Genomic DNA, 52,266 nt, shown 5'->3' on the forward strand with positions numbered 1-52,266 from the left:
CGCTCGTTCTCCTTCTCCAGCTCCTTAAGGCGCTTCATCTGGTCGGTCTTCAGCCCGCCAAACTCCTTGCGCCAGCGGTAATAGGTGAACTGCGTCACGCCGATCGACCGCACCGCTTCGGCCACCGATCGGCCTTGCGATACCAGCACGTCGACCTGCCGTAGCTTCGCGACGATCTCCTCAGGCTTGTGTCTCCTCTGTCCCATTCGTTCGTCCTCCATCTGGCTCGAAAGCCTACTTCAGGAAGGACCACTTTTCTGGGGGCAGACCAGGACGCCGTCCATGCCGTGCTGGCCGGCAACCGGAAGCAGCGGGCCGGGCGCACCCGGAGCACCGAGCCGGCGCTGCTGCGCGGGCTGATCTTCACCGAGACCGGCGCCGCGATGACGCCGCACCACACCAAGAAGGGCAACAGGCGCTACTGCTACTATGTCTCGATGGATATGATCCAGAAACGGCCGTTGGCCGAGTTGAGCGGGCCGCAGCGGCTGCCCGCGGCCATGGTCGAGGAAGCGGTCATCGGAGAAATCCGGCGGTTGCTGCGCACGCCGGAGGTCATTGCGCGCACCGCGAGGGCCCTGAAGAAGGAGCGGCCCGACCTCGACGAGGGCACCGTGACTGCGACGCTGACGCAGTTCGACGATCTCTGGAAGGCACTGATCCCGGCCGAGCAGGCCCGCGTTGTCCAGCTGCTCGTGGCACGTGTGACGGTGGGCGAGGACGGGCTCGACATCGACCTGCGCCATGACCGCCTCGGCGCGCTGGCCAGCTTGATGACGCCCGCGCAAGAGGATGCCGCCTGATGCCCGCGAACGAGGCGATCCGCGTCCACATCCCACTCACGGTGCGCAAACGCGGCGGCCGGCCACGCATCCTGCCACCGAAGGACATCGACACGTCGGACCCGCCGCCGGGACAGGATCCCCGCGTGCTGCGCGCCATCGGCCGGGCATGGGCGTGGCGGCAACGCATGGAGCGCGGCGAAATCACCACCATCGCCGATTGTGCCGCCGAGGAGGGCCTCTCCGACCGCTATGTCAGCTGCCTTCTGCGCTTGGCGTGGCTGGCGCCGGACGTCCTCGAGCGGTTGGTCGTGCGCCGCGAGCCCTGCGCGATCAGCCTCTATGACCTGTGCTTCGTGGCTTCCCTGCCGTGGGACGAGCATCCGGCGCGGGTGTTCGAGTAAGAGCAGACCGGTCTGGCTCTCGAACCGTGTTTCCGTGCGCCCGCCCAGTCCACCCGCCATGTTCGCTTGCGCGCGCTGGGTTTCTTTCCGCTGTGCAATTTAGTGTTCTGCATCTAGGGTCTAACCTTAACAGCTTGAGGTACCGCGACACCGATCCGTCCATCTTATCGATTGAATAAACCTATAGTCAGCCCGACATGACCCGCACCTTCACCAGCGCGACCGACGAAAGCGTAATCGAAATGATCCGTACTGCGAGCAGTCGGCTCGCTGTGATTGCACCTGGGGTGACGACGCCGGTAGCGAAGGCGATCGCAGAGCGGATGGCAGACCTTCCCTCTCTGTCGCTGACTGTGGTTTTGGACGCCGACCCGGAAGTCTGTCGCACGGGCTACGGTGACACCGAGGCACTGTCGATCATTCGCCACGCCAGCAAGGAATCGATGTTCGACCTGCGTGAGCAGCCAGGCGTCCGAATTGGCGTCATCATCTCGGATGAGCGCACGATGGTCTATGCGCCGGTAAGCCGGAACGTTGAAGCGGGTTCAACCTCAGCCGAGAGGCCAAACGCCATCGTTCTCGGCGGCCCTGCAACGGAGACGCTCGCGGTTGCCTCCGGCACTACCCCGCCGCCCGAGGCGCACCAACCAAACACCGAAACAGATCAGCAAGCCGATCAAGAGATCGGGCACGAGGCGCTCCGGCCCACCAGGGTCGAGGAGATGGAGGCAGATTTAAAGGCGAACCCGCCGCGCCCGTTTGATCTCACTCGTCGGCTGACGGTATTCGTGTCGGAGGTGCAGTTTTGTTGAACTTCGTCTCACGAACGCCATTCTCAGCTCGCGTAAGATTCGACTTCTCCCTCATTTCCTGAAGTTTGAAGATGCCGGATTGCGCCAGGAGATTGAGTCCACTCTGAAGATTCCCGTCGATCTCACTAACAAACTCGATGTGACCTTCGAGTCTTATCGTGGCGGGGAAAAGCTCAAGATTAGCGAAGCCGACCTGAAGCGCGAACGCGATGCCATCGAGCGAACGTTTTTCTACGACTGGAAAGGCCGTGGAAAGGTAATTCTTCGCAAGGACAAGGAGCAATTTAAACGTGAGCTTGATCGCCTGATGGCCATGACCGAGGCTTATCAGGCGGCCTTGCAAAGCCAATTCGAAGCCGAAAGGGAGAAGTTTCGCGATAGGATGGTCACCGAGTTCCTGGAATTCTGGAAGCAGTCACCTCCAGACAATCTCAAGAGACGCAACAGCGTAGACGAAGCCTCTTGCACGCAGGATATCGAGCGGGCAGCTGACCAGATGTTCGATAAGGCTGTCACGCTCGGTGCGCCCGATGCAAAAGATATCTACAAGGACATATCCATAGAGGACCTCAAGGACGAGGAGCTCATGGCAAGCCTACGAAAGCTGATGGAGGATGCAGGCGTTGACCGAGAAACCCTGCAGAAGCTCTTCCAGTCAGGTGACGCCGTTGCTGCGGACGGGACGTTCCTCTGACTTAGTCGGCCTCCACACAGCTTAGCTTTGATCCCGCTGATTGGCCCAGCCTGCCGCCGGCCGTTTTCGGAACGGCTTGTCGGGGTAGATCCCTTCAAACACCGCCATTGTTTCGCTCTTTTCAGCCAGGACCCCCATCCGCTGCGCCTCCTACGTGTTCGATCTCCGTTCCGCTCGATAGTGATGGAAACAGGGCACGCAGTTTTGGCGGTTTTGCAAATCAGGTCATTGGAAAGGCGCGGAAAATTTCAACCGAACCGGAATAGTCGCAGTTCGCCTGACCAGAGACGAGAGGCCATTCAGAGACGGAAATCGCTGTGCGCCCGCGTCTCAGCGGTTCGCACCCATCCGGCAAGACCCTTTGAAAACAGGAGAAAATCCGCCTCGGTTGGGCGGCATGAACGGGTTCGCAATGGTGATGGTGGCGGAGACGAAGGGATTCGAACCCTCGAGACGGTTTCCCGCCTACTCCCTTAGCAGGGGAGCGCCTTCGACCACTCGGCCACGTCTCCGTCGACCCGTCTAGTGGCTGGGGGGCGAAGACACAAGGCGGAAATGTTCCGGTTTGGCGAGCTTTTCGCGCGGCTTGCAGGGCCTCGACCGCGCGGCGCGGCGCGGGCGCGCGGTGCGATGAGAGGCAACTCCGACTGCGCGCGCGGGAGGGCGGCTTGCGGCCGCTCGGGAAGGGCGCCGGGCAGGTATCTGCGGCGACGCGCGGCCGGATCGGGCAAGGGTGCGGAGCCATCGCGCGAAGGGGGCTGCGGATCGCAGCGCGCTGCGTCGCCCGTCCGGGCGCGGGCCCGGCCTCCGGCCCGCCGGGACCGGCAGGCGGGGCGGCTGCGCGACGCGAAAACGCCGCGCCCGGAGGGGCGCGGCGTGGCATGCAGTGCGACGGGGCCGGCGGGCTCAGTCGCGGTCGAGACGCTCGTCGAGCTCGGACTTTTCCTGCACCGCGGGGCGGTCGGCCTGCTGTTCGTCCTCGGTCTCCAGCTCGTCGAGCTGGGCCGCGCCGATATCGTCGAAGAGCTCGGAGATCTCGAACTCGGCCTGGGCCTCTTCCTCGGCGGCCAGCTCCTGGATCGACTTGCCCTGGGCCTGGATCTCGGCCTCTTCCGGCGAGCGGGCGACGTTGAGGGTGATCGTGGTGATCACTTCCGGGTGCAGGTGCAACTCGACCTCGTGCAGGCCCAGCTCCTTGATCGGCTCGCGGATGATGACCTGCTTGCGGTCGACCTCGAAGCCGGCCTCCTTGCAGACATCGGCGGCGTCGCGGGTGGTCACCGAGCCGTAGAGGTTGCCGCCGTCGGAGGCCTGGCGGATGACCACGAACTGCTCGCCGCCGAGCTTCTCGGCGACCGCCTCGGCTTCCTTGCGGGTCTCGAGGTTGCGGGCCTCGAGATGCGCCTTCTCGGTCTCGAAGCGGGCGATGTTCTCCTTCGAGGCGGTCAGCGCCTTGCCCTGAAGCAGAAGGTAGTTGCGCGCATAGCCTGGCTTGACGTCGACGACGTCGCCCATCTGGCCGAGCTTGGCCACGCGTTCCAGCAGAATGACTTGCATTGTCCTCTCCTTACTTCACGGCGTAGGGCAGGAGGGCGAGGAAGCGGGCGCGCTTGATGGCGCGCGCGAGCTCGCGCTGCTTCTTCGAGCTGACCGCGGTGATCCGCGAGGGCACGATCTTGCCGCGCTCGGAGATGTAGCGCTGCAGCAGCTTGGTGTCCTTGTAGTCGATCTTGGGCGCATTGTCGCCGGAGAACGGGCAGACCTTGCGGCGGCGGAAGAACGGTTTTGCCATGTCTTTGCTCCTCTCTCGGGCGATCAGTTGCGGCGCTCGCGACGGCCGTCGCGCTCGTCGCGTTTCTGCATCTGGATCGAGGGGCCTTCGGCGTGCTCGTCGACCTTGATGGTCAGGACCCGCATCACGTCGTCGTGCAGACGCATCAGGCGTTCCATTTCCTGCACCGCGCTGGCCGGCGCGTCGGTGCGCAGGAAGGCGTAATGCCCCTTGCGGTTCTTGTTGATCTTGTAGGCCATGGTCTTCACGCCCCAGTACTCGCTTTCGACGAGCTTGCCGCCGTTGTCGGACAGCACGGTGGAGAAGTGTTCGATAAGACCTTCGGCCTGCGCGTTGGACAGGTCCTGGCGCGAGATGAAGACATGCTCATAGAGCGGCATGTGTCTGTTCCTGTGCTTGGCGCATTTCAAAGAGCGGGCTTCGCATCCTTCCGCGCCCGCTCACGAGAGCCTGCGCCGGTTCCACGTCATGCGGAAGGAGCGCTCCCCTTGGCATGGATGGTCCGGCGGCGCAAGGGGCGGAGGCGGCCAGTCACGCCAAGCCGGGGCGTGGCCGGAACGCCGCGCCCGGGGCGCGTCGCGGCGGGCGCCCCGGCGGCGCGTCGCATTTCCGCCACGATCGCGCCGCACTGCTCGACCCCATGCAGGCCTTGCGCTCCCCTTCCGCGCGCGCCGCGGCGCCCTGCCCGCGCGCGCCGTCCCCGGCCCTCGACGCGCCGGACCGCCGCGGCGGCGCGCTGGCGCGCCGGGTCGGGTTGCGCATGGCGGGGCTCGGCGCGCTGCTGGCCGCCGCCATCCTGGCGCTGGCCCCCTGGCCCGCGGCCGAGCCCGCCTTGGCGCTGTTGCGGCTCGCGCTGATCCTCGGCACCGGCGCCCTCGGGGCCCTCTGCCTCGCCGCGGTCATTCCGGCAACACCGGCGCGCCGCCGCGGCCCCGGCACTGGGCACCGCCGCGCACTACGCTAAGATCCGCTCATGCAGAGCGACAGCCCGGACATCCTCACCCCGCACGCCAAGAAGCCCACGCAGATGTCCGGGGCGGCTTGGTGGCAGATCGTCAAGCGGGTGTTCTGGGACGTGATCAACGACCACGTCTCGGTGGTGGCCGCCGGCGTCGCCTTCTTCGGCCTGCTGTCGATCTTTCCCGCCGCCACGGCGCTGATCTCGCTGGCCGGCTACGTGCTGCAGCCCGAGGACGTCCAGAGCCAGCTCGAATCGCTGGTCGACCTGCTGCCCGAGGATGCCGCGGCGATCATCTCGGACCAGGTGCTGCAGCTGACCGGGGGCGATTCCACCGCCACCGGCCTGGCGGCGCTCTTCGCGCTCCTGCTGACGCTCTACGGCGCGATGCGCGGGGTGAAGACGCTGATGGAGGGGATCAACATCGCCTACGGCGAACGCGAGACGCGGTCCTTCGTGCGGCTGAACCTGACCGCCATCGCGCTCACCCTGGTGCTGCTGATCGGGCTCATCGTGTCGCTCAACGTGGTGATCACGATCCCCGCCACCATGGCCTTCCTCGGCCTGCCGGCGGAGATCGAGCTGCTGGTCAGCGCGATCAAGTGGGTGGTGCTGACGGCGATGACGGTGGGCGGGCTGTCGCTGCTCTACCGCTTCGCCCCGGCGCGGCGCCATGCCCGCTGGCGCTGGGTCTCGCCGGGGGCAGTGGTGGCGACCTTCCTGTGGATGATCGGCACCGTGGGCTTCTCGGTCTATGTCAGCAATTTCGGCAGCTACAACGAGACCTACGGCGCCTTGGGCGGGGTGATCATCCTGCTGACCTGGCTCTGGCTCTCGGCCTTCATCGTGCTGCTGGGTGCCGAGCTCAATGCCGGCATCGAGCTGCAGACCCTGGCCGACACCACCGTGGGCCGCGAGCGGCCGATGGGCGAACGCGGCGCCTATGTCGCCGACACCTATCCCGGCGACCAGCGCCCGACGGCGCGCGAACTGGCCGAGGAAGTGGCCCCGGAACGCGAAACGGCGCCCCTGAAGAGGGCGCCGTCCCTGGGAAACTGAGAGCGGACCGGGCCGGCCGGACCGCGGAGGCGACGCTCAGGTCGCGTCCTTGATGAACTTCACCGCATCACCGAAGGTCTGGATGGTCTCGGCGGCATCGTCGGGGATCTCGATCCCGAACTCTTCCTCGAAGGCCATCACCAGCTCGACCGTATCGAGGCTGTCGGCGCCCAGATCGTCGATGAAGGAGGCGTTCTCGGTCACCTTCTCCTCTTCGACGCCCAGATGCTCGACGACGATCTTGCGCACGCGATCTTCGATGTCGCTCATGTTTTCTTCCTCATATCCGTTCGAGCCGCGCGGCCCGGATTTCCCTCGCCCCGAGGGGTGGTTGCAATTTGCCCGATCGGGCGGCGCCTCTCCCGCGGTGCTGGACCGGGACGCGGGCCCCCGCCTGCAAAGCCGGGGGCCCAAGCTGCGAGCGCCTATAGCATATGGGCCAGCGTTGGCAAACGCTTTCCCCGGACCGGAAAACGGCTTTCAGAGCATGGCCATTCCGCCGTTCACATGCAAGGTCGCGCCGGTCGTGTAGCCGGCTTCGGGGCTCGCCAGATACAGCACCGCGGCAGCGATTTCCTGCGCCGTTCCCATGCGGCCGGCGGGGATCGTGGTCATCAGCTTCGACTTCTGCTCCTCGGTAAGCTTGTCGGTCATCGCGGTCTCGATGAAGCCCGGCGCCACCGCGTTGACGGTGACCCCGCGGGTCGCCACCTCGGCGGCGAGCGATTTCGACATCGCCACCAGCCCGGCCTTGGCGGCGGCGTAATTGGCCTGGCCGGGATTGCCGATCGCGCCGACCACCGAGGAGACGTTGACGATCCGGCCCCAGCGCGCCTTCATCATGCCGCGCATCACGCCCTTGCAGAGCCGGAAGCTGGCCGTGAGGTTGACGTCGAGCACCGATTGCCAATCCTCGGCCGACATCCGCATGAACAGGTTGTCGCGGGTGATGCCGGCATTGTTGACGAGGATGTCGACCGCGCCCATCGCCTCGGCGGCGCGCTTGGGCAGCGCCTCCACCCCCTCGGCGTCGCTCAGGTTGCAGGGCAGGACATGCGCGCGCGCGCCAAGTTCCTGCGCCAGCGCCTCGAGCGGCGCCTCGCGGGTGCCGGACAGGCCGACGCTGGCCCCGGCGCCGTGCAGGACGCGGGCGATCTCGGCGCCGATGCCGCCCGAGGCGCCGGTGATCAGGGCGGATTTGCCGGTAAGGTCGAACATGAAATCTCTCCTGGAAATATGGTCTCGGACTCAGGCTTGCGCGGCCGCCCGGACATCCTCGGGGGTGCCGACGGTGCGGGTGGCGAGGCTGCGGTCGATGCGCCGGATCATCCCGGTCAGCGCCTTGCCGGCGCCGATCTCCCAGACCTCGCCGACGCCCTCCGCGGCGATCCGGACGACGCTCTCGCGCCAGCGCACGGCGCCGGTCACCTGGCGCACCAGGAGGTCGCGGATCTCGTCCGGGTCGGTGACCGGGGCCGCGGTCACGTTGGCGATGAGCGGCACGTTCGGGGCGTGGATCTCGACCTCGGCCAGGGCGGCGCGCATGGCCTCCGCGGCCGGCGCCATCAGCGCGCAGTGGAAGGGCGCGGAGACCGGCAGCAGCACGGCGCGCTTGGCGCCCTTTTCCTTGGCGATCTCCACCGCGCGCTCCACCGCGGCGCGGTGGCCCGACACCACCACCTGGGCCGGGTCGTTGTCGTTGGCGGCCTCGCAGACCTCGTCGCCGGCAGCTTCGAGGGCGACCGCGCGCACCGTCTCGAGGTCGAGCCCGAGGATTGCCGCCATGACGCCGGTGCCGACCGGGGTGGCCTCCTGCATGGCGCGGCCGCGGATGCGCAGGAGCCGCGCGCAATCGCCGATGCCGAGCGCCCCGGCGGCGGCCAGCGCGGAATATTCGCCCAGCGAATGGCCGGCCACGAAGGCGGCGTCGCCGATCCCCCTGCCCTCGGCCTCGAGCGCCCGCAGCGCGGCCAGCGAGGTCGCCATCAGCGCCGGCTGGGCGTTCGAGGTCAGCGTCAGGTCATCCTGCGCGCCCTCCCAGATCAGCGCGCTCAGCTTTTCGCCCAGCGCCGCGTCGACCTCGTCGAAGACCGCGCGGGCCTCGGGATAGGCCTCGGCCAGATCACGTCCCATTCCCACGCTCTGCGCGCCCTGCCCGGGAAACACGAAGGCTCGGCTCATCGCGGCTCTCCTCTGCATCGATGTTCTGGCGCCCTCCCATAGCGGCGGCAGTGCCATGGCGCAACGCGGCAGCGGCCCGGAGCGGCGCCCGAGCCCGCGGTCGGAGCGCAAAGCGCGGGCGGATAGCGCTGCGCCGCAGGCCAAGTTGGCGCTTGGGCCAGGGCCGCGGCTCGGCTAGGATGCACAAATCATAATGGGAGAATGTGATGATCAACAGGCGCAGCGTTCTGACCGGCGGGCTGGTCGCGGCCGGCGGCACCCTCGTGCCGCCGCTCGCGCGCTTTGCGGTGGCCGAACTGGCCCTGCCCTCGGGCCGGCTCACCACCGTCTCGGACGGCCACCTGGTGCTGCCGGAAAGCTTCGTGCTGGGCGATCTGCCGCGCGAGGAAGCCTCCGCGCTGCTGGCCGCGGCGGGTCTCAGCGCCGACGGGCTGGAGGCGCCCTGCAACCTTGCGCTCTGGCAGAGCGAGGCGCATGTCGTGCTCTTCGATGCCGGGTCGGGGCCGGGTTTCATGCCGAGCGCCGGGCGCATCGCGGAATCGCTCGCGGCGATCGACCTCGCCCCCGAGGATGTCACCCATGTCGTCTTCACCCATGGCCATCCCGACCATCTGTGGGGCGCGGTCGACGATTTCGACGAGCCGTTCTTCGCCGATGCCCGGCACTATATCGGCGCCGCCGAGGCCGAGTACTGGACCGATCCCGCGACCATCGAGAGCCTCGGCGCGGCGCGGCAGAGCTTTGCCGCCGGGGCGCTGCGCCGGATCGAGATCCTCGGCGACGGACTGACCCGGATCGGCGGCGGCGACGAGATCGTGCCGGGCCTCGCGGCGCTCGATCTGCCCGGCCACACCCCCGGCCACATGGGCCTGCGGCTGCGCGCCGGCGACACCTCCGCGCTGATCGTCGGCGATGCCATCGGCAACGGCCATCTGGCGCTGCTGCGGCCCGACTGGCCGAGCCCCGCAGATCACGACCCGGAGCAGGGCCGCGCCACCCGCACCGCCCTGCTCGAGGAACTGGCGGCGAGCGGCGAGACCATGGTGGGCTTTCACCTGCCGGAGGGCGGCATGGGCCGGATCACGCCCGCCGAGGAGGGTTACGCCTTCAGCCCGGCGTGACCCGCCGCCCGGCGGCGCGCGACGCGTCCCGGCCGGTCCGCGGTGGCCCGGGCCTGGCCCGGCCGGGACCGGACCGGCGCCCGCCCGCCCCGGGAGACACGCGAAAGCCCCGGACCGACGCGCGGTCCGGGGCTTTGACGGTCTTGCGGCAGCCGTTCGGCGCCGGGCTCAGGGCTTGATGTAGGTGTAGCCCATGGCCTGCAGGCGGGTCAGCTCGGCCACGCCGGAGGGCACGATGTCCTCGTCCCAGACGTCGTAGAGGTCGTTCTGGGCGTCGATCTCGCGGCCGGTCAAAGTGTTCTGGCAGACGTTGAAGCGGACGTTCTGGCCCTTCAGCGAGGCCACCGCGGTCTGCAGCTTGTCGTCGCCCGTGGCCTGCTTCAGCAGGTCGACGCCGTCGCCGTGCAGCACCACCGCCAGCTCCAGATTCTCGGCCCCCACGGCGTTGATGTGGTTCTGGATGTTGCGCATGGCGCCCAGATATCCCGCGTCGCCGTTGATGTGGTAGACCACCTTCTGCTTGCCGTAGCGCTCGGTGTCCTGCGCCAGCACGGGCGCTGCGAGGGCCATGATGAAGGCCAGTGCCAGTCCGATCAGCGTTCGCATTCCGGGTTCTCCCTCAAACGATTGCGGCCGCGGGGCTTACGGTGCCCCGACGGCCTCCTTGGAAATGTCCGTCAGCAGGTCCTCGACCTTCTGCATCGGCCCGTCGGGATAGTCGGCATGCCCAACGATGACCTCGTCGCCCCGTTCTGCGACGAAGATCCCGTAGGGGCAATGCACGATGTTCATCGGATCGGCCTCCATCACCTCGCGGCTCACCACCGCGGAGCAGAAGATGAAGATGTCGGCCTCCTCGAAGATCTTGGTCGACGACCCGACATCCTCGCCGGTGCGGTTGAGCATCTCGCCCACATGGCTGGTATAGTCGATCACCAGGCCGCGATTGACGATGGCGCTCTCCACCGCGAAGGCGGCATCGTCGAAGCTGCCGTCGAACGGGTAGGTGATGGCCTCGCCGGCGGCCGCGCCGGAGGCCGCCAGGACAAGGGCGGGGGCCAGGAATTTCAGCATCGGGTCTCCTCCTGCTTCGGGCCCTGCGGGCCCAGTTCTGGAACCGTCCCCCGGCGGGGTGCCGGGGAACGGGCCGCGTCTCGGAGCCGCTGCCGCGCCCCCGGGATCACTCCGCCGAGGCGGAGCGCAGATAGGCCAGCAGCGCCTCGACATCCTTGTCCTTGCGCAGGCCGGCAAAGGACATCTTGGTGCCCGGATAGGTGCCGCGCGGATCGGCCAGGAACGCGGCCAGGTGCTCGGCGGTCCAAGTCTCGCCGCTGCCGGCCGCCTCGGCAAGCGCATCGGAATAGCCGAACCCGTCCAGCCCGCCGACGGTGCGGCCGATCACGCCGTTGAGATGCGGACCGACGCGGTTCGACGCGCCCTCGCCGATCTGGTGGCAGGCCTGGCACTTGCGGAACACCTTCTCGCCCTGCCCGACCAGTTCGGGGTCGAGCGCGGCGGTCTCGGCTTCGGGCGCGGCCTGCTCTGCCTCCGGCGCTTCCGCCGCGGCGCCGGCCGTGTCCCCCGCCGGCGCCTCGGCGGCCGCCCCGGCCGCACTGTCTTCGGCGGCCGCCCCGGCCGCGCTGTCTTCGGCGGCTGCCCCGGCCGCGCTGTCTTCGGCGGCGGCGACCTGCACCGTCTCCTCGGACCCGGCCTCGGAGGCCGCCGCATCGCCGCCGCCCCCGGTATCCGGCGTCACGTCGAGCACCTGCGCGCGCTTGGTGATCTCGACGCCGTCCTTGCAATTCTCCATGCAGGCCTCGCCGGAGAATTCCGGCAGTTCGGTTTCGGCGCGGTCGTCCATGAAGAATCCGCCCTCGTTCGGCATCTCGACCTCGGAGAAGGTCGCCTTGGAGAGCACGAAATCGTCCTCGACCACCTGGTTGAGGTAAAGGATGTAGGCGGTGATCGCGTAGACCTCGTCGGCGCTCAGCGACTGCGCGTTGCCGAAGGGCATGGCGCGGTGGACGTAGTCCCAGACCGTCGACAGATAGGGCCAGTAGGACCCCACGGTCTTCACCGGATCCTCGCCGTCGAGCGTGTCGAAGCCCATGGCGAGCTGCGGCCAGCGGCCCACCGCCTCGCCGAAATCGCCGTGACAGGAGGCGCATTGCGCCACGTAGACCTCCTCGCCGGTCCGGACGTCACCCTCGCCCTCGGGCAGGCCGGCGCCGTCGGGGCGGATGTCGATGTCCCAGGCCGCGACCTCTTCCGGCAAGGCAGCGCGGCCCAGCCCGAAGCCGCCCTCGGGGGTCTCCGGCGCGGCGGCGGCCTCGGTGGTGGCCGCCATGCCGCCGCCATTGCCCGCGGCGGCCTCGGGGGCCGCCTCCTCGGCATTGGCGGCGGCGACGAGCGTCACCGCGCCGCGGGCCGGCGCCGGCAGGTCGACGACGAACTGGTCGGCGAGGATGTAGGCCGAGCCGAGAAGCCCCGCGACGCCCAGTCCGGTCGGAGCGAAAATCTTAAGAAACTTCGACATTCTCGGCCTCCCCGCGCTCGTTCACGGCCCAGGTCTGGATGCCGTTGTTGTGGTAGATGGAATTCTCGCCGCGGATCTCGCGCAGCGCGTTCTTGGTCGGCTGCACGTATCCCGTCGAGTCGTGCGCCCGGCTCTGCAGCAGCAGCGGCCGCCCGTCCCAGTCGAATTCGTGGTAGAAGCGGTGCATCGACTTGTCGAAGCTCGGCCCCGACATGCGGGCCTGCACCCAAGTCCTGCCGCCATCCAGCGTGACGTCGACGCGCGGGATGGTGCCGCGGCCGGACCAGGCGATGCCGGTGATCACCGTGCGGCCCGGGCCATGCGCGATCGGCGCCTGCGGCGACGGGCTGGTGATCACCGACTTGGCGTCCATCTCCCAGGTGAAGCGCCGTGCCGCGCCATTGGCCAGGAGGTCGGTGTATTTCGACGTCTCCTCGCGGTGATGCCAGGGCTGGTCGCCGATCTCGAGCCGGCGCAGCCACTTCACCCACATGTTGCCTTCCCAGCCCGGCACCACCAGCCGCACCGGGTAGCCCTGTTCCGGGCGCAGCGCCTCGCCGTTCATCTTGAAGGCCACGAGGCAATCGTCGAGCGCCTTCTCCAGCGGAATCGACCGGGTCATCGCAGAGGCGTCGGCGCCCTCGGCCAGCAGCCACTTGCCCTCGGTCTTGACCCCGGCCTCCTCGAGCAGCAGCCGCAGCGGCACGCCGGTATAGACGACATTGTGGATCATGCCGTGGGTGAACTGCACGCCGTTGAGCTGCGCGCCGCGCCATTCCATGCCGCTGTTGGCGGCGCATTCGAGGAAGTAGACCCGGTTCTCGCGCGGGAAGCGCATCAGGTCCTGCAGGGTGAAGACCATCGGCGTCTCGACGAGCCCGTTGATCATCAGCCGGTAGGCGCCGGGGTCGAGCTCGGCGATGCCGGCATGGTGGCGCTCGAAGCACAGCCCGTTCGGGGTGATGATGCCGTCGAGCTCGTGGATCGGCGTGAAGTTCACCGAGGAGACCGGGTCGGCGGTGAGCCAGGGCACGTCGCGGCGGACGACATGCGCCTCGTGCTCCGACGGCAGGCCGTAGGGCCGCGCATCGACGCCCTCGCCGGGATATTGCGCCCAGGGCTGCACTTCGGTGATCGCCGGGTCGGGCGACGCGGCCTGCGCCCGGGCGGCGAGGGTCGCCCCCCCGGCCGCCAGCGCGCCGGTCAGGAAGCGGCGCCGCGAGGGATCTCGGGTCTCGGTCATATCGGTCCTCCTGTCGCTCATCCGGCGACCACGTCGACGCTGTCGTTGGGATCGACGCTGACGGTGCCCTGCCGGCGGATGTGATTCTCGAGGACCTCCCAGATCGGCGGCCCCTCGGTGCCCTCGTTGACGCTGGCCCAGCCGGCCACCGTGTAGGTCTTGGCGGGATCGATGCGCTCGCCGCTGCGCAGCAGCGTCATCTCGGTGATCCGGCTGCCCTGCGGCTGGGCGATGTCGATCCGGTAGCCGAGCCCGCCGACCCGCACCATGTCGCCGCCCTGCTGGTAGTAGGGGTCGGGGTTGAAGAGGTTGTCGGCCACGTCCTCGAGCACGGTGTGGAGGAACGCGCCGGTCATCTCGCTGCGATAGGCCTCGGGATAGCTCATCGCGGTCACGTTGAAGACGTCCTCGCGGGTGATCTTGTCGCCCGGCAGCAGGCTGGCACCCCACCGGAAGCCCGGCGACAGCGCGATGTCGGCCTCGCGCTCGGCGATCAGCGCGTTGCAGATCAGGTCGTCCCAGGTGCCGTTGAAATTGCCCCGGCGATAGAGCAGCGACGAGGTTTCGCCCAGCACCTCGCCTAGCTCCTCGGCGAAGGGGGCGCGGGTCTCCTCGACCAGCGCGGCCATCTCGGCGTCGGGTTCGATGACGTCCGAGAAGATCGGGATCAGCCGGTGCTCAAGCCCCTGCACGCCGCCGTCGCGGACGTCGAGATCGACGCGGCTGACGAACTTGCCGTGGCTGCCGCTGGCGATCAGGGCGGTCTTGCCGACCATCACCGGGGCCGGGATCGCGTCGTGGGTGTGGCCGGTGAGGATGACGTCGATCCCGGGGATGTCCTCGGCCATCTTGCGGTCCACGTCGAAGCCGTTATGCGACAGCACCACCACCGCCGCGGCGCCCTGGTCGCGGGCCGATTGCACGACCTCGGCCATCCGGTCCTGGCGGATGCCGAAGCTGAGCTCGGGGAACAGCCAGCTCGGATTGGCGATCGGCAGATAGGGGAAGGCCTGGCCGATCACGGCGATTTTCTGGCCGCCGCGCTCGAACATCTGCATCGGCTCGAAGGCCGGCTCGTCCCATTCGGCGTCGAAGATGTTGGCGCCGAGGAAGGCCGGGTCGAGTTCGCCCTCGACGATCTCGCGCACCCGCTCGGAGCCCAGGGTGAACTCCCAGTGCGACGTCATCGCGTCGGTGCCGAGCGCATTGAACAGGCGCACCATGTCGCCGCCCTCGGTACGCAGCGCCGGCAGCGAGCCCTGCCAGGTATCGCCGCCGTCAAGCACCAGCGCGTCCTGGCGGTCGGCCTTGATCGCCTTGACCACGGTGGCGATGCGGTCGAGCCCGCCCATCCGGCCGTAGCCGCGGGCCAGCGCGACGAAATCGTCGTAGGTCAGCGCGTAGTCGAGCGCCGAGCCCTTCTCGATGCCGAAGGCCTTGCGGAAGGCCTCCCCGGTGAGGTGCGGCGGCAGGCCGTTCACCTTGCCGACGCCGAGGTTGATCTCCGGCTCGCGGAACCAGACGGGCTGGGTCTGGGCGTGGATGTCGGTGATGTGGACGAGCGTGACGTTGCCGCTGCCGGCGCCGCCGATAAGGTCGTCCTGGGTGAGCGTCTGCTGCGCGGCGAGGCGGGACCAGGAGCCGAGGCCGGAGGCCCCGACCAGCGCCGAGGCGGCGAAGCCGGCCTGGAGGAAGTGACGGCGGGAGATCATCGTTTCACCACATTACAATGTTTGAATTTATCAAGCGCGAGAACCCCGCGGACGCTGCCGTCCGCGGGGGATGCGCTCAGTTGCGGACCGAGGGTCCCTCGACCGAGAGGCCGTTGCCGCGCGAGGCGACGTAAAGCTCGAGCGCCACGAATTCCGGGCTGCCCGGCGAGAAGGTCTCGGCCCGCGTATCGCGGATGCAGCCCTTGAAGCGGGAATGCACCGGGTTGAGCTTGGTGTTCTTCAGCCGGTAGGTCGGGAAGCCGTTGATCTGGCCCTGGCTCAGGTGGTCGGCCCGGATCATGTTGTCGTAATTGTCCTCGTGGCAATTCGCGCAGGACAGTTCAAGCTGGCCGAAGCGGGTATAGTACATCTCCTTGCCCTGCTCCCAGGTCGACTGGGCCGGGCCGTCGATGGCCACGTCGACCGGCATGCCGCGCGACACGAAGGCCATCAGCGCCGACATGTCGGTCATCTCGGACGAGGTGTAGCCCCAGCCGTCGGTGCCCATGCGTTCGGTCAGGCACTCGTTGATCTGCTGTTCGACGGTCTGCACGGTCTCGCGCTCGGCGTCCCATTTGGGATAGGTCGCCTTGACCCCGCGCAGCGCCTCCGGGTTCTCGTGGCAGGAGGCGCAGCTCTCGCCCTCCGCGCCGATCTCCTCGGCGAACATCTCGCGCGCGGCCTCGACCCCCAGCATGCCGGGATTGTCGAAATCGTCGGCCTGCATGACCTGCGTCTCGGGCGACCGGAAGGTCCAGCCGGAGCGGATCACCGACATCGCGTCGAGATGCTCGGGCGCCGGTGCCTCGGTGATGATGTTGGTTTCGCCGTTGACCACGAGTTGGTCGTCAACGACCTCCTGCGCCGTCAGCATGGGCGCCCCAAGCGTCAGGGCCGCAAGCGCGGCGCTCCCCAGCCAGACCGTCCGTCCCATCGTTCGTACTCCTCCCTGCAGCGGCGTTCAGCCGACGGTAATCTCTTTGGATTCCTCGTAAACCGAGCCGTCGTCGTCGTACCACGTGAACTTCATCGTCCCGCTTTCCGGGATCTTCGCCTGGAACTCGAAATACGGGTTGGTCGAGATCGCCGGCTCCAGCGTCACGTCGATCACCGTCTCGCCGTTGAACTCGGCCACGAAGCGGTTGATGATCGAGCGCGGGATGATGTTGCCCGCGTCATCCTTGCGCTGGCCGCTTTCCATCTGGTGGCTGATCAGGGTCTTGATCGCCACCACCTCGCCGGCCTCGGCCGAGCTCGGCACGCGGACGCGGGGTTTCACATTCTCTGCCATTGTCGTGTCTCCTCTCGGTCCGCTCAGCCGCCGCAGCCGCCGATGGTCACCTTCACCTCCTGCGAGGCCTTGACGAAGCTGCCATCGGGCATCTTGGCGATGGCGATCACCTCCTGCGTGCCGGCCAGGCGGATGCGGGTGGAGGCCATGTGGGCCCCGGCCAGCGGTCCGAAATTGACCGTCGCGACATCCGGGTTCGGGTTGCCGGCCGCCAGGATCAGGATCGATTCGGCGCCCGGCGCCTCGACCTCGATCGGCACCGTGTTGCCGTTCTCGGCGATCTCCGGCGCGGTCAGGGTGATGTCGCCGCTGCCGAGCTCGGCACCGCCGGTGAATTCCTGGATCTTGTCCTCGGTCGCGGCGGTGACGATCTTCGGCATCACCACCAGCGCCGACAGCGCGCCGAGGCCGAGCGCGAGCGTGCCTCTGCGAGTGTAAGTCATTGTCCTAGTATCCTCCTCAGCGGATCAATCGGGGTAGGTGTCGAGGGTCATCAGGTAGGCGACGACGTCCTCGACCTGTTCTGCGGTCATCAGCGGCGGCAGCTCGCCCTCGGCGGCCTTGCCGGTGAAGCCGTCGCCGGGCCGGACATAGGGGCCGGTGTGGTAGAAGGCCGGCATGATGGTGCCCGGGAAGGTCTGCTTGGCATTCACCATGATGCCGCGCAGCTGCGCTTCCTCCCAGCGCGTGGCGACGCCGTCGAGCGGCGGGCCGACCTCGCCGTGGAACGGGATGTCCTTGAGGTCGCTGATCATGTGGCAGGCGACACAATTGCCGAGGCTCTTGTTGCCGACGATCTTGGCGCCTTCCTCGGGATTGCCCGGGGCGCCGGTGAGCGACTCGGCGATGGCGCCGGTCTCGGTGAAGGTCACCTCCTTCGGGGCGACCGGTTCCGCCGCCTGGGCCAGGCCGGCCCCGCCGATCATCGTTGCCACGAACGCCGCGACATGTCTCGCTGCTGGTCTCATTTCTCCTCCCTCCGGCTCTGCTGGCCGTCCTGTGGCGAGATTAACCCCGGGACGGGCCCTCACACAACATCATATTTACGAATGTGAATTCAATCATTCGTCCGCGGGCCCGGATTCAAGCATCCGGGCGTGGTATTTCTGGAACGGCTCGTCACCGCTATACCCTTCTTCCTGCACCCATTTCAGAAGGTTCCGGGTGGTTGCAACACCGAAGGCGCCGGGCATCGTCGCGACCGAGGCGGCGACCGCTGTGGCATCCTCGGGCACCTCGCGCGGGAAAAACATCATCGTCGGGGTGAAGAGCAGCCCCCAGCGCTTCGCCATGTCCTTCTCGGGCAGTGTGGTGCCGTCGAAATCGGTGACCTCGCGATCGCCAAACATGTTGATCTGCACCACGAAATATCCGTCCTCAATGAGCGCCTCGACGCCCGGCTCGGCGAACACCTCCTCGTGCATGCGGCGGCAGTAGATGCAGCCCCGCTGCTCGACCAGAATCATCAGGCGCCGGCCCTCCGATTCGGCCTCGGCCAGATCCTCGCGCAGGTCGAGGAAGGTGTCGCGGAGCCAGCCGGGCTTGTGCAGGCCGTCATCGCCCATCGGCGCGGCGGCCAGCAGCGGCGCGGCCGCCAGGGTCAGGGTCGCGGTCAGCAGGGCGAGCAATCGGCGGCGCAGCATGTCAGGTCCTCCCGGGGTCAGCCGTATCTGGCGAAGATCGGAAACGTGTCGAGCATCCATTGCGCGATCAGGTTGACCGAGTTGGTCGCGATCAGCGCGGCGAACACCAGAAGCAGCGCGCCGGTGACCTTCTCGACGGTGCCGAGATGGCGCCGGAAGCGCCGCATGAAGCGCTGGAACTGTCCGACGAAGCTGGCGGCGAGGATGAAGGGCAGCGTCATTCCAGCGCCGTAGGCGAAGAGCAGCCAGGCCCCCTGCCCCGCGGTCTCGGTCCCCGCCGCGGTGAACAGGATGGCCGCCAGGACCGGCCCCACGCAGGGCGTCCAGCCGAAGGCGAAGGCGAGGCCCAGCACGAAGGACATGGGCAGCGACAGCGCAGCGACGTTGCCGGGCTCGGCGCGAAGCTGCCGGTAGAGCAGCCCGATCCGCAGCACGCCCAGGAAATGCAGACCCATCAGCGCGATGACCGCGGCGGCGAGGTAGCGCAGCACGTCGAACCAGTCGCGCAGGAACCGGCCCGCCGCCGAGGCCGAGGCGCCCAGCGCCACGAAGACCGCGATCACCCCGAGCGCGAAGAGCGTGGCGCCCAGCACCGCCCGCCCGGTGGAGACCGCGGAGCGCTCGCCCTGGGCGGCATGGCTGCCGATCCCCGCCAGGTATCCCAGGTAGAACGGCACCATGGGCAGGATGCAGGGCGACAGGAAGGACAGCAGGCCCGCGAAGGCCGCCCCCGTCACCGAAACCTCGAACATGCCCGGCCCCCTTGCCTGCGCAGCGTCACATATATTATCATACGTGAATAGATTCACCCGAAGGCTGTCAATGCTCAACCTCTTCCCCCTCCGGTATCGCGGCCTCGCGCTGGGCGCCGCCCTTCTGGGCGCCGTCCCGGCCGCGGCTGCCGGCCCGGCCGAGGCGCCGGGCGACGCGGTCGCGCTGGTGATGTTCGAAGAGGACGGCTGCATCTGGTGCGCGCGCTGGAACGCCGAGGTGGGCGTGGCCTATCCCAAGACCGCCGAGGGCCGCGCCGCGCCGCTGCGCCGCGAGGACATTCACCAGCCGATCCCCGACGATCTGTCGCTGACCTCGCGGCCGCGGCTGACGCCGACCTTCGTTCTGGTCCGGGGCGGCGAGGAGATGTCGCGCATCGAGGGCTATCCGGGAGAGGATTTCTTCTGGCCGATGCTGGCGCGCATGCTGGACGCGGCCGACATCCCGACCCTTGACGCCGTCCCCTCCGACACGGGAGATGCAGAGCAGCAATGAGCCATGCCGTCGATCCGATCACCGCGAGGACCTTGGTGGAGAGCACGCCGCGCCAATCGCGCCTTCCGGTCTGGGACGAGACCCTGCCGGCCGAGGATCTCGACCGCATGGTGCGCCAGGCCTGCGACGCGGCGGATTTCCTCAAGACGCTGGGCCATGAGGGGCGGCTGCTGATCCTGTGCCACCTGGCCACCGGAGAGAAGTCCGTGGGCGAGCTCGAGCGGCTGCTCTCGGCCCGGCAATCGGCGGTGTCGCAGCAACTGACCCGGCTGCGGCTCGAGGGGCTGATCGAGCCCCGCCGCGACGGCAAGACGGTCTACTACAGCTTGACCGACGACAAGCCGCGCAAGATCATCGAACTGGTCTACGAGCTGTTCTGCGGGGAGCAGGGCTAGCCCAGGACCGGGCCGGCCCGGCGCCGGCGGGAGGAGAAGGCATGCTGGACTTCCTGGGCGAGCGGGGCGCGCTCGTGGCCATCGGCTTTGCCGGCGGCCTGTTGCTCGGCGTGGCGGCGCGGGGCGGCCGCTTCTGCACCCTCGGGGCGATCGAGGACCTGCATTTCGGCCGCACCGGCAGCCGCATGCGGATGTGGGGCGTGGCGCTGGGCTGCGCCGTGGCGCTGGTCTTCGGCGCCGCCATGCTGGGCTGGGTCGACCCGGCCCAGAGCGTCTATCTCTCGACCAGTTCCGGGATCGCCGCGGCGCTGGTCGGCGGTGCGCTCTTCGGCACCGGCATGGCGCTCTCGGGCAATTGCGGCTACGGCGCCCTGGCGCGGCTCGGCGGCGGCGAGATGCGGGCCTTCGTGATCGTGCTGGTGATGGGCCTGGCCGCCATGGCCACCCTGTCGGGGCCGCTGGCCGGCCTGCGCCTGGCGCTGTTTCCCGAACTGCCCACCGCCGCGCCCTACGGCATGGCGCACGGCCTCGCCCGCGCCTCCGGCCTGCCGGTGAACGCCATCGGCCTCGTCATCGGCCTGGGGATCCTCGCCGCGTCGTGCTACCGCGCGGTCAGCCTGCGGATCTTCTGGGGCCTGCCGGTGGGGCTGGCCATCGCCTCGGGCTATGTCGGCTGCGCCTATGTCGCGCGCCACGGCTTCGACCCGGTGGCCATCACCTCGCATTCCTTCGCCGCGCCGCTTGGCGAGACGATGATTTACGTCATGCTGTCCTCGGGCGTCGCGCCGACCTTCGGGGTCGGATCGGTGGCCGGCATCCTGGTCGGCGCCTTCCTGGCCAGCTCGGCCCGCGGCGTGTTCCGCTGGGAGGCCTGCGACGACCACCGCGAGCTGCGCCGGCAGATCGGCGGCGCGGTGCTGATGGGGATCGGCGCGGTGATCGCCATGGGCTGCAGCATCGGCCAGGGCCTGTCGGCCTTCGCGGTGCTGGGCGTCACCGCGCCGATCACCCTCGCCGCGATCTGGACCGCCGCCGCCCTCACCCTGCGGGTGATGATCGAGGGCCGCCTGTTTCCCTTCGCGCAGTAAACCGCCCGCCCGCGATGCACCCGGCCCCGCAAGGCAGCCGGGTGACCTTCGCCGGGCGGGCGCGCACCGGGCGCCGCCACGGAATCGGCCGACGGCGCGCGTCCGACGCGGGGCGCCCGTCGCCGGCCGGCCGCCGCGCGGCCCGGTCTCACAGCATTCGGGAAATCGCCTGCGCGGTCTCCAGCACCTTGGCGATCAGGTCGCGGTCGGGCTGCATCTGCATCTCGTGGCCCGACAGGTTCATCGCCGCCACGTAGCGGCCGTGGCGCGAGACCAGAGGCGCCGCGACCGAGCAGGTGCCGGTCGCCAGGTGGGAGCTCTGGGCGACATATCCGCGGGCCCGGTCGGCCTTCAAGAGCGGCTTCAGCTCGGCCAGCGACCGGGGGGCGGCCGGGCTCATGCGCTCGAAGGCGTAGCCGTCGAAGCGGCGCTCCAGCTCGTCCTCGTCGAGGTCGCTCAGCAGCACCCGGCCCATCGTCGTCGAGAAGGCCGGCAGCCTCGTGCCGACCGGCACGTTGGACACCATCGAGCGATCCGACAGCGCGCGGTGGACATAGATGATCTCGGTCCCGTCCAGCACCGCCACGTGCACGGTGAAGCCGGTCTCGTTGCGGAGCGCCTCCGCGGGCAGCCGCGCCAGGTCGTAGACGTCGAGCGAGGCGAGGTAGCGGTAGCCCAGATCCATCACCCGCGGCGCCAGCCGGTAGCGGTTCTCCTGGCGCGTCAGGTAGCCCTCGCGCTCCAGCGTCACCACGAAGCGGTAGGCGGCGGAACTGGTTACCGAGATCGCCTCGGCAATCTCGGTCAGGCTCATCTCGGGGCGGCGATGGTCGAAGCATTCGAGGATGCTCAGCCCCCGCAGCAGCGAGTTCGAGCGGTAATCCGGTTCCTTCGCCATCGCTTCGTTCAGCCCCCGCGTCCGTCGCTCCCGCCCCGCGCCGCCAGGCGGTCGGCGACGCGGGCCATCGCCGCAGCGTAGTCCGCCCGGATCCGATCTTCCATCGGATGATGGCCGCCGCGCAGCGTCCGGCGGCCCCGCACCACCACGTCCCCGACCCGGAAGCCGCGCCCGGCGAAGACGTGGAAATCGAGCTGCGCCCCGCGGGGAACCGCCGCCATGGCCTCCGGTTCCTCGGAGACGAGCTCGACGAAGCTCGCCATGCCGCCGGGCGCGAGGCCCTGCTCGGGACGGCCGGCGGCGCGGGCGCCGCCGCGCGCCGCGCCCAGCCACAGGTGGGAGGCGACGCTGGGATGCTCGGCGGCGGCCAGGACGTTGCGCTGCCGGTCGCGCAGGCGCTGCGAATATTCCAGCTGCTGCAATTCCTGCGCGGCAAAGGTCGCGATGTTCGAATCCGACCCGATGCCGAACGTGCCGCCCTGGGCCAGGAAATCGCCGGCCCGGAAGATGCCGTCGCCGAGATTGGCCTCGGTCATCGGGCACAGGCCCACGGTCGCGCCGGACCGGGCGATCAGCCCGACCTCGGCATCGCTGAGATGGGTGGCGTGGATCAGGCACCAGCGGCCGTCCACGGGGGCGATGTCGAAGAGCTGCTCGACCGAGCGCCGGCCGTTCCAGGCCAGCGCGTCGTCGACCTCCTTGGTCTGCTCGGCGACGTGGATGTGGACCGGGCAGTCCGGCAGGAGCGCCGCGCGCAGCTCCAGGAGGCGTCCGATCTCCTCGGCGGTAGCGGCGCGCAGCGAATGCGGCGCGATGCCGAGGCCGTGTCCGGCCGCGGCGGCCGGGCGCCGCAGCGCCTCGACCATGCCGGCATAGCCGTCGAGATCCTGCACGAAGCGGCGCTGGCCCTCGGTCGGCGGCAGGCCGCCGAAATTCGAATGGGCGTAGAAGACCGGCAGGTGGGTCAGCTCGAGGCCGGTCGCCGTCGCGGCCTCGAGGATCGCCAGGGACAGCTCCTCGGGCCGGGCATAGGGCCGCCCGTCGAGGTCGTTGTGGACGTAGTGGAACTCCACCAACCCGGTATAGCCGCCCTTCAGCAGCGCCAGGTAGAGCCGCGCCGCGATCGCCTGCATGTCCTCGGGCGACAGGGTCAGCGCGAAGAAATACATGATGTCGCGCCACGACCAGAAGCTGTCCACGGGATTGCGGCGAACCTCGGAGAGCCCGGCCATGGCATACTGGAAGGCGTGGCTGTGCAGGTTGGTGATGCCGGGCACGACGGGGTTGTCGTAGACCGGCAGGCGGGCGGGATTGTCGTCGGCCACCAGCCGCGCGATCGTGCCGTCCGCCGCGAACTCGGCCGAGACGTTCTCGCGCCAGCCCTCGGCGGTCAGGGCCAAACGGAAATGCGCGCCTTTGAGCGTCTCGAAGCTCATGCCTGCGCCTCCAGTTCGGGCCGGAACGAGGTCAGGGCGGCGACGAGGCGCGCCAGCACCGCGCCGAGCCGTTCGGCGCGCTCCGGCAGGTAGGTCCACGGGCTTTGCTCGGTCATGTAGCAGCTTTGCGCGATCTCGATCTGCAGCGCGTGGACGTGGCGCGCCGGGTCGCCGTAATGCCGGGTGATGAAGCCGCCCTTGAAGCGGCCGTCGCGGACGGCGGTGAACTCGTCCCCGTCAAGCGCCGCCATCGCCGCCTGGCCGACGGCCGGAGCGCAGGAGGCGCCGGAATTGGTGCCCAGATTGAGATCCGGCAGGCGGCCCTCGAAGAGCCGCGGGATGCGGCTTCGGATCGAGTGCATGTCGAGCAGCAGGCAGTGGCCGTGCCGGGCGCGGATGCGCGCAATCTCGGCCTCGAGCGCCGCGTGATATGGCCGCCAATAGGCGGCGATGCGGGCGGCACGCTCCGCCGCGTCCGGCTCGGCGCCGTCCCGGTAGAGCGGCCGGCCGTCGAAATCGATCGTCGAGACCAGCCCGGTCGAGGCGCCGTCGTAGAGCGGTGCGTCGTCGGCGGGGCGATTGAGGTCCACCGCGTAGCGCGACAGCCGGGCCGCCATCAGCGTCGCGCCCGCGGGCCGCAGCGCCCGCGCGATGCGGTCCATGTGCCAGTCGGTGTCGCAGAGGTCGAGCGCCTCGGGGCGCAGCGCCCGGCGCAGGCCGGCCGGCAGCGCCACCCCGGCATGCGGCACGTTGATCAGCAGAGGGCCGTCGCCCGGCACGTGGTCGAACAGGCGGTCCCCGTCCAGGTCGGCTGAGAAATCTTGCATGCACCGTCCTTTCATATTTGAAAACTGTTATTGACATGCAAAAAACTCGCGTCAAGAAGTAATCCCGTGAGACCCGCGACCGCCCCGCCCCGGCGGCGCAGAACGGGTGCCGCCAACAGTGAACGGAGGATTCCATGACCCTTTCCCGGCGCAGCTTTCTCGCCACCGGCACGGCCGGCCTGGCGCTGCTTTCCACCCCCGTCCTGGCCGCCGGCCGGACCTTCTTCGGCATCGCCACCGGCGGCACCGGCGGCACCTACTACCCGCTGGGCGGCATGCTGGCGCAGCTGATCTCGAACACCGCGGAACTGCCCGACACGCGGCTGTCGGCGACCGCCGAGACCGGCAACGCCTCGGTCGCCAATGCCCAGCTGCTGGGCCGCAGCGAGATCGAATCCGCCTTTGCCGCGGCCGACATCCTGGATGCCGCCTATCACGGCAAGAACCAGTTCGAGGGCGAGGCGGTAACGAATCTGCGCGCCATCGGCGCCCTCTACCCGGAGACCGTGCAGCTGGTGGTCCGCGCCGACAGCGGCATCGAGACCTTCGCCGACCTGAAGGGCAAGTCGGTCTCCTCCGGCGCGCCGGGCTCGGGCCAGTGGCAGCTCCTGGGCGACCTGCTCGAGGCGCACGGCCTGACCCGCGAGGACGTCTCGGAGGACTACTCCTCGTTCTCGCAGTCGGTCGACAAGATCAAGGACGGCAATCTCGACGCCTCGCTGATCACCGCCGGGCTGCCGACCTCCTCGGTCACCGACCTCGCCAACGGCCACGACATCCGCGTCGTGCCGCTGAACGGGCCGGCCATCGCCAAGCTGCAGGAAAGCCAGCCCTACTACGCCAATTCGGTCATCCCGGCCGGCAGCTACAAGGGCGTCGAGGCGGATGTCGAAACCCTCGCCGTCCGGGCGATCTGGGCGACCCATGAGGACGTCGACGAGGCGATCGTCTACGCCGTGACCAAGGCGCTGTACGAGAACACCGAGACGCTGGGCAACGTGCACCCGATGGGCAAACAGATCTCGCTCGACAAGGCGCTGGAATCGGTCTCCATCCCGGTCCATCCGGGCGCCGAGAAGTACTACGCCGAGAAGGGCATCGCGCAGTAATGCGCCGGCGCGCATCGACCCTGCGCGGCACCGGAAGGGCGGCCCTGGCCGCCCTTCTCGTTGCCGCCGCGCCGGCCCCGGCCGGCGCGTCCGACCCCGACGCCGCCTGGCTGTGCCTGAGCGAGACCCGGGGCCGGCAGGCCGAGATCGCGCGCCTCCCGCTCGGGCCCGGCCGGGACTTCGAGCTGAGCTTCATCCACTCGGTCTCGCGGACCCGGGTGCGCGACAGCTACCGGATCGACCGAGGCGAGATCGTCCAGCTCCGCGAGACCTACCTGGCCCATGGCGCCGGCCTGCCCTCGGGCGCCGAAGCGCCGGACGCCACCCGATGGCGGCACGAAGGCGGCCGCTTCATCCTCGACATGCACCGGCGGACCGGGCCGATCGCGCTGCGCGTCCAGCCGGAATTCGAGAACATGCTGCACACCGACGGGACCGATCTGGCCCTGGCCGATCTGGGCCGGCGGGCCCTCACCCTGGCCCCCTGCGACGAGGAGACCCCACAGTGACCCACGCGATGCCGCGCGACGACCGCTCCGGCCCCCGCGCCGCCGACGGCGCCCCCGACCTGACCCCGGACGAGCTGGAAGCGCTGGTGCGCGAATACGATTCCGAATCCAACTTCCGGCGGCTGGTGGGGCCGACGGCGATCCTGGTGACCGTGGCCTCGGTGGTGCTGTCGCTGTTCCACGTCTACACGGCGGGCTTCGGCCTGCTCAACGAGGTGATGCACCGCACCATCCATCTGAGCTTCGTGATGGGGCTGATCTTCCTGGTCTTTCCGCGCAAGCGCGCGGCGCCGACGCGCGGCGCCTGGGCGCAGTCGCTGCTCTTCGCGGGCTTCTATCTCTACCTTCTCTACGGCCTCGCCGCGGCGCTGCCGGCGAGTTCGCTGAAGACCGTTTTCGTGGCGGTGATGCTGGGGCTGATCGCGCTCACCCTGCCGTTCAACCGCCGCGGCGCCGATCCCGAGAAGGTCGCCCTGCGCGACTGGCTCTTCGCCGCCGCCGGGGCCGGCTTCTCGGCCTATCTCTCGGTGTACTTCGAGCACGTCTTCATCGCCAATGTCGGCAACCCGCCCGAGCCCGCCTACATGATGGGCCTGGTGGCCATCGTCATGACGCTCGAGGCGACCCGCCGCACCATGGGCCCGACCCTGGCCTGGATCGGCGTCGGCTGCCTGATCTACGCCCTGGCCGGCCCCTACCTGCCCGGCATCATGGCGCATCGCGGCTATTCGATCACCCGCATCATCAACCACCTCTTCATCGGCACCGAGGGCATCTACGGCGTCGCGGTGGGGGTCGTCGCGACCTACGTCTTCCACTTCGTCCTGTTCGGCATCCTCGCCCAGATGAGCGGCCTCGGGCAGCTCTTCATCGACCTCGCCACGATCGTCGCCGGCCGTGCCTCGGGCGGCTCCGCCAAGGTCTCGGTGGTGTCCTCGGGGTTCTTCGGGATGATCTCCGGCTCGCCCATCGCCAACACCGTGACCACCGGCGCCTTCACCATTCCGCTGATGAAGAGGTCCGGCTTCTCCGGGCGCTTCGCCGGGGCGGTGGAGGCCTCGGCCTCCTGCGGCGGGCAGATCACGCCGCCGATCATGGGCGCCTCGGCCTTCGTGATGACCGAGATGCTGGGCATCCCCTACAACGAGCTCATCCTCATCGCCATCGTGCCGGCGGCCTTCCACTACATCGCCATCCTGCTGATGGTGCATCTGGAGGCCAAGAAGCTGGGGCTCACGGGGCTCTCGAAAGACAAGATCCCGCAATTCGGCGCCGTGCTGGCGCGCTCCTGGCACCTCTTCGTGCCGCTCGGCGTGATGGTGGCGCTGCTCCTGATGCAGTACACCCCCTTCCTGGCGGCGTTCTGGGGCATCCTGCTGACCATTGCCTGCAGCTACGTGCCGCTCGTGATGCACGCGCTCGGCTATCGCAGCATGGATCTCTCCACCGTGCTGACCCCGCCGCGGCTGGTGCGCGGTTTCGAGGACGGCGCCAAGTTCGCCCTCGCCATCGGCGCCGCCTGCGCCTGCGTCGGCTTCCTGCTCGGCATGACCACGCTGACCGGGCTGGGCTTCAAGTTCTCCGCCGCCGTGGTGCAGCTGGCGCATGATCTGGCCGAGGCGGTGATCGCCCTCGACGTCACCGGCCTGCTCTCCGAGGACGCGCTGGCACTGTTCTTCGGCCTGATCTTCGTGGCCCTCGCCTGCATCATCATGGGGGCCGGCATCCCGACCACCCCGACCTACATCATCCTGGCCTCGATCGCCGCGCCGGCGCTGATGGAGTTCGGCGTGCCGCTGATCGCGACGCATTTCTTCGTGTTCTACTTCGGCGTGCTGGCCGACGTGACGCCTCCGGTGGCGCTCGCCGCCTATGCCGCGGCGGGTCTGGCGCGGTCCGAGCCGATGACCACCGGCACCACCGCGTTCCGCCTGTCGATGGGCAAGGCGCTGGTGCCGTTCATGTTCATCTACGCCCCGAGCCTGCTCTTCGTGGACTTCACCTGGCTGGAATTCATCACCGCGCTGGTCTCGGGCCTGACCGGGGTGCTGGCGCTGTCGGCGGCCTATATCGGCTGGTTCCGGCGCGCTCTGAAATTGTGGGAAAAGATCGGTCTCACGGTGGCCGGTCTGCTGCTGATCTCGACCGAACCGGTTGCCATCAGCCTCGGCGCGCTGGCCGTGCTGTGCATCCTGCTGCGCCCGGGCACCCGAGCGCCGAAGCCGGCCTGACCGGTCGGCCGGGCCCGCCCAAGGCCGGGGCGGGTCCGGCCCCGGCACTGCCGGGCCCCGCTAGACCGCGACCTGGGCGCCCATCTCCACCACGCGATCCCGCGGCAGGCGGTAGAAGTCGGTCGGGTCGGCGGCGAAGCGCGACATCAGGATGTAGAGCCGGTCCTGCCAGACCGGCATGCCGACGCTGGGGCTCGCCATGATCTTGCGCCGCCCCAGGAAGAAGGACAGCTTGCGGCCCGCGAAATCCAGCCTGTCCCGGCGCAGGTCGCCGAGGGCCCGGTTGACGTTCGGCGTTTCCATGAACCCGAAGCGCAGGACGATGCGGGTGAAACGGTCGTCGATACGCTCGACCCGGGCGCGGTCTGCGGGCGCGGCGCGCGGCTCTTCCAGGGTCTCGACCGTGAGGACGATGACCTGGTCGTGCAGAACGTGGTTGTGCTTGAGATTGTGCAGCAGCGCCGGCGGCGTCGCGTTCGGATCGCTGGTCAGGTAGACCGCCATGCCCGGCGCCCGCAATGCGCTGCCCGCCTCGATCCGGCGGATGAACTGGGGCAGCGGCACGGCCTGGGCGCGACTGCGCTGGAACAGGTCGCGGGTGCCGCGCCACCACGTGAACATCGCCGTGCCGAGCAGCGCGCCGAGCAGCAGCGGCACGTAGCCGCCGTCCGGCACCTTGAGCAGGTTGGCCGCGAAAAACGCGCCCTCGATCAGCAGGATCGGCGCGACGAGCAGCGCGACGCCCGGACAGGCCCAGCCCCGGACATGGCGCAGCATCAGCGCCGCCAGCCCGGTCGTCACCAGCATGGTGCCGCTGACCGCAATGCCGTAGGCGGCCGCCATGCTGCTGGAGCTTTCGAACTCGATCACCAGCAGCAGCACCCCGAAGAGAAGCGCGGCATTGACCGCCGGCACGTAGATCTGGCCGCTTTCGCGGTTCGAGGTGTGACGGATGTCGAAGCGCGGCAGCAGGCCCAGCTGCACCGCCTGCCGCACCATCGAGAACGCGCCGGTGATCACCGCCTGGCTCGCGATGACCGTGGCGATCGTGGCCAGCACCACCAGCGGCAGCACCGCCCAGGCCGGCGCCAGGAGGAAAAACGGGTTTTCGAGCGCGGCCGGATCGGCGAGCACCAGCGCGCCCTGCCCCAGGTAGTTCAGGGCCAGCGCCGGGAAGACCAGCGCGAACCACGCATATTGGATGGGCCGGCGCCCGAAATGGCCGAGATCGGCATAGAGCGCCTCGGCCCCGGTCACCGCCAGGAACACCGCGCCGAGGACGACGACCGCCACCAGCGCGTTCTCGGCCAGGAATGCCGCGGCGAAGAGCGGGTTGAAGGCGGCCAGGATGGCCGGGGCCTGGACGACCTGCACCGCCCCCAGCACTCCCATCGTCGCGAACCAGAGCGCCGTGAGCGGCCCGAACCAGAGCGCGAGCGGCCCGGTGCCGCGGCTCTGGATCAGGAACAGCGCCGTCAGGATGACCAGCGCGATGGGCACCAGGTAGGGCTCGAAGACCGGCGTCACCAGCTTCAGCCCCTCGACCGCCGACAGCACCGAGATGGCCGGCGTGATGATGGCGTCGCCGAAGAACAGCGCAGCGCCCGCCACCGCGAGGAGCAGCACCGTCCCGCCGTGCCTCCGGGAGGCGGCCTGGAGGAGCGCGTAGAGCGCCAGCACCCCGCCCTCGCCGTGATTGTCGGCGCGCAGCAGAAACAGGACGTATTTCGCCGTGACGACGAGGATCAGCGCCCAGAGCAGAAGCGACACGACCCCCAGCACCTCGCCCGGGGCCAGCCCGTCGGCGGCGGCGGGCCGCAGCGCCTCCCGCAGGGCATAGAGCGGGCTGGTGCCGATGTCGCCGTAGACCACGCCGACGGCGCCGATGGTCAGGGCCAGCGTCGGTGCGGTGCCGCTGTCGGAGGTCTGGCCCATGGCATGCGCGCTCGGAATGTTCCCCGGCCGACCCGTTACAGCAGCCGCGACAGCGCCATGGCGCTACCGCCGATGATCGCCGCGACCAGTCCGATGGCCAGCGCCGAGGCCGCCAGCCCGGCGGCGAGCCAGAGCCCGTCGCGTTCGCTGAGCGCCAGGCCGAGCGCGATGATCGCCAGGGCCGGCACCGCGTTGGCGAAGGGGATCGGCAGAAACAGCAGCAGGGCCATCAGCAGACCGGCCAGCCCGATCACCCTGTCGACCGCCCCCGCGGTCGCCGGCCAGACGCGGGGCCGGGCCAGCCCCTCGATGCGCCGCACCCAGGGCAGGGCATAATGCAGGATCCGGGCGAAGCTGGCGCGGTCGATGGACCGGTTGCTGAGAACGCCCGGAAGCCAGACGGAGGGCCGCCCCGACAGCAATTGCAGCGTGATGATGATCAGCGGCAGCCCGGTCACCACCGACGACCCCGGCAGGTACAGGAACACGTTGGGCACCGCGAAGAGGATCATCAGCGGGGCGAAGCTGCGGTCCCGCAGGCCCGAGACGAGGTCCCCGAGCGCAATCCGCGGACCCTGCCCGGTCTCGAGCCCCCGCAGCACGTCGGAGAGCCGCTGCGGGGTCTCGTGCGCCGCGCCGATATCTGAGCCGGCGATCATTTGACGAGGGAATCCGCCGCGACCGCGGGTTGCGCGACCGCCGCCTGCGGGACCACCGGGTGCGGGTCGGACGCCGTTTTCCGGGTCTTCCAGAGCGACAGCCCGACCCCGCCCAGCAGGATCGCCGCGGTGACGCCGAGGGACAGCGCCGGCGGAACCTTCTCGATGCCGAGCAGCTCGGCGGCGAAGACCTTCGAGCCGATGAAGATCAGCACCAGCGACAGCGCCGCCTTGAGATAGACGAAGCGGTGCAGCATCGCCGACAGCGCGAAGTAGAGCGCCCGCAGGCCCAGAATGGCGAAGATGTTCGACGTGTAGATGATGTAGGGGTCGGTGGTGATCGCGAAGATCGCCGGGATCGAGTCGACGGCGAAGATCACGTCCGCCAGCTCCACCATCACCAGGGCGAGGAACAGCGGCGTCACGAAGAGCGCGGTGCGCCCCGACGCGCCTGTCGGCAGGCGCACCATGAAGCGTTCGCCGTAAAGCCGGTCGGTCACCCGGAAGCGGCTGCGCATGAAGCGCAGGACGGGGTTGGCGGCGACGTCGTATTCCTCGTCGCCCGCGCGCAGCATCTTGATGCCGGTGAAGATCAGGAACGCGGCGAAGATCAGCAGCACCCACTCGAACCGGGCGACCACCGCCGCGCCGGCGCCGATCATGATGCCGCGCAGGACGATCACGCCGAGGATGCCGTAAACCAGCACCCGGTGCTGGTAGGCCCGCGGCACGCCGAAATAGGCGAAGATCACCGCGATGACGAAGATGTTGTCCATGGCGAGGCTCTTTTCCACCACGAACCCGGTGAGGTAGTCGAGCGCCGCCTGGCTGCCGAGCTGCTGCCAGACCCAGCCCGAGAAGGCGAGGCCCACGGTGATGTAGAAGGCCGAGAGCCACAGGCTTTCCCGCACGCCGATCTCGTGCGTCTTGCGGTGCAGCACGCCGAGATCGAAGACGAGGAGCGCCAGCACCAGGGCGAGGAACACGCTCCACGACCAGAGCGGTTTGCCCAGCACATCGAGAAACAAGATTTCCATTCGACGAACCCGTTAAAGAAAGTCCGCTCGCAGTGCATGCCCGGCGAGGCCCGGCACCGGCCGGGGGCCTTCTCGAAGAACTGGAACTCGAGCCTAGCGAACGTGGCGATCGCCGGCGGCCGTTCAATCGGGCGGCGGGGAAATCTTTTTCTCTCGGCCCCTCTTGCGCGGCGTCCCGGGCGATACGACCTCCGGGAGGCCAGTCGCAGAACAGGCCCGGCCGCCCGTGCCGACCGCGCCCGCGTCGCTCCGACGATCGGCAAGGCGTGCCCGGCGCCCCCGGGCCTGGAGACCTCGGTCTTGAAGCTGCCTCTCTGGCGTTTCGCCCTGTATGCGCTGGTGGTCCTTGCCGGGCTTGCCATCGCCTTTCCGACATTCCTGCCGCGCCCGCTGGCCGATGCCTGGCCGACCCGGCCGGTCGCCCTCGGGCTCGATCTCCGCGGCGGCGCGTCGCTGACGCTCCGGGCGGATGACGCCGCGCTGCGCGCGGGGCTGGTCGCGGATTTCGCGGCAGAGCTCGAGACGGCGCAGCCGGCGCTCGCCGCGCGGGCGCTGCCGGACGGGCGCGGCCTCGAGATCGCGATCCCCGCGCATATCGCGAAGGACGCGGCCGTGGCGGCGATCCGGGCGGCGATGCCCGCGGTCGGAGGCGGCCCCCTGCGCCAGCCCGAACCGGCCTTCCAGCTTGTCGACAGCGCCGGCGGGCTGACCGCGACGCTGCGGGACGCCGCCCTCGCCCTCGAACGGCAGGACGCGGTCGCGCAGAGCATCGAGGTCATCCGCAACCGCATCGACGAGGCGGGCGTCGCCGAGGCCTCGCTGCAATCGCTGGGGCGCGACCGCATCCTGGTGCAGATGCCGGGCGTCAGCGCCCCCGCCGATCTGCGGGAGCTCCTCGGCGCCACCGCGCAGCTGAGTTTCCACGAGGTCGTCGCCGCGGCGGCGCCGGGCGCGGTGACCCTGCCGGAGATCGGCGGCTCCGCGCTGGCCGTGGCGCCGCGCGCCGCGATCGACGGCGAACGGCTGGCCGACGCCGCCGCGGCCTTCGACCCCGAGACAGGGGCGCCGGTGGTGCAGTTCCGCTTCGATCCCGAGGGCGCGCGGATCTTCGGCGATCTCACGCAGCAGCTCGTGGGGCAGAGATTTGCCATCGTCCTCGACGGAGCGGTGATCTCCGCCCCGGTGATCCAGGAGCCGATCCTCGGCGGTTCGGGGGTGATCAGCGGCACCTTCACGGTCGAGGAAACCACGACGCTGGCGGCGCTGCTGAGCGCCGGGGCGCTGCCGGTGCCGCTCGAGATCATCGAGGAGCGCACGGTGGGCGCCGATCTCGGCGCCGATGCCATCGCTATGGGTCTCTGGACCGGGCTGGCCGGCTTCGCGCTGGTCGCGGCGATGATGATCGCGCTCTACGGCGTGTGGGGCGCGGTGGCGACGGCCGCGCTGCTGATCAACGTGGCCCTGACCGTGGCCGCGCTGGTTCTGCTCGGCGCGACCCTGACCCTGCCGGGCATCGCCGGGCTGATCCTCGGCATGGGCTTGGCGGTCGACGCCAACGTGTTGATCAACGAACGCATCCGGGAGGAGACGCGGAGCGGCAAGCGCGCCGCCTCGGCCGTGCAGGCGGGTTTCGACCGGGCCTACCGCGCCATCCTCGATTCCAACCTCACCACCCTGATCGCGACCGCGCTGCTGTTCTGGATCGGGTCCGGGCCGGTGCGCGGCTTTGCCCTGACCATGGGCCTCGGCATCGCGATTTCGCTCTTCACCGCCGTCGCGGTGGTCCGCGCCGCGATGGACGTCCATCTGCGCACCCGCAGGCCGAAGACCTTCGAGGTCCGGCCGCTCTTCGCGGCGCTGGCGCCCGGCGGCGTGCCGGCGTTCCGCTTCATGCGCGCCCGGTTCGCGGGCCTCGCGGTGTCGCTGGTCCTGTCCCTGGCCTCGCTTGGGCTGTTCGTGGCGCCGGGCCTGAACTACGGCGTGGATTTCCGCGGCGGGGTGCTGATCGAGGCCCGCGGCGCGGCGCCCATCGCGCTTGCCGAGCTGCGCCCCGGCGTCGAGGCGCTCGGCCTCGGCGAGGTGTCGCTGCAGGAGAGCGACGCCGGGCGGTCCGTGCTGATCCGCGTCGAGGAGCAGCCCGGCGGCGAACGCGCGCAGAGCGCCGCGGCCGACCGGGTGCGCGCCGTCGTCGCCGAGATCGCCCCCGAGACCCGGATCGAGCGCGTGGAGATCGTCGGCCCCCGGGTCAGCGCCGAGCTCGCCGTCGCGGGGATCCTGGCCGTCGCCGCCGCCAGCGTCGCCATGCTGGTCTACATCTGGGCGCGCTTCGACTGGCCCTACGCCGTGGGCGCCATCGCGACGCTGCTGCTCGACATCACCAAGACAGTGGGCTTCCTCGCCCTGACCGGCCTCGATTTCGGCCTGACCGCCATCGCGGCGCTGCTGACGCTGATCGGGTATTCGGTGAACGACAAGGTCGTGGTCTACGACCGGATGCGGGAGAATGCCGGCCGCCATCCCCGGATGCCGCTGCGCGAACTGATCGACCTGTCGATCAACCAGACGTTGGCGCGCTCGCTCTACACCTCGGGAACCGCGCTGCTTGCGATGCTGCCGATGGCGATCTGGGGCGGCGCCGCGGTGCAGAGCTTCGCCATTCCGATGGTCTTCGGAATCGTCGTCGCCGCCTCCTCCTCGATCTTCATCGCGGCGCCGATCCTGCTGTTCCTCGGGGATTGGAGAGCGCGCCACGCCGCCCCCGGCGCCGCGCCCGCCGCCGACCAACCGCCTGCCTGAGCTGTCCGCCTCCGCGCCCTTGCGCGCGGCATTCTCGAAAAGGGTACTGCGATGATTCACACCGCCGCGCTGTTTGCCAGCATCGCCTCGTTCGGGCTGATCTGCGCGATCTATTTCTGCAACTTCATGGCGCCGCGGGGCAGCTGGCTGCGCACCGAGATGCTGGCCTCGATCCTGCTCTCGCTGCTCACCGGCCTGTTCCCGCTGGCCCTCGCGGCCTCCCTCGTGGGGCTCTGGACGGCGCTCACCGGAGGGGTCTCGCTGGGCGCGATCCTGTCCGCGGGCACCGACCTCGTCAGCATCGCCACCGTGATCGCCACGGGTCTGGTGTTCCGCCGGGCGGTCAAGGCCACCTATGGACGGCCCGTCGAGCCGGACAACGTCGCGCCGTTTCCCGCGCCGCCCGCCGGGGCGGCCGGGCCGCGGCTTTCCGGCCAGCGCGCGGCGTGAGCGATCCGGGGTCCCGGGACCGGCGCCATGATCGAGGAATTCTGGCAGATCGCCGCGGTGGGCTTCGCCGCGCAGATGGTCGACGGCGCGCTCGGTATGGCCTACGGGCTGACCTCGACCTCGCTGCTGCTGACCCTGGGATACTCGCCCGCGGCGGCCAGCGCCGCGGTGCACCTGGCCGAGACCGCGACGACCGCGGTCAGCGCCGGATCGCACCACGTCGCGCGCAACGTCGACTGGGCGCTGGTCCGGCCGCTGGCGATTGCAGGCATCCTCGGCGGCATCGCCGGGGCGAGCCTTCTGGCCACCGGCGCCGGCGACTTCCTGCGCCCCTTCGTCTCCGCCTACCTCGCCGTCATGGGCGGGGTGATCCTGTGGAAGGCCTTCCGCAACCTGCCCGGCATCCGACCGCCGCGGGGTCTCCTGCCGCTCGGCGGGATCGGCGGGTTCCTCGACGCGATCGGCGGCGGCGGCTGGGGTCCCATCGTGTCGGGAACGCTGGTCGCATCGGGCAATTCGGCGCGCCAGATGATCGGGTCGGCCATCGCCGCGGAATTCTTCGTGACGACCGCCATCGCGATCACCTTCGCCGGGCATCTGGGCTGGCGCGAATTCGGCATCGCCGCGCTGGCTCTCGTGGTCGGCGGCGTCCCGGCGGCGCCGTTTGCGGCGCTGATCGTGCGCCTCGCCCCACGCCGCGCGCTCATGCTGGGCGTCGGCGCGCTGATCGTGTTCCTCGGCCTTTACGGCCTCTGGCGGTCCGCCCTCTGAGCGGCCTGTCGCCCCGGCCCGCGGAACGGCACCCTGGTCACGACCCGGCGCGCAGCGGGATGGAGAGGGCATTCACCCGCGCGATGAGCTCGCATTGACTGGAAACGCCGATCTTGCCGTAGGCGCGTTTCAGATATGTCCGGACGCTCTGCTCGGCGAGCGACATCTCCTCCGCGATGGCGCGGACCTTGCTGCCCGCGACGATCGAGCGGACGACTTTCGCTTCCGCCGGCGTCAGCGACAGGATCGCGATCAGCGCCTCGTCGCTGGGCGGATCGGTTTCCCGCGGCACCACGACGGCCAGAAACTTCGGATCGGGCTCGCTGTCCTCTTTCGGCAGCGGCAGGACGTAGAACGGCAGGGCATCGCCGCCGCCGCCCTCCACGGTGGCGATGTGATAGCGCTGCGCCGACAGGCCCGCGCCGGACCAATACTGCTCCTGCGCATCCCGCAGGAGCCCCTTTAGCGGAAACGCCTGTTCGCACCGGCCGCCATTCAATCCCAGCGCCTCGAAGGCCTTGGGCGTCCGGAAGACGACCCGGCCCTCGGTATTGACGATCAGGCAATCGAAGGCGAGCAGTGAAAACAGGCGCTGCGCCGCCCATCTTTCGCGCTGCAATCGGATTTCATGCGCGGCCCCTGCCCCGATCGCGGCAATCAGGTTGAGGATATCGGTTCCGTCGGGATTGGGCCGCGTGGGATATGCCGAATGGTCCAGAACCAGCCCGCCCCGCAAGGTTTCCCCGGTCGCCAACTGGGACAGAAACAGAAATAGCCGGCGCGGCACTTTCTCGCGTTTCTCGCCCTTGGCACAGATCAATTCCCGCTTTGCCCAGGCCCGGGTCTTTCTTCGGAACTCGGTCGCGGCCTCCAGATCGGCAATTGCCTGCTGAAACGCCTTCTCCTGCCAATAGAGATTTCCGCTCTTGGCCAGAACCGACGGCAATGCGCCGTTTCGATCCTTGAGTTCGACGATCCAGGATTCTGCGTGAATAATACGAGTCATGACGTGGTTCAGCGCGCTGAACCAAGGCGTATCCATGCTAAGCCGCATTATCCGCCCCTCCCAAACTGATACAACAAAGTCGAGATGATGCGAAATAAATATAGATAATCAGCCGTAGAAATACCGGGCAGCGCGAGGCGAAGCGCCGACCGTCAGGCCCCAACGGCGCTCAGTGTCGGCCCAAACGCCATCTTTCGCAAATTTTTTCTGCCCGCCGAGATTTCGCAGCGCTTTCGGAGACCGGATTCGCGACTTCGAATGGCGCGGCCGGATTAACGGTTCTTCACGTTTTTCGAGGGACTTGCCGCCAAAGCCTGAGACGCGGGCGGCGCGGAATTCGGCCCGAGGCGGGGCACCACCATGCCGTGTGTTATCGCCAAACCCATATTACTTCAGGGGGAAAGAGGAATTGCCATTCCATCGGCGGCGATTCGGGGCGGAATAGGGCGAAGAGGTCCACATATGCCCTTCCCCACCGCCTCGAATCGCGTGGGAAATGCACCCTCGCGCCCCTGGTGAAACCGACAGGTCGCGCGTGCCTTCCCTGCGCCGATCCGGCACGTGGAAACGGCGCCCCGCAGGACGCCGTCGCCGGTTTTTTCAGGCCGAAGCGGGATCAGGCCGGATCGAGGTGATCGCCGCCGCCGGGGATCTGGACCCAGTCATGGTCGTCCGGCGTGCCGATGTCCACGAAGACGCCGGCATTCAGGCAGACCGGCCCGGCGCCCGAGCTGTAGGCCGAGTCCTGCATCAGGATGCCGTTGCCGTCGCCGCCGACGTTGGGGCCCATCACGAAGACATCGAAGATCAGGTCGTCGAAGGCCGGATCGTAGAATTCCGGATCCTCGCCAATCCCGATATCGGCGGCGAAGCCGAGCATCCGGACCTGGTTGTCGTTGATCTCGATGACGGACATGTGGGTCAGGGCTTCGACGCACTTGAAGTCGATCGTGTCGACGCCGTTGAAGAAGTCCTGGGTGAAGTCGGCCACCAGGTTCCGACCCAGGGTGACGGTGCCGTACTCGTCGTCGAAGGCGAAGGTGTCGTCGCCGTTACCGCCCTCACCGAAGTCCATGCCCGGGCCGTACCAGAGCAGGTCGTTGCCGTCGTTGCCGAACAGGCGGTCGTCGCCGTCATTGCCGGCGATCGTGTCGTTGCCGCCATTGCCTTCGATCTGGTCGTTGCCGTCGCCGCCGAGGATCACGTCGTTGCCGCCCTCGCCGCGGGCCTGGTCGTCGCCTGCGCCGAGATCGACAAGGTCGTCGCCGGCACCGGCGAGCACGCTGTCATTGCCGCCTTCCGCACAGACCTCGTCGTTGCCGGCACCGGCATTGATCATGTCGTTGCCGCTGCCGCCCTTGATCTTGTCATGGCCGGACCCGGTGGTGATGTGGTCGTTGCCGGAGCCACCATCGACCTGATTGTTGCCGTTGCCGGCGTCGATCGTGTCGTTGCCGTCCTGGCCGAAGATGACGTCGTTGCCGTCGCCGGTGGTGATCTTGTCGTGGTCGGTGCTGATATGGGTGTCGGTGTTGCCGATATTGTTGCCATAGATCAGGTTGTCGCCGGACAGGTCGGTGATGGTGTCGTTGCCACGGCCACCCTCGATGCAGTCATCGCCGAGACCGCCATCGATGCTGTCGCCGCCGCGGCCACCGTCGATGCCGTCATTGCCGGACCCGCCATCGATGCTGTCCATGCCGAAGCCGCCGCGGATCAGGTCATCGCCGGAGCCGCCGAGCAGCGTGTCGTTGCCGGCGCCGCCGTCGAGAAGGTCGCTGGCTTCGCGGCCGTCGAGGTAGTCGTCACCGGCATTGCCGAACAGCTCGTCCTCGTAGGTGCCGCCATAGGCTGTGTCGTTCCCGCGGCCGCCATAGAAGTTGAGATGCGCGGGATAGCCGTCGATGACCGTCGGGTCACCGTTGTCGCTCCAGTCGTCGTAGAGGTCGACGGCGGCCTTGAAGTCGAAGAAGACCGGAAGCGCGGAATTGGTCGCACGGATGATCCAGTCATTGCGCTCGTCCGAGGAATTCCCGTCCTTGCCGAGACGAATGCCGGTGACGTGAATGTTCTCCGCAATACCGGCGATGTTGAAATTGCCTTTCAGGTAGGGCGGGATGACCTGGGTGTAGTGGCTCAGGATCTCTGTCTTGAGCGTTGGTGCCGTCCACCTCGGGACCTCGAAATGACAGATGTCCAGTACAGGAGTGCAATAAAAATTGTCGACGGACATATCGGTATACTCCTAATAAAAGAATATCGCCGGCCCGGAGAAATATTCTCGGGCCGCAATCTTGAGTTGCGTGAATCGCTCCCCCATAGCCGTAAAGCTGTGACAGGCCACCCAACCACGTGGAACGCTACTGAAGACCTGGTTCGACCGCTATCCCAATTTGGGGATGGAACGGGAATTTATCTCCTGTACCTTATGGGGCAGAATCCCGTGGTTTATGGGTTAAAGCAAGGATAAGACACCGTTTGGGCCGACCCGCTCCGGGATCGGCTCAGAGAAAGTTATTTTGCGCATCCTGGAATGCGCACCGTGCGCGTGGCAGCGCGATATTAAGCCTCGGGCCAAGCAAAAAGAAAAAGCGGCATCAGGTGTCGCCGGAATGCTTCCGGCGATCCGGTGTGCATACGGATTTATTGATCTGCACATTTTGCATTTTATACGTGGGGCATTTCATGAGAACGCATTCAAGACCTCGGATCGGCTTTCGGCCGCGCAATCCAAGACTGTACCGAGCACTCAATTTTTCAATCGGAGCATTTCTGATCTTCACCTCCTTCCCGGCCCTCGTCGCAATCACCCTGCTGCTGCTGGCGACGCAGGGCCGGGAAGTTTTCTATCTCGGCGAGCGACTCGGGAAGGACCAGCGGACGTTCCGGATCATCAAGTTCCGGACGCTCTGCTCCAAGGGCGCGCGGGAACTGACCCGCGATCGCACGCTGCCGCACGACGCCGATATCGCGACTCCGCTGGGCCGGTTCCTGCGCGACACCCGCCTCGACGAATTGCCGCAATTGTTCAATATCGTCCTGGGCGACATGAACATCTGCGGACCGCGCCCGGTGCGGCCCGAGATCGCCGCGATCGAACGCGCCCGAATCCGCAACTACGACCTGCGCTTCACGGTGAAGCCGGGCCTGATCGGTCCGGCCCAGGCCTGCTTCGGTCACGGCACCAGCAAGCGCGTCCGGGCCCGCATGAACAACATGCTGGTATCCCGCCCGGTCTCCATCCCGGCGGAGCTCGCGCTGCTCGGGCGGGTCGGCCAATCCGTGCTGGCGAAGACCGCGGGCAACGTGCTGCGCGCGCTCGCCGGGGCGCGGCTGGCCCCGGCCCCGGCCCTCAGCCGCGCCATGTGGGTGGCGACGCCGGGGGATGACCGGCTCTGGGCGGTGCAGGCGATCGGCATGCGCCGCATCGAGGTGCCGGGCCTGGCCTTCGGCGCCGGGGTCGAGCCGGCCATCCTCTACATCCGGCTGCGCTCCAACGCGCTGCGCAAGGCCCGGATCGCCCTGTCGCAGTCGCACACCTTCGGGGTCCTGAACTACTCAGCGGAAACCGAGTTCGGCGAATCCGTCATCGAACGCTATGCTCTGGGCTCGGTGGTCGTCGCACCGGCCGTCGAGGCCACGCCCGTCGCGGGCACCGAGCTGCGCGGCTTCAAGGAGGCTTGGGCATGAGCAAACCGTGACCGCGGCCCATGGGCGGGCCGCGCCAGCCGAGGCGCCTCCGGGCCGGGGGCGGGCGCGGGCCCGCCCCGTTTCCGTGCTGGCCGCGGGCGGGGCGCAGTTCGCCGCCCAGGCCCTGGGCATCCTGCTCGCCGTCGTGGTGTCGCACCTGATCGCGCGCCGTCTCGGCGCCGGTCCGGAGGCCGACGCCTTCCTGCTCGGCCGGCGCCTCGTCACCAGCGTCGGCGAGGCGCTGAACCAGATCATGATCGTGGTCTTCATCCCGCTGCTCGCCGCGCGCGCCGCGGCCGGGGAGACCCGGGTCCGGATGATCGGCACGGCCGGGGCCGCGGCGCTGGGCCTGGGCGCGGTGCTGGCCGCCGCGCTGATCGTCGCCGCCCCGGCCATCGTGGGCCTGATCGCGCCCCGGTTCGACCCGGCCACCGCGGCGCTGGCGGCGCAGGTGGTGACGCTGCTGGCGCTGGCGCTGCCGGCCACCGTCGCGACCATCGCCTTCTCCGCCTATTGCAACGTGGCGGGCCATTTCTGCCTGCCGGCGATGATTCGGCAGATGCCGCGGGCCGCGATGGCGCTGGCGTTGCTGCTGGGCGCGGGGGCGCTGGCCGTGACCGCCGCCTGGGCCTACACGATCGCCTTTCTCGCCGTGGCGCTGCTGACCCTGGCGCTGGCCCTGCGGCTGGAGGGCGACGGCCCCGCCGCGGCGACCGGCCGGACCGGGCCCGCGGCCATCGGACGCCGCGGCAGCGCCGCGCTCCTGCTGACCCTGGGGGCGCTCGCGGCCATATGGCTCGAGACCCTGTTCGCCGCGCGGCAGGGCGTGGGCGCGGTGGCGCTGCTGGATTTCAGCCAGCGCCTGGGGGCGCTTTGCGGCAACACCCTGGCGGCGGCGCTGGCGCTGGTCGTCTTCGCCGATCTCAGCCGCCGGTCCGCAGCAGGGACAAGCGCCGAGATCGGCCCGCGCTTCGGGTCCGCGCTGATCGCCGGGCTGGCGCTGATGGTGCCGCTGCAGCTGGCCTTCCTGGTCAACGCGGCCGCCATCGTCGACGTGGTCATCGCCCATGGCGAATTCTCCGAGGCGGGCGCCCGGCAGGTGACGCGGCTGCTGCGCTGGATGGCCTGCGCCCCGCTCGGCGCGCTGGTGACGCGGATGCTGCTGGTGCGCATCCTCGCCGACCGCGGCCTGCCCATCGTGCGCCTCGTCGGCGGCGCGGTGGCGCTCGACCTGCTGGCCCGCCTGGGACTCTTCGCGCTGCTGACGCCCACCATCGGACTTCTGGCCATTCCCGTGGCCCTGACCGTCGCGCCGGTCGTCCCCGTCATCTTCCTGGCCTCGGCGCTGCGCCGCCGGGGACCGCTCGGCCTAGGCGCGGCGCTGCGGTCCGCCCGTCCCGTCCTGGCGGCCTCGGCGCTCGGATCCGGGGCGATCGTCCTCGGGGCGATGCTCGGGCCCGGGCTCGCCGGCGCTCTGGGACCGGTCGCCGGCGCGCTGCCGAAGCTCGACAGCCTGGCCCAGCTGGCGGGCTCCGGCCTGCTCGGCGGGCTGGCGCTGGTCGCGGGATTTGCCCTGACGAAGGCGGGCGCGCCGCGCGGCTGATGCGGTCAGGCGGGACGGAAGCCGCTCTTGGTCCAGACCCAGTCCGGCCAGTCGATGCCGCGGGCCCGGCGCCGGCGCCGTTCGATCGCGGCCAGGAACCGGAGCGGCAGCAGCCGGCCGATCCCGTCGCCGAGCGCGATCAGGCCACGATCCGCCGGCGACAGGCGGCGGCTGCGCCGGCCGCGATGGCTGGAATTCGGCGCGAAGGCGCTCTGCATCGTCTCGGCGGCGATGCCGGGCCCGAGGAAATCCGACAGCATGCGCCGCCCCGCGGCGTCATCCGCCAGAAAGGTCTCGTAGCGCAGCAGCAGCGCCCGGTCGCAGCCGGCGGCGAAGCGGCGCAACCTGCGCACGTAGAGCGCGTTCACCAGCGCCCCGCGCAGGATGTCCGCCACGCGCCGCAGGCCCCGCGGCGGGGTGCGCCCGAAGGCGCTGAGCCGCGAGGCGATCAGTCCCGGGCTGGCCCTGGTGACGCAGACGAAACGGGCCTCCGGGAAGCGCCGGGCGAGACGTTCGGCCAGCAGCGTGTGATGCGGCGACTTCTCGAGCCAGAAGGCGCAGCCGTGGCGCTCGGCCAACGCGTCCATGACCGCGGCGAAGACGCCGGCGTAATCGCGCGCCCGCGCCAAAGCGCGGTCCAGCACCGCCTCGGGCAGCCCGGTCTGCAGGAAATAATCCGATCCGGCGAAGGCGGCACGGAACCGCGCCCGCGCCGCGGCATCGTCGAAGGGCCCGAAGGCGGTGGCGAAATGCGAGAAGAAGATGCTTTCGTGCACCCCGCGATGTTCCTCCGCCGTCACCGCGGCCACCGCTTCCGAGCCGGCGATGAGGTTGGCGATCCAGGTCGTGCCCGAGCGTTGCAGGCCGAGGACGAAGACCGGCACGGCCATCTCACGCCCCCTCCCGGGCGGGCGTCCAGACCACGCTCTTGCGCCCCGCCGCGTAGCGCAGGAAGCCCAGCGCCATCGCCGCGTGCGACAGCACGAAGAACGAGGCAATCGAGACCGGCCGGAAGCGCCTGAGCCCGGGCCGGACCAGGCCGGCGACCGCCACCGCGTAGAAGGCAAGCTGGCCGAGCCCGCTCACCAAGTAGACCCCGCCCGCGTCGAGGAGGGCCATGTTCGAGCCCAGCAGCAGCCCGAGGAACAGCGGGTTGAGCCGCCGGACGAGCTTGTGCGAGATCAGCTGCCAGGCATACCAGCCATTGGTGAGCGGGTTCATCAGGTGGGCGGAATGGATCAGGCTGCGCCAGCTCAGTTCGGCCGAGCGGACGCGCCGTCGCATCTCGTTCCCGGCGCTCTCGGTCACCACTTCGGTGGAGCGCGCGCGGGGTTCGAAGACCAGCCGGCGTCCGGCCGCCACCGCCGCCACCGAGATCATGAAATCGTCGGCGTAGCCGGGCTCTGGAATGGCCACCAATTCGCGCCGCAGGGCGTAGACCGAGCCCTGCGCAGACACGGTTCCGCCAAGCCGGGATTCGGCGCGCTTCAGCGCCTGGTCGTAGCGCCAGAACAGCCCTTCGGAGAAGCCCAGTCCGCCGGTCCGGCGCCCTGGCCCCGCGCCGTCCCCCGTGTCGGCCCCTGTATCGGCCCCCGCGCCGTCCCCCGTATCGGCCACCGTGATCTGGCCGCAGACGCCGCCCACCGCGGGGTCCGCGAAATGCCGCAGGAGCGCCGTGAGCGAGCCCTCGGCCAGAAGCGCGTTGGCATCGGAGAACACCACCACGGCGCCGCTGCACCGCTCCAGCCCGCGCGCCAGCGCCGCGGTCTTGCCGACGCGGCCGAGCTCCAGCACCGTGATCCGCGGATCCGCGACCGACCGGGCGGCTCCGGCGGTCCCGTCGGTCGACCCGTCCGAGACGACGACGATCTCGACCGCGGCGCCGCCCGGGTCGAGGGCCAACGTGTTGCGCAGCTTTTCGGCGATCACCGCGGCCTCGTTATAGGCCGCGATCAGGAAGCTGACCTTCGGGGGTGCCCAGGGCCGCGGCTCCGGGCGCGCCGGCCGGAGCCGCGCCACCGCCACCAGCAGCGCGCCGTAGACGACCAGGCTGTAGGCCAGAAGCGCCGCCGAGAGCCAGAAGACCGCCGCCATCATGCCGCCGCCTCCATCAGGCGGGCGAGGTCGCGGGCATTGTCCTCGACCACGTATTCGACCGCGACCCGCGCCCGGCCGCGCGCCCCCATGGCCGCGGCCGCCGGCCAGTCCGCATCGATGTCCTGCAGCGCCCGGGCGATGGCCCCGGCATCGCCGGGCGGGACCAGCCGGCCGGTCACCCCGTCCTCCACCAGTTCGGGGATGCCCGAGAGGGCGCTGGCGATGACCGGCACGGCGTGCGCCATCGCCTCCATCACCACGACCGGAATGCCCTCCATGCGCCCCTCCGCGCCGACGATCGAGGGCACGACGACCACATGCGCGTCGCGGAAGGCTTGCGCGGTGGCCTCGGCGGGCTGCGGGCCGTCGAAGCGGAGACGGTCGCCGAGGCCGAGCGCGCGCGCCCGCGCCGCGAGATCGCGGCCGAGCGCGCCGCCGCCGACGATCCGGGCCCGCCAGTCCAGCCCGGGCGGCAGCGCCGCCAGCGCGTCGATGAGGTGGCGCACGCCCTTCCGTTCGAGCAGCGCGCCGACATAGAGGATGCGCAGCGGCCCCGGCCCGCGCGGCGGTGGCGGACCCTCCGTCACCGCCGCGCGCTGCACGCCGCAGCGCACCAGCCGCAGCTTGCCGGCCGGGAAATCCGGCAGCTCGGCGAGAAACGCCATGTTGAACCGGCTGATCGCCCGCACGAAGGCGGCGTCGCGGGCCTTCTCGGCCAGCAGCGCCTGGGAGATGAAGATGTCGTGGGCATGGGCGGAAAAGCTGAAGGGCGTGCCGGCCACCCGGGCCGCGATCATCGCGGCGGTGGCGGGATGGCCGGCGAATTCGGCATGGATATGCTCGATCCCCGCGCGCCGGCAGAACCGCCCCAGGGCCAGCGCCTTGGGCAGGTAGGACAAGACCGCCAGGCCGCGCTTCGGCTCGTGCCGGTAGGCCCGGAGGATGTGGCGCAGGGTGCGGGCCAGCGGCCGCGGCGCGGTGACGGCCTCGGCCGCCAGAGCCGCCAGCGCCGCCCGCGAGAGATAGCCGTAGGTGAAGGCGCGGTCGATCAGCGGGCGCATGAAGTCGTGCACGATCTCGGCCCGCCGGAACCGCTTGATGTGGAAGATCCGGACGTCGTGGCCGAGGCGCCGGAATTCCAGCGCGTTGCGGTAGGCGAAGGTCTCCGTCAGTTTCGGAAACTCGCTGACGACGATCAGGATCCGCATGGCCGCGAACGCTCCCTCTCGTTGACGGCGTTGAGCGCGATCGCGAGGGCCGGCAGGAGCCAGGTGTATTTCGTGCCCTCGTTCGGCAGGAAGAAGCTGACCAGCAGGTAGGCGGCGAAGGCGTAGCCCAGCGCCAGGGCGTGCACGCGCATCGCCGGATGCGCCGGATCGGCGCGCACCGCGCGCAGCTGGCGGAAGGACAGCGCCAGGATGGCGAAGAAGGGAAAGGCGCCGACCAGGCCGTATTGCACCAGCACCGACAGATACATGTTGTGCAATTCGCGCCCCACCAGGGTGCGGCCGGGCATGTAGCGGTAGGCGGCGTCGGTAAAGTGGTGGACAAAGTTCCCCGGCCCGACGCCGAACAACGGGTTCTGCACGAAGAGGTCGATGCCGATCAGGTTGTAGCTCAGGCGCCGCCCGAGGGTCGGGTCCGAGGCCAGCCCGAAGATCGACGACAGCCGCTGCCAGTATTCCGCGGGCACCAGCGGCAGCACCGCGAGACCGGCCAGCCCGGCCGCGGCGACGAGCAGCGGCATGTGGCGCCAGCGGCGGTAGCGCCACACCAGCGCCAGCGCGATCACGCCGAAGACGAGCACCGCGGACCGCGCGAAGGACAGCACCACGGCCACCGTGCCGATCGCCACCATGACGAGCAGGCGGCGGCGCCAGACCGGGCTCTCGATGGCGTGGACCAGCGCGAAGACGGTCCCCACCAGGAGCAGCGCGGCGGCGGTGGTCGGGTTGGAATCCGAGCCCCCGGCGGAGCGCGCCACCCCCTCGAAGGTGCGGGCCGTGGTGGCGGCGTCGGACTGCGCCACGAGCTGCAGGCCGGTGGCGAAGTCGACGATCATGATGAGCGCCGAGACCAGCGAGGTCGCCACCAGGATCCACAGCAGGAGCGCGACCTTGCGGTAGCTGTCCGCCAGCACCACGACGAGCATGAAGAGCAGCCCGAGGCTGAGCGTCCGCCGCACCGCCGACATGGCCAGCCGGGTGTCGTCGGCCCAGATCGTGGAGATTGCCGCGAGGATCAGGAAGGCCATGACCATGACCGCGACCGGGTCGCGGAGCATCGCGCGGACCTGGGCGCGGAACCGGCGCGCGGTCAGCAGCAGCGCGGCGAAGGTGGCGGCGGCGATCAGCTTGAAGGCCGAGACGGGCAGAAAGCCGAAGAGCAGCTTCTCGACGGCGTCGAGATGCGAGAAGGTCACCAGCGCCACGACGCCGAGGAAGGGCTGGGCGATCAGCGCCAGGGCGCCGAAGGCGGCCGCCGCCGCCCCGGCCGCCAGGGCCGGCGCGGCAAGGCTGCCCGCGACGGTGATCGCCAGCACGGCCAGGACGGCAATCGCCAGCAGCGCGGCGGAGGACATCACGACGGTCATGACAGCGCCCCGTAGCCCGGGCGGCCGAAGCGCCGGCGGCGCAGGCGCGCGGCCAGCGCGGTGACGAGGTGCCAGGCGAGCCGGCCCGAGGCCGCGTTGACGCGCGCCCGGAGCGCCAGCGCCTCGAGCCAGAGCGGCCCGCCGCCGAAGGCGCGGTCCTGGACATGGACCCGGCTGAGGATCGCCGGGTCCTCGCCGGGGCGGTTCTCGCCCAGCCCGCCGGTCACGGCGCGAAAGCCCGCCGACCGCGCGGCGGCGATGCTGGCGGGACAGGACCGGTCGAAGGGAAAGGCCATAATCTCGGGCGCCCGGCCCAGAATGCCGGCGAGGTCGTGACGGGCCCGGGTCAGGGCGTCCCGCACGCGCCGGGCAAAGGCCGCCTCGCACTCGATCCGCCCGTCGCACCACCGGCGCCCGGTCAGGGCGGAATCGTTCTCCCGGACCGGCGCGCCGGGCCGCAGCGGCGCCGGCGGCCGCTCGGCCTCGAACCACCGCGCCTTGTTGCCCGCATCCTGCGCCCAGGCCAGCGGCAGATGGCGGCGCCAGTTCGCCTCGGTCAGCCGGTCGACGACCGCGGCGGAGACCGGCACGCGGGCATGGTCGGTGCCGTGCGCCTCGACCTCGAAGAGCGGATCGGCCTCGAGGGCGCGCAGCTCGACCGCGTTCATGTAGCCCCTTGCATCGGCCGCGCCGGCCCCCGCGCGGCCGCGCGGCGCGGCGCTCGGATCGATGAAGTCGGTCGAGACGAAGAAGGTCGCCGGCATGCCGTATTCGCGCAGGATCGGCACCGCGAAGAGCAGGTTGTCCAGGTAGCCGTCGTCGAAATGCAGGAGCGCGGTGCGGTCGCGCAGGGCGGCGCCGCGGGCCCGGGCGGTGACGAAGGCGCGGGTCGGCAGCACCGTCCAGCCGCCGCGCCTGAGCGCCTCGAGATGGTGACGGAAAACCTCGGGCCGCACGCTGGTATTGGCGGCCCAGGGCAGCCAGCCGGCATCCGGCGAGACGCTGTGATAGACGAGGATCGGCACCGCGCCGGGGCGGTGCAGGATCGCCGCCGCGGCGACCGGTCCGGCGGCGAGCGCCAGCGCCGCAAGCCAGGCCGGCCCCAGGGCCAGGAGCAGGCCGCCGGCCAGGCCGGACGCGCCGAGCGCGAGGCCCGCCGCCGCGAACAGGCGCCTGCGCGCCCGCCGGCGATCGGGCCCGGAGGTCACGTCAGCACCGTCAGGAAGTATGGCGCCTCCGCATCCTCGTTCGCGCGGCGCATGCTCTCGACCTCGGCGCGGTTGGCCTGCCCGGCCGCGACGCCGATCACCACGGTCCCGTCGCGATAGGCCGAAAGGTCGGTCAGCCGCGACATCTCGGGCAGCGCGACGATCTCCGGCGCGGCGGCCGTCGCGCCGCCGCGCGGGACCACGGCCTGCACCGCCGCCTCGATCACCGCGTGCAGGCGGCCGACATCGCCCGACGTGCCGAAGGCCGTGACGTAGACCGGCCTTTCGGTCCATCGCGACCGCCCCTCGGTCAGGAAGCGCCGCGCCATCGCGGCCGCGAATCTCTCGAGCCGGCGGGCCGGGCCGCGGCCGCTGCGCCGGAAGCGCGCCGCCTGCGCCGCCAGGCGCCGCGACACGCTGGGCAAAGCTCGCGCGCCGGCGGCGTCGCGCAGATCCTCGCCGGTGCGCACCCTGTCGCCCAGGACGTCGAGCATCGCGATCGGCACCATCGCCAGCAGCGCCCCCAAGAGCGTGCCGATCACGGTGTTCACGAAGACCTTGGGAAAGGCGGGATAGACCGGCGCCTCGGCGGCGTCGATGACGCGGACCTGGTTGAGGCGGGCCTCCCGGGCCAGCTCGATGGCGATCCGCCGCGATTGCAGCTCGGCCAGATCGCTCTCGATCTCGGCGACGTTCTGGTCCAGCTCGGCCAGCTGGATCTCGGCGCGATCCAGCGACAGCAGGCCGTCCTCGGCCTCCGCCAGGGCCGTCCGGTGCCGGTCGATCAGCGCCTCGGCCTCGCTCAGCGTCGCGCCGCCGCCCGCAGAGGCGGCGATGCCATTGCCGCCGGCCGGGTCGCGCAGCGCCGCGGCCTGGCGTTCGCCGGCGGCCAGCGCCTGGCGCGCCTCGGTGCGCGCCGCCAGGAGGATGGCGCGGCCATCCTCGACGGTTTCGAAGCCCAGCGCGCGGTCCAGCTCCCGGCGCCGCTCCTTGATGCTGGCCAGCTCGGCCTCCTTCTCCGCCTGCAATTCGGCGAAGGCCACGTTCACCGCGTCGGCCTCGTCGGCGAATTCCTCCTTCGCGACGTCGAGATAGGCCCGGGACAGGGCGTTGGCGGCGCGCGCCGCCAGCACCGGATCGTCGTAGCTGACCTCGACCTTCAGGATGTAGGAATCCGCCACCACGTCGAGCGCGGTCGCGTCCATCAGGTCGTCGATCATCCGGTCGCGCTCCGCGACCGGCTCGTGATAGCCGTAATTCAGCAGCGTCCAGCCCTGCCAGAGCGCGGCCTGCAGGCGCTCGACCAGGTTCGGCGCCTCCAGGGCGTCGTCGAGGACGCCGTCCTCGGTCAGGATATCGACCGCGCGCGCCGCCACCGGGCGGCTCAGCAGCCGCTCGATATGGGCCTGGGTGATGATCGTGGCGGGGTTGAACTGGCTCACGCCGAGGAAGGCCCGGTTGAACCACAGCGCCTCCTCCGAAGGCTGCATGTTGAGCGTCACGCTGCTGCGGTAGAGCGGCTTGGCCTGCAGCAGGACGAGACTGACCACGCAGGCCAACACACCGGTTCCCAGAGCCGCGGCGGCGATCAGCTTCCAAAACTGCCGGACGAGGTCGGAATAATGCGTAAGCATGGCGACGGCCTTTGTTGGGAACTGGGAAAAACGGTGATCAGGGCGAGAGAAGCGTCCTTATGTTGCGACCGGCCAAGACCAGGCCGCCGGCATGGCACCGGGCCGGCGCGGCGCTGAGCCGGCCGGTGCGCGCGTCTTCGAGGCAAAAGGCTTCGCCGCCGCTCGCGCGGGCGAACTCGCGGGCCTGCGCAGCGCCGTCGTCCCAGCCGATCCAGACCCGGTCGCCGGCGCCGCGGCGCAGTTCGAAGAGATCGGGGCCGGTCCGGGCGACCTCGGTGCGGGGGTCGAGCAGCCGCGCCAGCATGCGGTAGGCGAAGACGCCGGGCTTGGCCCGGGGTTCGGCGGTGTAGAGCGCGGTCCTGGTATTGCCGTAGGTGGCGCCGGGCCCCTCGCCCAGGCGGAACCAGAGGCAAAACCGCGCCCCGGCGGCGAGAACGCCGAGATTGCGTTCGACCACCGCCCGGAAATGCCCCTCGGGCGTATAGCGCCCGCCGTAATCCAGCGACGGGCCGCCGCATTCCGAGGACAGCACCGGGCGCCCGGTGAGCGCGCCGGCCAGGCGGATGCGGGCGGCGTCGCGCGTCTCCGGGCCGTAGAGATGGACGTCGACGACGTCGTAGGGGCTCTGCCGGAGCACCGGCAGCACCCGCCCGTCGATGATGCGCGCGATCTCCGGGCCGCGCATCTCCGCGACCGAGAGCACGGTCTCCGACCGCGGCGACCATTTCTGCCGCACGCTCATCTCGTAGCCTCCCCGCGCCACCAGCAGGACGTCGATGTTGAACGAGGCCAGCCCGCCCAGCACGAAGACCGCCCCCGGATCCTCCGCCTTGACGGCGTGGTGGGTGCTCCGGAGGAAGGCGATCAGGTCGCCGGCGCTGCCGACCCAGCCGCCGGACTTGTTGCTGTCGCTGATCCACTCGTTCGCGGTCTGCCAGTAGCGGATGCCGCGGCGCAGACCGGGCATGTCGTTCCGCCCGTCGGCGTCGTAGCGGTCGACCACCGCCCGGACGAAGCGCTGCCAGTCCGCGGGGTTCGTCGGCCGGGCGTTCTTGACCCGCCGGGTCTCCGCCACGGTGGCCCAGTCGGCATCCGACTCGAAGGTCAAGAACGGCTCGATCCCGTAGGCCTGCAGCGCGGCGATGCGCGCATCGAGCCCGGCCCAGTCGAGCCGGCCGCGGCGCGGCTCGACCCGGCTCCAGGCCACCGAGACCCGCACGATGCCGATCCCGGCCTGCGCGATCAGGGGGTAATATTCCGTCCGGCCGCCGGGAAAGGCGAGACCGAGGCGCGGATTGGGGGCGGCCGCGATCTGCGACAGGGTGATCGCCTGGGCCTGGGCCCCCGTCCAGGACAGCTGAGCGCAGAGCAGCGTCGCCATCCACCGGATCGAGAGACCCCAGGACCTCATTGCATCTCGCGCTCCCCGGATGCGGCGGGGTCGGCCGGATCGCCATGCGCCACCTCGACCATGTCGCCGGGACGCAGCGGCATGTCCGGCGCCGCCGCGACGGTCTCCGTCCCCGCGGCGCCGCGGCGATGGATCGTGTAGACAAGGTCGCCGCCGATCGCCGCGTCGGTCAGGGAGGTGCCGGCGAAGACCCGCACGAAGCGCAGCGCGTGGTCCATGGCGACGCGCATCTCCAGGATCTCGGCATCGAGCGCGGCGAGCGCCTCGGACACGTCGCGCGCCCGGGCGATCGCGATCTCCTCGATCCCCGCCTCCGCCTCCCGGGCGCGTTGGCGGGCCTCCGCCTCGAGCGCCACGGTCTGCAATTCGTCGGCCCGGTAATCGTCGGCGCTCAGCCGCAGGTCGAGCAGGCGCTGGGTCAGGGCGAGCCCGCGCGTCGACAGCTCCCGCTGCGCCTCGAGCTCCTCGAGCGTGGCGTCGAGCTGGCGGCGGATGAAGCCCTGCCGCTCGGCATAGGCGGCGGCCTCCGCCTCGGCCAGTTCCAGCGCCGCGGCGCCGCTCTCGGCCCGCAGGCTGGCCTGGTCGTCGCGGCTCTGGCGCAGCGCGGCCTGGGCGCTGGCGAGGTCGCGGATCGAGTCCCTGAGGATCGCCCGCGCCTCGTCGGGCACCGAGATCTCGGCGCGCCCGTCGCGTTCCGCCAGAAGCCGCGCGCGCTCCACCAGCGCGCCGGCCAGCCGCGCCCGCATCAGGGCGTGGCGGGCGACCTCGGACTCGACCCGCATCTGGGCGTTCACGTCGGCGTCGCCGCCGAGACGGTAGAGCCCGCCCGCCAGGGCCACCGCGCCGGTGACGGTCAGGCCCGCCTGGAACGGGTAGGCACCCGGATCCGCAACCTGGCCGGTGACGATGACCGGTCGGTATTCCGCCACTTCGATGGTCGTCGAGGTGGTGCCGTCATAGACCTCCCGCAGCCGGGCCTCGAGAAAGCTCTCGAGCTCCGCGGGCGTCCGGCCCGCCGCCTCGATGCTTCCGACGATGTGCATGGAGATCGAACCGTCCAACCGGACCTGGTAGATCCGGGAGAGTTCCGGCCGGGACAGCACGGAGATCTCGATCCGGTCCCCTGCCCCGATCGCGTAGTCACTTGCCTGAACCGGAGCCACCGCGAGAACGGTGGCCGCGAGAAAGGCGGCACTGTGTACAAACCGAAAACCGAACATGGAAATCTCTGTCAAAATAGATTGCGAAATTTGTTCCACAGCAAGTCTATCTTGTCAATCGACGGGGTCGGGCTAGGGCGCATCTGAGGCCGTCTTCCGCGCCCCGGCAGGCCCCGCCGCGGCGCGCGCCGTGCGCCGGCCGGAAGCCGGCATTGTCCTGATTTGCATC

The 52,266-nt window shown here is 69.7% G+C and carries 52 protein-coding genes and 1 tRNA gene; 18 read left to right on the forward strand and 35 right to left on the reverse strand.

Annotated elements, in window-relative coordinates; translation table 11 throughout:
* Nucleotides 1-206, reverse strand: a 206-nt coding sequence (locus ACXYMW_RS13790; RefSeq protein WP_459035960.1) for a transposase, incomplete at its 3' end; no start/stop codon positions are given.
* Between the two features lie 81 nt (nucleotides 207-287).
* Between ACXYMW_RS13790 and ACXYMW_RS13795 the strand changes: the two genes are divergently transcribed.
* From ACXYMW_RS13795 to ACXYMW_RS13810, 4 genes are all read left to right on the forward strand, one after another.
* The gene (locus ACXYMW_RS13795) at nucleotides 288-803 is read left to right on the forward strand and encodes a recombinase zinc ribbon domain-containing protein (RefSeq protein WP_459035906.1); all 516 of its coding nucleotides are present in this window, start codon (nucleotides 288-290) and stop codon (nucleotides 801-803) included.
* Nucleotides 803-1,186: a hypothetical protein gene (locus ACXYMW_RS13800; protein ID WP_459035907.1), complete on the forward strand. Its 384-nt coding sequence runs from the start codon at nucleotides 803-805 to the stop codon at nucleotides 1,184-1,186. The genes ACXYMW_RS13795 and ACXYMW_RS13800 overlap by 1 nt, the downstream gene beginning before the upstream one ends.
* Nucleotides 1,187-1,383: 197 nt before the next feature.
* Nucleotides 1,384-1,998 carry a hypothetical protein gene (locus ACXYMW_RS13805; protein WP_459035908.1) on the forward strand — a complete coding sequence of 205 codons (615 nt, stop codon included), beginning with the start codon at nucleotides 1,384-1,386 and terminating at the stop codon, nucleotides 1,996-1,998.
* Between the two features lie 79 nt (nucleotides 1,999-2,077).
* A complete protein-coding gene (locus tag ACXYMW_RS13810; protein WP_459035909.1) occupies nucleotides 2,078-2,692 on the forward strand; it encodes a hypothetical protein in 615 nt (204 codons plus the stop codon).
* Nucleotides 2,693-3,114: 422 nt separating this feature from the next.
* Here the strand turns inward: ACXYMW_RS13810 and ACXYMW_RS13815 are convergent.
* The 4 genes from ACXYMW_RS13815 to rpsF all read right to left on the reverse strand — a co-directional run bounded on the left by ACXYMW_RS13815 (nucleotide 3,115) and on the right by rpsF (nucleotide 4,864).
* A tRNA-Ser gene (locus ACXYMW_RS13815) sits at nucleotides 3,115-3,204 on the reverse strand.
* Between the two features lie 394 nt (nucleotides 3,205-3,598).
* Nucleotides 3,599-4,249: a 50S ribosomal protein L9 gene (gene rplI / locus ACXYMW_RS13820; protein WP_459035910.1), complete on the reverse strand. Its 651-nt coding sequence runs from the start codon at nucleotides 4,247-4,249 to the stop codon at nucleotides 3,599-3,601.
* Nucleotides 4,250-4,259: 10 nt separating this feature from the next.
* Nucleotides 4,260-4,484: a 30S ribosomal protein S18 gene (gene rpsR, locus ACXYMW_RS13825; protein ID WP_459035911.1), complete on the reverse strand. Its 225-nt coding sequence runs from the start codon at nucleotides 4,482-4,484 to the stop codon at nucleotides 4,260-4,262.
* Nucleotides 4,485-4,507: 23 nt separating this feature from the next.
* Entirely contained in the window at nucleotides 4,508-4,864 is a 357-nt protein-coding gene (gene rpsF, locus ACXYMW_RS13830) for a 30S ribosomal protein S6 (protein ID WP_459035912.1), read from the reverse strand.
* Between the two features lie 260 nt (nucleotides 4,865-5,124).
* On the opposite strand from rpsF, the gene ACXYMW_RS13835 reads away from it, so the two are divergent.
* Nucleotides 5,125-5,448: a hypothetical protein gene (locus ACXYMW_RS13835; RefSeq protein ID WP_459035913.1), complete on the forward strand. Its 324-nt coding sequence runs from the start codon at nucleotides 5,125-5,127 to the stop codon at nucleotides 5,446-5,448.
* A 9-nt stretch (nucleotides 5,449-5,457) separates the two neighbouring features.
* Nucleotides 5,458-6,501 (forward strand): YihY/virulence factor BrkB family protein, encoded by a 1,044-nt coding sequence (locus ACXYMW_RS13840; protein ID WP_459035914.1) that lies wholly within the window; start codon nucleotides 5,458-5,460, stop codon nucleotides 6,499-6,501.
* Nucleotides 6,502-6,537: 36 nt separating this feature from the next.
* Here ACXYMW_RS13840 and ACXYMW_RS13845 read toward each other — a convergent pair whose 3' ends face one another.
* From ACXYMW_RS13845 to fabD, 3 genes are all read right to left on the reverse strand, one after another.
* On the reverse strand, nucleotides 6,538-6,771 hold the full coding sequence (locus ACXYMW_RS13845; protein ID WP_459035915.1) for an acyl carrier protein: 234 nt from the start codon (nucleotides 6,769-6,771) through the stop codon (nucleotides 6,538-6,540).
* Between the two features lie 210 nt (nucleotides 6,772-6,981).
* Entirely contained in the window at nucleotides 6,982-7,719 is a 738-nt protein-coding gene (gene fabG, locus ACXYMW_RS13850; RefSeq protein WP_459035916.1) for a 3-oxoacyl-[acyl-carrier-protein] reductase, read from the reverse strand.
* Between the two features lie 30 nt (nucleotides 7,720-7,749).
* The gene (gene fabD, locus ACXYMW_RS13855; RefSeq protein ID WP_459035917.1) at nucleotides 7,750-8,682 is read right to left on the reverse strand and encodes an ACP S-malonyltransferase; all 933 of its coding nucleotides are present in this window, start codon (nucleotides 8,680-8,682) and stop codon (nucleotides 7,750-7,752) included.
* 206 nt (nucleotides 8,683-8,888) lie between these two features.
* Between fabD and ACXYMW_RS13860 the strand changes: the two genes are divergently transcribed.
* A complete protein-coding gene (locus tag ACXYMW_RS13860) occupies nucleotides 8,889-9,803 on the forward strand; it encodes an MBL fold metallo-hydrolase (protein ID WP_459035918.1) in 915 nt (304 codons plus the stop codon).
* Nucleotides 9,804-9,971: 168 nt separating this feature from the next.
* Here the strand turns inward: ACXYMW_RS13860 and ACXYMW_RS13865 are convergent, their stop codons facing one another.
* The 11 genes from ACXYMW_RS13865 to ACXYMW_RS13915 form a co-directional block, all read right to left on the reverse strand.
* Entirely contained in the window at nucleotides 9,972-10,409 is a 438-nt protein-coding gene (locus ACXYMW_RS13865; RefSeq protein ID WP_459035919.1) for a DsrE family protein, read from the reverse strand.
* Nucleotides 10,410-10,445: 36 nt separating this feature from the next.
* Nucleotides 10,446-10,877 carry a DUF302 domain-containing protein gene (locus ACXYMW_RS13870; protein WP_459035920.1) on the reverse strand — a complete coding sequence of 144 codons (432 nt, stop codon included), beginning with the start codon at nucleotides 10,875-10,877 and terminating at the stop codon, nucleotides 10,446-10,448.
* A gap of 106 nt (nucleotides 10,878-10,983) precedes the next feature.
* The gene (locus ACXYMW_RS13875; RefSeq protein ID WP_459035921.1) at nucleotides 10,984-12,339 is read right to left on the reverse strand and encodes a c-type cytochrome; all 1,356 of its coding nucleotides are present in this window, start codon (nucleotides 12,337-12,339) and stop codon (nucleotides 10,984-10,986) included.
* Nucleotides 12,323-13,582, reverse strand: coding sequence for a sulfite dehydrogenase (gene soxC / locus ACXYMW_RS13880; RefSeq protein WP_459035922.1), 1,260 nt, complete (start codon nucleotides 13,580-13,582; stop codon nucleotides 12,323-12,325). Before soxC ends, ACXYMW_RS13875 begins: the two co-directional genes overlap by 17 nt.
* Nucleotides 13,583-13,599: 17 nt before the next feature.
* Complete coding sequence (gene soxB, locus ACXYMW_RS13885) at nucleotides 13,600-15,294, reverse strand: thiosulfohydrolase SoxB (protein WP_459035923.1); 1,695 nt, start codon at nucleotides 15,292-15,294, stop codon at nucleotides 13,600-13,602.
* A gap of 76 nt (nucleotides 15,295-15,370) precedes the next feature.
* On the reverse strand, nucleotides 15,371-16,228 hold the full coding sequence (soxA, locus tag ACXYMW_RS13890) for a sulfur oxidation c-type cytochrome SoxA (protein WP_459035924.1): 858 nt from the start codon (nucleotides 16,226-16,228) through the stop codon (nucleotides 15,371-15,373).
* 27 nt (nucleotides 16,229-16,255) lie between these two features.
* Entirely contained in the window at nucleotides 16,256-16,585 is a 330-nt protein-coding gene (gene soxZ / locus ACXYMW_RS13895) for a thiosulfate oxidation carrier complex protein SoxZ (protein ID WP_459035925.1), read from the reverse strand.
* 23 nt (nucleotides 16,586-16,608) lie between these two features.
* Nucleotides 16,609-17,028, reverse strand: coding sequence for a thiosulfate oxidation carrier protein SoxY (soxY, locus tag ACXYMW_RS13900; RefSeq protein ID WP_459035926.1), 420 nt, complete (start codon nucleotides 17,026-17,028; stop codon nucleotides 16,609-16,611).
* Between the two features lie 24 nt (nucleotides 17,029-17,052).
* Nucleotides 17,053-17,553, reverse strand: coding sequence for a sulfur oxidation c-type cytochrome SoxX (soxX, locus tag ACXYMW_RS13905; RefSeq protein ID WP_459035927.1), 501 nt, complete (start codon nucleotides 17,551-17,553; stop codon nucleotides 17,053-17,055).
* A gap of 93 nt (nucleotides 17,554-17,646) precedes the next feature.
* Nucleotides 17,647-18,228, reverse strand: coding sequence for a thioredoxin family protein (locus ACXYMW_RS13910; protein ID WP_459035928.1), 582 nt, complete (start codon nucleotides 18,226-18,228; stop codon nucleotides 17,647-17,649).
* Between the two features lie 17 nt (nucleotides 18,229-18,245).
* Nucleotides 18,246-18,980, reverse strand: coding sequence for a cytochrome c biogenesis CcdA family protein (locus ACXYMW_RS13915; RefSeq protein WP_459035929.1), 735 nt, complete (start codon nucleotides 18,978-18,980; stop codon nucleotides 18,246-18,248).
* 70 nt (nucleotides 18,981-19,050) lie between these two features.
* On the opposite strand from ACXYMW_RS13915, the gene ACXYMW_RS13920 reads away from it, so the two are divergent.
* The 3 genes from ACXYMW_RS13920 to ACXYMW_RS13930 all read left to right on the forward strand — a co-directional run bounded on the left by ACXYMW_RS13920 (nucleotide 19,051) and on the right by ACXYMW_RS13930 (nucleotide 20,977).
* A complete protein-coding gene (locus tag ACXYMW_RS13920) occupies nucleotides 19,051-19,494 on the forward strand; it encodes a hypothetical protein (protein WP_459035930.1) in 444 nt (147 codons plus the stop codon).
* A gap of 107 nt (nucleotides 19,495-19,601) precedes the next feature.
* Entirely contained in the window at nucleotides 19,602-19,889 is a 288-nt protein-coding gene (locus tag ACXYMW_RS13925; RefSeq protein WP_459035961.1) for an ArsR/SmtB family transcription factor, read from the forward strand.
* 41 nt (nucleotides 19,890-19,930) lie between these two features.
* Nucleotides 19,931-20,977, forward strand: coding sequence for a YeeE/YedE family protein (locus tag ACXYMW_RS13930; protein ID WP_459035931.1), 1,047 nt, complete (start codon nucleotides 19,931-19,933; stop codon nucleotides 20,975-20,977).
* A gap of 148 nt (nucleotides 20,978-21,125) precedes the next feature.
* Here the strand turns inward: ACXYMW_RS13930 and ACXYMW_RS13935 are convergent, their stop codons facing one another.
* Genes ACXYMW_RS13935 through hutG form a run of 3 tightly spaced genes read right to left on the reverse strand, consistent with a single transcriptional unit; the run spans nucleotide 21,126 to nucleotide 24,138 of the window.
* Nucleotides 21,126-21,875 carry an IclR family transcriptional regulator gene (locus tag ACXYMW_RS13935; RefSeq protein WP_459035932.1) on the reverse strand — a complete coding sequence of 250 codons (750 nt, stop codon included), beginning with the start codon at nucleotides 21,873-21,875 and terminating at the stop codon, nucleotides 21,126-21,128.
* Nucleotides 21,876-21,883: 8 nt separating this feature from the next.
* The gene (locus ACXYMW_RS13940; RefSeq protein WP_459035933.1) at nucleotides 21,884-23,311 is read right to left on the reverse strand and encodes a formimidoylglutamate deiminase; all 1,428 of its coding nucleotides are present in this window, start codon (nucleotides 23,309-23,311) and stop codon (nucleotides 21,884-21,886) included.
* Nucleotides 23,308-24,138, reverse strand: coding sequence for an N-formylglutamate deformylase (gene hutG, locus ACXYMW_RS13945; RefSeq protein ID WP_459035934.1), 831 nt, complete (start codon nucleotides 24,136-24,138; stop codon nucleotides 23,308-23,310). The genes ACXYMW_RS13940 and hutG overlap by 4 nt, the downstream gene beginning before the upstream one ends.
* A gap of 134 nt (nucleotides 24,139-24,272) precedes the next feature.
* Between hutG and ACXYMW_RS13950 the strand changes: the two genes are divergently transcribed.
* Genes ACXYMW_RS13950 through ACXYMW_RS13960 form a run of 3 tightly spaced genes read left to right on the forward strand, consistent with a single transcriptional unit; the run spans nucleotide 24,273 to nucleotide 27,987 of the window.
* Nucleotides 24,273-25,247, forward strand: coding sequence for a TAXI family TRAP transporter solute-binding subunit (locus ACXYMW_RS13950; protein WP_459035935.1), 975 nt, complete (start codon nucleotides 24,273-24,275; stop codon nucleotides 25,245-25,247).
* Nucleotides 25,247-25,756, forward strand: a complete 510-nt coding sequence (locus ACXYMW_RS13955; protein ID WP_459035936.1) for a DUF1850 domain-containing protein — start codon at nucleotides 25,247-25,249, stop codon at nucleotides 25,754-25,756. Before ACXYMW_RS13950 ends, ACXYMW_RS13955 begins: the two co-directional genes overlap by 1 nt.
* Nucleotides 25,753-27,987, forward strand: coding sequence for a TRAP transporter permease (locus tag ACXYMW_RS13960; protein ID WP_459035937.1), 2,235 nt, complete (start codon nucleotides 25,753-25,755; stop codon nucleotides 27,985-27,987). The genes ACXYMW_RS13955 and ACXYMW_RS13960 overlap by 4 nt, the downstream gene beginning before the upstream one ends.
* 60 nt (nucleotides 27,988-28,047) lie before the next feature.
* Here the strand turns inward: ACXYMW_RS13960 and ACXYMW_RS13965 are convergent, their stop codons facing one another.
* From ACXYMW_RS13965 to ACXYMW_RS13975, 3 genes are read right to left on the reverse strand one after another with little or no spacing between them, the layout of a single operon-like run.
* The gene (locus ACXYMW_RS13965; RefSeq protein ID WP_459035938.1) at nucleotides 28,048-29,922 is read right to left on the reverse strand and encodes a potassium transporter Kup; all 1,875 of its coding nucleotides are present in this window, start codon (nucleotides 29,920-29,922) and stop codon (nucleotides 28,048-28,050) included.
* Between the two features lie 35 nt (nucleotides 29,923-29,957).
* Complete coding sequence (locus ACXYMW_RS13970) at nucleotides 29,958-30,581, reverse strand: exopolysaccharide biosynthesis protein (protein ID WP_459035939.1); 624 nt, start codon at nucleotides 30,579-30,581, stop codon at nucleotides 29,958-29,960.
* On the reverse strand, nucleotides 30,578-31,618 hold the full coding sequence (locus tag ACXYMW_RS13975; protein ID WP_459035940.1) for a TerC family protein: 1,041 nt from the start codon (nucleotides 31,616-31,618) through the stop codon (nucleotides 30,578-30,580). The genes ACXYMW_RS13970 and ACXYMW_RS13975 overlap by 4 nt, the downstream gene beginning before the upstream one ends.
* A 300-nt stretch (nucleotides 31,619-31,918) precedes the next feature.
* Here ACXYMW_RS13975 and secD point away from each other — a divergent pair, with 300 nt between their 5' ends.
* From secD to ACXYMW_RS13990, 3 genes are read left to right on the forward strand one after another with little or no spacing between them, the layout of a single operon-like run.
* Nucleotides 31,919-34,414 carry a protein translocase subunit SecD gene (secD, locus tag ACXYMW_RS13980; RefSeq protein ID WP_459035941.1) on the forward strand — a complete coding sequence of 832 codons (2,496 nt, stop codon included), beginning with the start codon at nucleotides 31,919-31,921 and terminating at the stop codon, nucleotides 34,412-34,414.
* 51 nt (nucleotides 34,415-34,465) lie between these two features.
* On the forward strand, nucleotides 34,466-34,864 hold the full coding sequence (locus ACXYMW_RS13985) for a hypothetical protein (protein WP_459035942.1): 399 nt from the start codon (nucleotides 34,466-34,468) through the stop codon (nucleotides 34,862-34,864).
* Between the two features lie 27 nt (nucleotides 34,865-34,891).
* Complete coding sequence (locus ACXYMW_RS13990; protein ID WP_459035943.1) at nucleotides 34,892-35,635, forward strand: sulfite exporter TauE/SafE family protein; 744 nt, start codon at nucleotides 34,892-34,894, stop codon at nucleotides 35,633-35,635.
* A 37-nt stretch (nucleotides 35,636-35,672) separates the two neighbouring features.
* Here the strand turns inward: ACXYMW_RS13990 and ACXYMW_RS13995 are convergent, their stop codons facing one another.
* Both ACXYMW_RS13995 and ACXYMW_RS14000 read right to left on the reverse strand, forming a co-directional pair.
* Nucleotides 35,673-36,677 (reverse strand): helix-turn-helix domain-containing protein, encoded by a 1,005-nt coding sequence (locus ACXYMW_RS13995; RefSeq protein ID WP_459035944.1) that lies wholly within the window; start codon nucleotides 36,675-36,677, stop codon nucleotides 35,673-35,675.
* 580 nt (nucleotides 36,678-37,257) lie between these two features.
* The gene (locus ACXYMW_RS14000) at nucleotides 37,258-38,874 is read right to left on the reverse strand and encodes a calcium-binding protein (protein ID WP_459035945.1); all 1,617 of its coding nucleotides are present in this window, start codon (nucleotides 38,872-38,874) and stop codon (nucleotides 37,258-37,260) included.
* Between the two features lie 368 nt (nucleotides 38,875-39,242).
* Here ACXYMW_RS14000 and ACXYMW_RS14005 point away from each other — a divergent pair, with 368 nt between their 5' ends.
* Both ACXYMW_RS14005 and ACXYMW_RS14010 read left to right on the forward strand, forming a co-directional pair.
* Complete coding sequence (locus ACXYMW_RS14005; RefSeq protein ID WP_459035946.1) at nucleotides 39,243-40,331, forward strand: sugar transferase; 1,089 nt, start codon at nucleotides 39,243-39,245, stop codon at nucleotides 40,329-40,331.
* Nucleotides 40,332-40,416: 85 nt separating this feature from the next.
* A complete protein-coding gene (locus ACXYMW_RS14010; RefSeq protein WP_459035947.1) occupies nucleotides 40,417-41,934 on the forward strand; it encodes a lipid II flippase MurJ in 1,518 nt (505 codons plus the stop codon).
* Between the two features lie 5 nt (nucleotides 41,935-41,939).
* On the opposite strand, the gene ACXYMW_RS14015 is transcribed toward ACXYMW_RS14010, so the two are convergent.
* The 8 genes from ACXYMW_RS14015 to ACXYMW_RS14050 are packed head-to-tail and all read right to left on the reverse strand — an operon-like array spanning nucleotide 41,940 to nucleotide 52,040.
* Complete coding sequence (locus ACXYMW_RS14015) at nucleotides 41,940-42,824, reverse strand: sulfotransferase family protein (RefSeq protein WP_459035948.1); 885 nt, start codon at nucleotides 42,822-42,824, stop codon at nucleotides 41,940-41,942.
* A 1-nt stretch (nucleotide 42,825) separates the two neighbouring features.
* A complete protein-coding gene (locus tag ACXYMW_RS14020; RefSeq protein ID WP_459035949.1) occupies nucleotides 42,826-44,031 on the reverse strand; it encodes a glycosyltransferase family 2 protein in 1,206 nt (401 codons plus the stop codon).
* A complete protein-coding gene (locus ACXYMW_RS14025; RefSeq protein ID WP_459035950.1) occupies nucleotides 44,028-45,239 on the reverse strand; it encodes a glycosyltransferase family 4 protein in 1,212 nt (403 codons plus the stop codon). Before ACXYMW_RS14025 ends, ACXYMW_RS14020 begins: the two co-directional genes overlap by 4 nt.
* Nucleotides 45,227-46,624 (reverse strand): O-antigen ligase family protein, encoded by a 1,398-nt coding sequence (locus ACXYMW_RS14030; RefSeq protein ID WP_459035951.1) that lies wholly within the window; start codon nucleotides 46,622-46,624, stop codon nucleotides 45,227-45,229. Before ACXYMW_RS14030 ends, ACXYMW_RS14025 begins: the two co-directional genes overlap by 13 nt.
* Nucleotides 46,621-47,832, reverse strand: coding sequence for a polysaccharide deacetylase family protein (locus tag ACXYMW_RS14035; protein ID WP_459035952.1), 1,212 nt, complete (start codon nucleotides 47,830-47,832; stop codon nucleotides 46,621-46,623). Before ACXYMW_RS14035 ends, ACXYMW_RS14030 begins: the two co-directional genes overlap by 4 nt.
* Nucleotides 47,829-49,466, reverse strand: coding sequence for a GumC domain-containing protein (locus ACXYMW_RS14040; RefSeq protein WP_459035953.1), 1,638 nt, complete (start codon nucleotides 49,464-49,466; stop codon nucleotides 47,829-47,831). Before ACXYMW_RS14040 ends, ACXYMW_RS14035 begins: the two co-directional genes overlap by 4 nt.
* A 37-nt stretch (nucleotides 49,467-49,503) precedes the next feature.
* Nucleotides 49,504-50,877 carry a beta-galactosidase gene (locus ACXYMW_RS14045; protein WP_459035954.1) on the reverse strand — a complete coding sequence of 458 codons (1,374 nt, stop codon included), beginning with the start codon at nucleotides 50,875-50,877 and terminating at the stop codon, nucleotides 49,504-49,506.
* Nucleotides 50,874-52,040 (reverse strand): polysaccharide biosynthesis/export family protein, encoded by a 1,167-nt coding sequence (locus tag ACXYMW_RS14050; protein ID WP_459035955.1) that lies wholly within the window; start codon nucleotides 52,038-52,040, stop codon nucleotides 50,874-50,876. The genes ACXYMW_RS14045 and ACXYMW_RS14050 overlap by 4 nt, the downstream gene beginning before the upstream one ends.
* Nucleotides 52,041-52,266 lie beyond the last annotated feature (226 nt).

Source organism: Roseivivax sp. CAU 1761 (assembly GCF_054482755.1).

Excerpts from the sequence above, each read along its gene's own strand:
- rpsF (WP_459035912.1), bottom strand. The coding sequence starts at position 4,864 with ATGCCGCTCTATGAGCATGTCTTCATCTCGCGCCAGGACCTGTCCAAC.
- ACXYMW_RS14030 (WP_459035951.1), bottom strand. The coding sequence starts at position 46,624 with ATGACCGTCGTGATGTCCTCCGCCGCGCTGCTGGCGATTGCCGTCCTG.
- ACXYMW_RS14040 (WP_459035953.1), bottom strand. The coding sequence starts at position 49,466 with ATGCTTACGCATTATTCCGACCTCGTCCGGCAGTTTTGGAAGCTGATC.
- soxY (WP_459035926.1), bottom strand. The coding sequence starts at position 17,028 with ATGACTTACACTCGCAGAGGCACGCTCGCGCTCGGCCTCGGCGCGCTG.
- soxX (WP_459035927.1), bottom strand. The coding sequence starts at position 17,553 with ATGAGACCAGCAGCGAGACATGTCGCGGCGTTCGTGGCAACGATGATC.
- ACXYMW_RS13985 (WP_459035942.1), top strand. The coding sequence starts at position 34,466 with ATGATTCACACCGCCGCGCTGTTTGCCAGCATCGCCTCGTTCGGGCTG.
- ACXYMW_RS14045 (WP_459035954.1), bottom strand. The coding sequence starts at position 50,877 with ATGAGGTCCTGGGGTCTCTCGATCCGGTGGATGGCGACGCTGCTCTGC.
- hutG (WP_459035934.1), bottom strand. The coding sequence starts at position 24,138 with ATGCAAGATTTCTCAGCCGACCTGGACGGGGACCGCCTGTTCGACCAC.
- ACXYMW_RS13805 (WP_459035908.1), top strand. The coding sequence starts at position 1,384 with ATGACCCGCACCTTCACCAGCGCGACCGACGAAAGCGTAATCGAAATG.
- fabG (WP_459035916.1), bottom strand. The coding sequence starts at position 7,719 with ATGTTCGACCTTACCGGCAAATCCGCCCTGATCACCGGCGCCTCGGGC.
- ACXYMW_RS13920 (WP_459035930.1), top strand. The coding sequence starts at position 19,051 with ATGCTCAACCTCTTCCCCCTCCGGTATCGCGGCCTCGCGCTGGGCGCC.
- ACXYMW_RS13935 (WP_459035932.1), bottom strand. The coding sequence starts at position 21,875 with ATGGCGAAGGAACCGGATTACCGCTCGAACTCGCTGCTGCGGGGGCTG.
- ACXYMW_RS13835 (WP_459035913.1), top strand. The coding sequence starts at position 5,125 with ATGCAGGCCTTGCGCTCCCCTTCCGCGCGCGCCGCGGCGCCCTGCCCG.
- ACXYMW_RS13925 (WP_459035961.1), top strand. The coding sequence starts at position 19,602 with ATGGTGCGCCAGGCCTGCGACGCGGCGGATTTCCTCAAGACGCTGGGC.
- rpsR (WP_459035911.1), bottom strand. The coding sequence starts at position 4,484 with ATGGCAAAACCGTTCTTCCGCCGCCGCAAGGTCTGCCCGTTCTCCGGC.
- ACXYMW_RS13955 (WP_459035936.1), top strand. The coding sequence starts at position 25,247 with ATGCGCCGGCGCGCATCGACCCTGCGCGGCACCGGAAGGGCGGCCCTG.
- ACXYMW_RS14015 (WP_459035948.1), bottom strand. The coding sequence starts at position 42,824 with ATGGCCGTGCCGGTCTTCGTCCTCGGCCTGCAACGCTCGGGCACGACC.
- ACXYMW_RS13875 (WP_459035921.1), bottom strand. The coding sequence starts at position 12,339 with ATGTCGAAGTTTCTTAAGATTTTCGCTCCGACCGGACTGGGCGTCGCG.
- ACXYMW_RS13995 (WP_459035944.1), bottom strand. The coding sequence starts at position 36,677 with ATGGATACGCCTTGGTTCAGCGCGCTGAACCACGTCATGACTCGTATT.
- ACXYMW_RS13910 (WP_459035928.1), bottom strand. The coding sequence starts at position 18,228 with ATGCTGCGCCGCCGATTGCTCGCCCTGCTGACCGCGACCCTGACCCTG.
- ACXYMW_RS14020 (WP_459035949.1), bottom strand. The coding sequence starts at position 44,031 with ATGATGGCGGCGGTCTTCTGGCTCTCGGCGGCGCTTCTGGCCTACAGC.
- ACXYMW_RS13845 (WP_459035915.1), bottom strand. The coding sequence starts at position 6,771 with ATGAGCGACATCGAAGATCGCGTGCGCAAGATCGTCGTCGAGCATCTG.
- soxA (WP_459035924.1), bottom strand. The coding sequence starts at position 16,228 with ATGGGACGGACGGTCTGGCTGGGGAGCGCCGCGCTTGCGGCCCTGACG.
- ACXYMW_RS13800 (WP_459035907.1), top strand. The coding sequence starts at position 803 with ATGCCCGCGAACGAGGCGATCCGCGTCCACATCCCACTCACGGTGCGC.
- ACXYMW_RS13950 (WP_459035935.1), top strand. The coding sequence starts at position 24,273 with ATGACCCTTTCCCGGCGCAGCTTTCTCGCCACCGGCACGGCCGGCCTG.
- ACXYMW_RS14000 (WP_459035945.1), bottom strand. The coding sequence starts at position 38,874 with ATGTCCGTCGACAATTTTTATTGCACTCCTGTACTGGACATCTGTCAT.
- ACXYMW_RS13930 (WP_459035931.1), top strand. The coding sequence starts at position 19,931 with ATGCTGGACTTCCTGGGCGAGCGGGGCGCGCTCGTGGCCATCGGCTTT.
- soxB (WP_459035923.1), bottom strand. The coding sequence starts at position 15,294 with ATGATCTCCCGCCGTCACTTCCTCCAGGCCGGCTTCGCCGCCTCGGCG.
- ACXYMW_RS13870 (WP_459035920.1), bottom strand. The coding sequence starts at position 10,877 with ATGCTGAAATTCCTGGCCCCCGCCCTTGTCCTGGCGGCCTCCGGCGCG.
- fabD (WP_459035917.1), bottom strand. The coding sequence starts at position 8,682 with ATGAGCCGAGCCTTCGTGTTTCCCGGGCAGGGCGCGCAGAGCGTGGGA.
- ACXYMW_RS13970 (WP_459035939.1), bottom strand. The coding sequence starts at position 30,581 with ATGATCGCCGGCTCAGATATCGGCGCGGCGCACGAGACCCCGCAGCGG.
- ACXYMW_RS13990 (WP_459035943.1), top strand. The coding sequence starts at position 34,892 with ATGATCGAGGAATTCTGGCAGATCGCCGCGGTGGGCTTCGCCGCGCAG.
- ACXYMW_RS14025 (WP_459035950.1), bottom strand. The coding sequence starts at position 45,239 with ATGCGGATCCTGATCGTCGTCAGCGAGTTTCCGAAACTGACGGAGACC.
- ACXYMW_RS13840 (WP_459035914.1), top strand. The coding sequence starts at position 5,458 with ATGCAGAGCGACAGCCCGGACATCCTCACCCCGCACGCCAAGAAGCCC.
- rplI (WP_459035910.1), bottom strand. The coding sequence starts at position 4,249 with ATGCAAGTCATTCTGCTGGAACGCGTGGCCAAGCTCGGCCAGATGGGC.
- ACXYMW_RS13865 (WP_459035919.1), bottom strand. The coding sequence starts at position 10,409 with ATGCGAACGCTGATCGGACTGGCACTGGCCTTCATCATGGCCCTCGCA.
- ACXYMW_RS13965 (WP_459035938.1), bottom strand. The coding sequence starts at position 29,922 with ATGGGCCAGACCTCCGACAGCGGCACCGCACCGACGCTGGCCCTGACC.
- ACXYMW_RS13975 (WP_459035940.1), bottom strand. The coding sequence starts at position 31,618 with ATGGAAATCTTGTTTCTCGATGTGCTGGGCAAACCGCTCTGGTCGTGG.
- soxC (WP_459035922.1), bottom strand. The coding sequence starts at position 13,582 with ATGACCGAGACCCGAGATCCCTCGCGGCGCCGCTTCCTGACCGGCGCG.
- ACXYMW_RS13915 (WP_459035929.1), bottom strand. The coding sequence starts at position 18,980 with ATGTTCGAGGTTTCGGTGACGGGGGCGGCCTTCGCGGGCCTGCTGTCC.
- ACXYMW_RS13860 (WP_459035918.1), top strand. The coding sequence starts at position 8,889 with ATGATCAACAGGCGCAGCGTTCTGACCGGCGGGCTGGTCGCGGCCGGC.
- ACXYMW_RS13940 (WP_459035933.1), bottom strand. The coding sequence starts at position 23,311 with ATGAGCTTCGAGACGCTCAAAGGCGCGCATTTCCGTTTGGCCCTGACC.
- soxZ (WP_459035925.1), bottom strand. The coding sequence starts at position 16,585 with ATGGCAGAGAATGTGAAACCCCGCGTCCGCGTGCCGAGCTCGGCCGAG.